This window comes from Campylobacter sp. US53 (assembly GCF_004378995.1).
In the GTDB taxonomy this organism is placed as follows: domain Bacteria; phylum Campylobacterota; class Campylobacteria; order Campylobacterales; family Campylobacteraceae; genus Campylobacter_D; species Campylobacter_D jejuni.
In genome coordinates, this window is record NZ_RYYH01000006.1 from 57672 (window position 1) to 115342 (window position 57671).

Annotated in this window: 55 protein-coding genes, 1 tRNA gene, 1 pseudogene and 1 CRISPR repeat array (2 of these 58 cut by a window edge); of the genes and pseudogenes, 17 read left to right on the top strand and 40 right to left on the bottom strand. The window is 30.5% G+C overall.

Going from position 1 to position 57671, the window contains the following annotated elements:
- The 8 genes from bumS to ELQ05_RS05765 form a co-directional block, all read right to left on the bottom strand.
- Nucleotides 1-635, bottom strand: the 5' portion of a protein-coding gene (gene bumS, locus ELQ05_RS05730; protein WP_070300845.1) for a butyrate sensor histidiine kinase-like phosphatase BumS. Its footprint begins 604 nt before the window's first position; only the first 635 of its 1239 coding nucleotides appear in the window; it begins with the start codon at nt 633-635; its stop codon lies beyond the left edge, outside the window.
- On the bottom strand, nt 632-1291 hold the full coding sequence (locus tag ELQ05_RS05735) for a sulfite exporter TauE/SafE family protein (protein WP_088303604.1): 660 nt from the start codon (nt 1289-1291) through the stop codon (nt 632-634). Before ELQ05_RS05735 ends, bumS begins: the two co-directional genes overlap by 4 nt.
- Nucleotides 1288-2406, bottom strand: coding sequence for a glutamine-hydrolyzing carbamoyl-phosphate synthase small subunit (gene carA / locus ELQ05_RS05740; RefSeq protein WP_052785476.1), 1119 nt, complete (start codon nt 2404-2406; stop codon nt 1288-1290). The genes ELQ05_RS05735 and carA overlap by 4 nt, the downstream gene beginning before the upstream one ends.
- The gene (locus ELQ05_RS05745; RefSeq protein WP_002851269.1) at nt 2406-2957 is read right to left on the bottom strand and encodes a DUF507 family protein; all 552 of its coding nucleotides are present in this window, start codon (nt 2955-2957) and stop codon (nt 2406-2408) included. Before ELQ05_RS05745 ends, carA begins: the two co-directional genes overlap by 1 nt.
- Before the next feature lie 92 nt (nt 2958-3049).
- A complete protein-coding gene (locus ELQ05_RS05750; RefSeq protein ID WP_002851265.1) occupies nt 3050-3568 on the bottom strand; it encodes a MotE family protein in 519 nt (172 codons plus the stop codon).
- Nucleotides 3561-3989 carry a flagellar export protein FliJ gene (locus ELQ05_RS05755; protein WP_002880459.1) on the bottom strand — a complete coding sequence of 143 codons (429 nt, stop codon included), beginning with the start codon at nt 3987-3989 and terminating at the stop codon, nt 3561-3563. Before ELQ05_RS05755 ends, ELQ05_RS05750 begins: the two co-directional genes overlap by 8 nt.
- Nucleotides 3986-5236 (bottom strand): adenylosuccinate synthase, encoded by a 1251-nt coding sequence (locus tag ELQ05_RS05760; protein WP_052785477.1) that lies wholly within the window; start codon nt 5234-5236, stop codon nt 3986-3988. Before ELQ05_RS05760 ends, ELQ05_RS05755 begins: the two co-directional genes overlap by 4 nt.
- 27 nt (nt 5237-5263) lie before the next feature.
- Nucleotides 5264-5361 (bottom strand) — tRNA-Sec (locus tag ELQ05_RS05765).
- A 140-nt stretch (nt 5362-5501) separates the two neighbouring features.
- Between ELQ05_RS05765 and yedE the strand changes: the two genes are divergently transcribed.
- Nucleotides 5502-6710: a selenium metabolism membrane protein YedE/FdhT gene (yedE, locus tag ELQ05_RS05770; protein ID WP_070300849.1), complete on the top strand. Its 1209-nt coding sequence runs from the start codon at nt 5502-5504 to the stop codon at nt 6708-6710.
- A 3-nt stretch (nt 6711-6713) separates the two neighbouring features.
- Complete coding sequence (gene yedF, locus ELQ05_RS05775) at nt 6714-6941, top strand: sulfurtransferase-like selenium metabolism protein YedF (RefSeq protein ID WP_088303605.1); 228 nt, start codon at nt 6714-6716, stop codon at nt 6939-6941.
- A gap of 15 nt (nt 6942-6956) precedes the next feature.
- On the opposite strand, the gene putP is transcribed toward yedF (ELQ05_RS05775), so the two are convergent.
- The 13 genes from putP to nspC all read right to left on the bottom strand — a co-directional run bounded on the left by putP (nt 6957) and on the right by nspC (nt 24376).
- Nucleotides 6957-8426: a sodium/proline symporter PutP gene (gene putP / locus ELQ05_RS05780; protein WP_070300851.1), complete on the bottom strand. Its 1470-nt coding sequence runs from the start codon at nt 8424-8426 to the stop codon at nt 6957-6959.
- Between the two features lie 17 nt (nt 8427-8443).
- Nucleotides 8444-11932: a proline dehydrogenase family protein gene (locus ELQ05_RS05785; RefSeq protein ID WP_088303606.1), complete on the bottom strand. Its 3489-nt coding sequence runs from the start codon at nt 11930-11932 to the stop codon at nt 8444-8446.
- 129 nt (nt 11933-12061) lie between these two features.
- Complete coding sequence (gene selD / locus ELQ05_RS05790) at nt 12062-13084, bottom strand: selenide, water dikinase SelD (protein ID WP_079461991.1); 1023 nt, start codon at nt 13082-13084, stop codon at nt 12062-12064.
- A gap of 10 nt (nt 13085-13094) precedes the next feature.
- A complete protein-coding gene (gene yedF, locus ELQ05_RS05795; RefSeq protein WP_052785480.1) occupies nt 13095-13667 on the bottom strand; it encodes a sulfurtransferase-like selenium metabolism protein YedF in 573 nt (190 codons plus the stop codon).
- 111 nt (nt 13668-13778) lie between these two features.
- On the bottom strand, nt 13779-15881 hold the full coding sequence (gene ccaA, locus ELQ05_RS05800) for an aspartate chemotaxis receptor CcaA (protein WP_070316795.1): 2103 nt from the start codon (nt 15879-15881) through the stop codon (nt 13779-13781).
- 114 nt (nt 15882-15995) lie between these two features.
- Nucleotides 15996-16733, bottom strand: coding sequence for a winged helix-turn-helix domain-containing protein (locus ELQ05_RS05805; protein WP_002855349.1), 738 nt, complete (start codon nt 16731-16733; stop codon nt 15996-15998).
- Nucleotides 16726-17508 (bottom strand): formate dehydrogenase accessory sulfurtransferase FdhD, encoded by a 783-nt coding sequence (gene fdhD, locus ELQ05_RS05810; protein WP_070241095.1) that lies wholly within the window; start codon nt 17506-17508, stop codon nt 16726-16728. The genes ELQ05_RS05805 and fdhD overlap by 8 nt, the downstream gene beginning before the upstream one ends.
- A 166-nt stretch (nt 17509-17674) precedes the next feature.
- The gene (locus ELQ05_RS05815) at nt 17675-18607 is read right to left on the bottom strand and encodes a formate dehydrogenase subunit gamma (RefSeq protein ID WP_070241097.1); all 933 of its coding nucleotides are present in this window, start codon (nt 18605-18607) and stop codon (nt 17675-17677) included.
- The gene (gene fdh3B, locus ELQ05_RS05820; RefSeq protein WP_002851264.1) at nt 18604-19245 is read right to left on the bottom strand and encodes a formate dehydrogenase FDH3 subunit beta; all 642 of its coding nucleotides are present in this window, start codon (nt 19243-19245) and stop codon (nt 18604-18606) included. Before fdh3B ends, ELQ05_RS05815 begins: the two co-directional genes overlap by 4 nt.
- Nucleotides 19242-22046, bottom strand: coding sequence for a formate dehydrogenase subunit alpha (locus ELQ05_RS05825; RefSeq protein WP_079742596.1), 2805 nt, complete (start codon nt 22044-22046; stop codon nt 19242-19244). The genes fdh3B and ELQ05_RS05825 overlap by 4 nt, the downstream gene beginning before the upstream one ends.
- Nucleotides 22046-22237, bottom strand: coding sequence for a twin-arginine translocation signal domain-containing protein (locus ELQ05_RS05830; protein WP_002851537.1), 192 nt, complete (start codon nt 22235-22237; stop codon nt 22046-22048). Before ELQ05_RS05830 ends, ELQ05_RS05825 begins: the two co-directional genes overlap by 1 nt.
- Nucleotides 22212-22925 (bottom strand): molecular chaperone, encoded by a 714-nt coding sequence (locus tag ELQ05_RS05835; RefSeq protein ID WP_079860164.1) that lies wholly within the window; start codon nt 22923-22925, stop codon nt 22212-22214. The genes ELQ05_RS05830 and ELQ05_RS05835 overlap by 26 nt, the downstream gene beginning before the upstream one ends.
- Before the next feature lie 302 nt (nt 22926-23227).
- On the bottom strand, nt 23228-24376 hold the full coding sequence (gene nspC, locus ELQ05_RS05840; RefSeq protein ID WP_070300854.1) for a carboxynorspermidine decarboxylase: 1149 nt from the start codon (nt 24374-24376) through the stop codon (nt 23228-23230).
- A gap of 123 nt (nt 24377-24499) precedes the next feature.
- Here nspC and cueO point away from each other — a divergent pair, with 123 nt between their 5' ends.
- The 4 genes from cueO to ELQ05_RS05860 are packed head-to-tail and all read left to right on the top strand — an operon-like array spanning nt 24500 to nt 27905.
- Nucleotides 24500-26041, top strand: a complete 1542-nt coding sequence (gene cueO, locus ELQ05_RS05845) for a multicopper oxidase CueO (protein ID WP_134240008.1) — start codon at nt 24500-24502, stop codon at nt 26039-26041.
- Nucleotide 26042: 1 nt separating this feature from the next.
- A complete protein-coding gene (locus ELQ05_RS05850; protein ID WP_002779488.1) occupies nt 26043-26264 on the top strand; it encodes a MoaD/ThiS family protein in 222 nt (73 codons plus the stop codon).
- A complete protein-coding gene (locus ELQ05_RS05855) occupies nt 26265-26711 on the top strand; it encodes a molybdenum cofactor biosynthesis protein MoaE (protein WP_002932396.1) in 447 nt (148 codons plus the stop codon).
- Between the two features lie 3 nt (nt 26712-26714).
- Complete coding sequence (locus ELQ05_RS05860) at nt 26715-27905, top strand: molybdopterin molybdotransferase MoeA (RefSeq protein WP_070241101.1); 1191 nt, start codon at nt 26715-26717, stop codon at nt 27903-27905.
- A 117-nt stretch (nt 27906-28022) separates the two neighbouring features.
- Nucleotides 28023-28322: a CRISPR direct-repeat array (repeat unit 36 nt; unit sequence GTTTTAGTCCCTTTTTAAATTTCTTTATGGTAAAAT).
- 144 nt (nt 28323-28466) lie between these two features.
- On the opposite strand, the gene cas2 is transcribed toward ELQ05_RS05860, so the two are convergent.
- From cas2 to cas9, 3 genes are read right to left on the bottom strand one after another with little or no spacing between them, the layout of a single operon-like run.
- Nucleotides 28467-28898, bottom strand: a complete 432-nt coding sequence (gene cas2 / locus ELQ05_RS05865; RefSeq protein WP_002797817.1) for a CRISPR-associated endonuclease Cas2 — start codon at nt 28896-28898, stop codon at nt 28467-28469.
- Entirely contained in the window at nt 28891-29781 is an 891-nt protein-coding gene (cas1, locus tag ELQ05_RS05870) for a type II CRISPR-associated endonuclease Cas1 (protein ID WP_134240009.1), read from the bottom strand. Before cas1 ends, cas2 begins: the two co-directional genes overlap by 8 nt.
- Complete coding sequence (cas9, locus tag ELQ05_RS05875; protein ID WP_134240010.1) at nt 29778-32741, bottom strand: type II CRISPR RNA-guided endonuclease Cas9; 2964 nt, start codon at nt 32739-32741, stop codon at nt 29778-29780. The genes cas1 and cas9 overlap by 4 nt, the downstream gene beginning before the upstream one ends.
- A 206-nt stretch (nt 32742-32947) precedes the next feature.
- Here cas9 and dcuC point away from each other — a divergent pair, with 206 nt between their 5' ends.
- The gene (dcuC, locus tag ELQ05_RS05880; RefSeq protein WP_134240011.1) at nt 32948-34402 is read left to right on the top strand and encodes a C4-dicarboxylate transporter DcuC; all 1455 of its coding nucleotides are present in this window, start codon (nt 32948-32950) and stop codon (nt 34400-34402) included.
- Between the two features lie 20 nt (nt 34403-34422).
- Here the strand turns inward: dcuC and purM are convergent, their stop codons facing one another.
- On the bottom strand, nt 34423-35412 hold the full coding sequence (purM, locus tag ELQ05_RS05885) for a phosphoribosylformylglycinamidine cyclo-ligase (protein ID WP_057042709.1): 990 nt from the start codon (nt 35410-35412) through the stop codon (nt 34423-34425).
- 60 nt (nt 35413-35472) lie between these two features.
- Between purM and coaE the strand changes: the two genes are divergently transcribed.
- Genes coaE through ELQ05_RS05900 form a run of 3 tightly spaced genes read left to right on the top strand, consistent with a single transcriptional unit; the run spans nt 35473 to nt 37530 of the window.
- Complete coding sequence (coaE, locus tag ELQ05_RS05890) at nt 35473-36078, top strand: dephospho-CoA kinase (RefSeq protein ID WP_057042710.1); 606 nt, start codon at nt 35473-35475, stop codon at nt 36076-36078.
- Nucleotides 36075-36824, top strand: a complete 750-nt coding sequence (gene dapF / locus ELQ05_RS05895; protein WP_057042711.1) for a diaminopimelate epimerase — start codon at nt 36075-36077, stop codon at nt 36822-36824. Before coaE ends, dapF begins: the two co-directional genes overlap by 4 nt.
- Nucleotides 36799-37530 carry a glucosaminidase domain-containing protein gene (locus ELQ05_RS05900; protein WP_057042712.1) on the top strand — a complete coding sequence of 244 codons (732 nt, stop codon included), beginning with the start codon at nt 36799-36801 and terminating at the stop codon, nt 37528-37530. Before dapF ends, ELQ05_RS05900 begins: the two co-directional genes overlap by 26 nt.
- Here the strand turns inward: ELQ05_RS05900 and ELQ05_RS05905 are convergent.
- The 7 genes from ELQ05_RS05905 to tupB all read right to left on the bottom strand — a co-directional run bounded on the left by ELQ05_RS05905 (nt 37527) and on the right by tupB (nt 45120).
- Nucleotides 37527-38564 (bottom strand): DUF4143 domain-containing protein, encoded by a 1038-nt coding sequence (locus ELQ05_RS05905; protein ID WP_002892926.1) that lies wholly within the window; start codon nt 38562-38564, stop codon nt 37527-37529. The two genes, ELQ05_RS05900 and ELQ05_RS05905, sit on opposite strands and share 4 nt — an antisense overlap.
- A gap of 64 nt (nt 38565-38628) precedes the next feature.
- Complete coding sequence (locus ELQ05_RS05910) at nt 38629-39078, bottom strand: DNA starvation/stationary phase protection protein (protein WP_057042713.1); 450 nt, start codon at nt 39076-39078, stop codon at nt 38629-38631.
- A 127-nt stretch (nt 39079-39205) separates the two neighbouring features.
- On the bottom strand, nt 39206-40426 hold the full coding sequence (locus ELQ05_RS05915; protein ID WP_052799596.1) for a glucose-6-phosphate isomerase: 1221 nt from the start codon (nt 40424-40426) through the stop codon (nt 39206-39208).
- Nucleotides 40420-41244 (bottom strand): UTP--glucose-1-phosphate uridylyltransferase GalU, encoded by an 825-nt coding sequence (gene galU / locus ELQ05_RS05920; RefSeq protein WP_002871129.1) that lies wholly within the window; start codon nt 41242-41244, stop codon nt 40420-40422. The genes ELQ05_RS05915 and galU overlap by 7 nt, the downstream gene beginning before the upstream one ends.
- Before the next feature lie 81 nt (nt 41245-41325).
- Nucleotides 41326-43299, bottom strand: a complete 1974-nt coding sequence (gene acs, locus ELQ05_RS05925; RefSeq protein ID WP_002877298.1) for an acetate--CoA ligase — start codon at nt 43297-43299, stop codon at nt 41326-41328.
- Nucleotides 43300-43436: 137 nt separating this feature from the next.
- Nucleotides 43437-44432, bottom strand: a complete 996-nt coding sequence (gene tupC, locus ELQ05_RS05930) for a tungstate ABC transporter ATP-binding protein TupC (RefSeq protein ID WP_134240012.1) — start codon at nt 44430-44432, stop codon at nt 43437-43439.
- Nucleotide 44433: 1 nt separating this feature from the next.
- A complete protein-coding gene (gene tupB / locus ELQ05_RS05935; RefSeq protein WP_180381613.1) occupies nt 44434-45120 on the bottom strand; it encodes a tungstate ABC transporter permease TupB in 687 nt (228 codons plus the stop codon).
- A gap of 78 nt (nt 45121-45198) precedes the next feature.
- Here tupB and tupA point away from each other — a divergent pair, with 78 nt between their 5' ends.
- From tupA to ELQ05_RS05955, 4 genes are all read left to right on the top strand, one after another.
- The gene (gene tupA / locus ELQ05_RS05940) at nt 45199-46008 is read left to right on the top strand and encodes a tungstate ABC transporter substrate-binding protein TupA (protein ID WP_002882425.1); all 810 of its coding nucleotides are present in this window, start codon (nt 45199-45201) and stop codon (nt 46006-46008) included.
- Between the two features lie 141 nt (nt 46009-46149).
- Nucleotides 46150-46917 carry a LamB/YcsF family protein gene (locus ELQ05_RS05945; RefSeq protein ID WP_096702785.1) on the top strand — a complete coding sequence of 256 codons (768 nt, stop codon included), beginning with the start codon at nt 46150-46152 and terminating at the stop codon, nt 46915-46917.
- 9 nt (nt 46918-46926) lie between these two features.
- The gene (pxpB, locus tag ELQ05_RS05950; RefSeq protein WP_070316790.1) at nt 46927-47667 is read left to right on the top strand and encodes a 5-oxoprolinase subunit PxpB; all 741 of its coding nucleotides are present in this window, start codon (nt 46927-46929) and stop codon (nt 47665-47667) included.
- On the top strand, nt 47648-48613 hold the full coding sequence (locus ELQ05_RS05955; RefSeq protein WP_134240013.1) for a biotin-dependent carboxyltransferase family protein: 966 nt from the start codon (nt 47648-47650) through the stop codon (nt 48611-48613). Before pxpB ends, ELQ05_RS05955 begins: the two co-directional genes overlap by 20 nt.
- Here ELQ05_RS05955 and ELQ05_RS05960 read toward each other — a convergent pair.
- Nucleotides 48610-49506 carry a DMT family transporter gene (locus tag ELQ05_RS05960; protein WP_002921812.1) on the bottom strand — a complete coding sequence of 299 codons (897 nt, stop codon included), beginning with the start codon at nt 49504-49506 and terminating at the stop codon, nt 48610-48612. The two genes, ELQ05_RS05955 and ELQ05_RS05960, sit on opposite strands and share 4 nt — an antisense overlap.
- 33 nt (nt 49507-49539) lie before the next feature.
- Entirely contained in the window at nt 49540-50118 is a 579-nt protein-coding gene (locus ELQ05_RS05965; RefSeq protein WP_070316788.1) for an NAD(P)H-dependent oxidoreductase, read from the bottom strand.
- Between the two features lie 99 nt (nt 50119-50217).
- Between ELQ05_RS05965 and rrpA the strand changes: the two are divergent.
- Together rrpA and ELQ05_RS05975 are read left to right on the top strand one after the other, a co-directional pair.
- Nucleotides 50218-50564, top strand: a pseudogene (gene rrpA / locus ELQ05_RS05970) (MarR family transcription factor RrpA).
- A complete protein-coding gene (locus ELQ05_RS05975; RefSeq protein WP_070316787.1) occupies nt 50552-51001 on the top strand; it encodes a lipocalin family protein in 450 nt (149 codons plus the stop codon). Before rrpA ends, ELQ05_RS05975 begins: the two are co-directional and overlap by 13 nt.
- 1 nt (nt 51002) lies before the next feature.
- On the opposite strand, the gene ELQ05_RS05980 is transcribed toward ELQ05_RS05975, so the two are convergent.
- Nucleotides 51003-52079, bottom strand: a complete 1077-nt coding sequence (locus tag ELQ05_RS05980; protein WP_088303958.1) for an NAD(P)-dependent alcohol dehydrogenase — start codon at nt 52077-52079, stop codon at nt 51003-51005.
- A gap of 450 nt (nt 52080-52529) precedes the next feature.
- On the opposite strand from ELQ05_RS05980, the gene ELQ05_RS05985 reads away from it, so the two are divergent.
- Nucleotides 52530-53408, top strand: coding sequence for an aminoglycoside 6-adenylyltransferase (locus ELQ05_RS05985; RefSeq protein WP_134240014.1), 879 nt, complete (start codon nt 52530-52532; stop codon nt 53406-53408).
- A gap of 152 nt (nt 53409-53560) precedes the next feature.
- Here the strand turns inward: ELQ05_RS05985 and ELQ05_RS05990 are convergent, their stop codons facing one another.
- The 5 genes from ELQ05_RS05990 to ELQ05_RS06010 all read right to left on the bottom strand — a co-directional run.
- Nucleotides 53561-54580 (bottom strand): hypothetical protein, encoded by a 1020-nt coding sequence (locus ELQ05_RS05990; RefSeq protein WP_243832736.1) that lies wholly within the window; start codon nt 54578-54580, stop codon nt 53561-53563.
- Nucleotides 54581-54891: 311 nt separating this feature from the next.
- Nucleotides 54892-55647, bottom strand: coding sequence for a carboxymuconolactone decarboxylase family protein (locus tag ELQ05_RS05995; protein ID WP_134240015.1), 756 nt, complete (start codon nt 55645-55647; stop codon nt 54892-54894).
- Between the two features lie 107 nt (nt 55648-55754).
- A complete protein-coding gene (locus ELQ05_RS06000) occupies nt 55755-56174 on the bottom strand; it encodes a cupin domain-containing protein (RefSeq protein ID WP_070247970.1) in 420 nt (139 codons plus the stop codon).
- Nucleotides 56175-56229: 55 nt separating this feature from the next.
- A complete protein-coding gene (locus tag ELQ05_RS06005; protein ID WP_134240016.1) occupies nt 56230-57207 on the bottom strand; it encodes an aldo/keto reductase in 978 nt (325 codons plus the stop codon).
- A gap of 61 nt (nt 57208-57268) precedes the next feature.
- Nucleotides 57269-57671: the end of an MFS transporter gene (locus tag ELQ05_RS06010; protein WP_134224854.1), read on the bottom strand. It continues 785 nt past the right edge of the window; 403 of the gene's 1188 nt are visible here — the last part of the coding sequence; the start codon falls outside the window, past its right edge — the gene reads right to left on this strand; the stop codon is at nt 57269-57271.

Genomic DNA, 57671 nt, shown 5'->3' on the forward strand with positions numbered 1-57671 from the left:
TTCATTTGAAACATGGCAATACCAAGCTCATTTAACGGTTGTCTCCATTGATGTGCTATATCACTAATTATTTGCTCTAATGAAGATTTCAAAATCTCTTCATATGCTATTTTAATATCTTTTTCATTTTTTTCCAAGGCAATTTGCATTTTTTTCTCAAATTTTTTACCTAACTGTATAAATTCTTGTTGGTGGTTTTTAACCGTATTTTCAAGATTAATACTTAATTCTCTTAATTTAGCGTGATTTAGAGCAAGCTCTTCATTAAGCTTAAAAGAATTACTGACATCATGAGAAAGTGCTACTATTTCTATTAATTCATTATTTTTATCCAATATGGGGATTAATAAAGTTTCAAGATAGAAGGTTTTGCCTAATTTATCAATATTTTTAAAAATAACCTGATAAGGCTTTTTATATGAAAGATCTTTTAAAAGCTTCTCAACATAACATTCCTCAACATCTGGATGTTTAAATATCGAATGTTTTTTTCCTATAAGCTCTTTTTTGCTATATCCACTTATTTGACAAAGCTTATCACTGACAAAAATTAAATTTCCTTGCACATCGGCTCTTGAAAAAATTGTATTTTTTTCAAGAGCTTTAAAAAACTGATCTTTAAAAAAATCTTTCATTGAAAAGCCTTAAAACCTATATAGGCAAGATTTATACCGTAACAAACAATAATGCCATACGATAAATAATTAAACAAATTTTTCAAAAAATCACTAAAAAACTGTGAAATTTTAGAAAAAAATAACATCGCAGGTAAAGTTGATATTCCAAAAATCATCATTACCAAAATACCTTCAAAAATATTTTGCTTACTCATTGCATTGGCTATAAAAAAATACACCAATCCACAAGGAACAAAACCATTTGAAAATCCTAAAAATATGGCTGATTTTATTCCTTTAAAATTTTTAGATTTTTTAATAATTTTCTTTACAAAACTATCAAAAAAAACATTATTTTCAATAAAAGATAACATATTGCCTCTAAAAATAAGAGCAAAACCCAAAATCATCATAAATATACCAAGAATAAAAAATGACAAACTTTGAACCTTAGTATTGATTGCTAAGATATTCCCAAAAGTCCCAAAAATTATCCCTAAAACAATATAAGCAAAAATTCTAAACAAATGATAAATAAAAGTTAATACAAATAAATTATTGCTTTTTAAATTCAAATTTATAAAAAGTAAATTAAAACCACCGCACATAGAATAGCAGTGTCCAAAACTAGATAAAAAAGCAACGCTGATAATAGCTAAAAAATCTATACTCACATCAAATTCATAAATTCTTTAAAAATGTACTTACTTTCATGAGGACCCGAAGAACTTTCTGGGTGATGTTGGACTGAAATAATAGGATAGTCTTTATATCTTACTCCTTCAACATTGTCGCCAAATAAATTTCTATGAGTGATATGAGCCACTTGAGCTAATTCTTCTGGAACATTATAATTATGATTTTGTGCGGTAATTTCTACCGTTTTTGTATCAAGATTGATCACAGGATGATTTGCTCCATGTTGTCCAAATTTCATTTTATAAGTTGCATATCCAAAAGCATTACTTAAAAGCTGGTGACCTAAGCAAATTCCAAGCATAGGAATTTTAGCTTCTGCAAGTTTTTTAATCTCTGCAATCTCTTGTTTTAAAATCCTTGGCTCACCTGGACCATTAGAAAGAAACACGCCTTGAATTTCACCTTTCTTATACAGAGTAATCAACTCATCTGCTTTAACATTATATGGATAAACTTCTACTTCAAAACCTACTTCTACAAGTTCATTTAGGATATTTGTTTTAACACCATAGTCTATAACAGCAACTTTTTTCTCACTTCTTTTAGCATCATTAAATTTTTGAAAACTAGCGTCCCAAACACCTTGTTTATGAGAATAATTTTTCTTAGTGCTAACTTCTTTTACAAAATTTACTTCATCAATTTTTGCTGATTTTTCTAAGGCGATTTTTAAATCTTCTTTATTTGAAATTTCAGTTGAAATTACAGCTCTTAAATTGCCATTATTTCTTATCATTTTTACTAGATATCTCGTATCAAGTTCATAAATTCCTATTTTTCCATGTTTTTCAAGATAATCTTGCAGACTTTCTTTAGCACGAAAATTTGAAAAACTAGAACTTAATTCACGCATTAAAACGCCACTTGCAAAAATTTCCTTACTTTCATTATCATTTTCATTGGTTCCCACTATACCAATTTCTGGCATGGAAAATACGATAAATTGCCCTGCATAAGAAGGATCTGAAATAATTTCTTGATACCCTGTTAAAGAAGTGTTAAATACAAGCTCTCCAAAAAAAGTACCGCTCTTTCCAAAAGCCTTAGCACTTAAAAAAATATCATTTTCTAAATAAATATAAGCCTTCATTAAAACATACCTTTTTTTCTAAGCTCTTCTTGATAGAGTTTTTCAAAGATAAGATCGTATTCTTCGCTACCTGGAATAGGTTTTGTTTTATAATTGCTAATTTTCTCATAAACCTCATCTTCAAGTTTTTCATAAATTTTAAGATAAGACTCTATGCTTGAAAAGATTAAATTTTTAACTCTATTTTCACTCACTATAAAATTAATATAATCATTCTCTACAAGTTCTTCCAAAATTTGATGCGCTAGATGATTATGTCTATCTTCAGAATCTAAAATCACATTAAATTCAGGAGCTAACTTTTTCTTCACAAGCCAAAACATATTTTTACGATCTACTTGCATAAGCTCCATTTCATCTTCTTGTTGCTCTAAAAGCTCTTTTACTCTTTCATCTAATTTTCTTTCATTTAGAATATCTTTCTCTAAAACTTCTATTATACATACCTTAAGCTTTTCTAATTGATCTTTAATTTCTACAAAAGAAGAATTAGCTATATCTAACATCATTTTATTTGCGATATAAGGAATATGTGGTAATTTTATACGCATCTTGAAAACCTTTTATTTAATAATGTTTGAAATAATAGCTTATTTTTGGTAAAAGAATGTTAAAAATGAAAAATTTTCATTCTTTTAATCACCTAATTACTAGCATTATTATCTAAATTTTTCAAAAGCAAAGTAAGCTCGCTAGCTTTTTTTGGATCCATTTTAGATAAAACACCTGAAATTTTACGCGATTCCAAAGAAAGCATTATTTTACTTGCATCCTCTGCATCCATTTGACTTAAAACATCTGCAATGGCTGCATCTTTCATTTGGGAATAAATTTCTTTAACCCTACCTTGAGTTTTATCATTGATTGAATTTAAAATCTTTTGTTGCTCTTCTACAAGCCTTGCGTTTTCAAGCTTTAATTCTTCAATTTTTGCTAAAGTTGCATTAACCTCAGCCTCTTTTTTTTCTAAATTTTCAAGCCTTTCTTTTTGCAAAGCTTCAAAAGAGGCTTTATAAGCTTCTAAAGATTGTCTTGCTTCATCAAATTCTCTAGTTTGCAATTCAATTTGAGCTTTTCTAGCTTCAAAATACTGCTCACAATCTTGTTCAGCTCCAAAAACTACACTTGAAATAAAAACTAACAATATAAATTTTTTAATCATCTTTTTCCCCTTTGAAAAAACGACTGATTGCAATTTCATCTAAAAATTTTTCTTCAGCCTTCGCAAGTTCTTTTTGTTTTTGTTTAATTTCTTCAGTTTCCAAAGCCTTCATTTTTTCATAATCTAAATGCGCTTTTTGATATAAAAACTGATAATGATTCATTTCTTTTTTAGAAAGTTCTACTTTCTCCTTAGCTCTTGCCAAAGCCTCGCGTCCTACTTGCGCCATACTTAAATTTGATCTTAATTCTGCTATAGATCCTGATTTTGGCAATACGCCTAAACTTTCACACTCTTGGCGTGAAAGTTCATAAGCTTTTTCATGTTCAAGCTGTCTTTGTTTGGCTTGATTAAGATTTGATTCTGCTTTATCAAGTTGTTGTTTTCTTACTTTTACAACAGAATTATATTTACTTTTCATAAGATGATAGTATCATCTCTTTCAGGGCTAGTGGAAATATACTTTACTTTAACCCCTGCAAGCTCTTCAAGTCTTGCTATATATTTTTTAGCATTTTCTGGCAATAAATCATAATCTTTTATACCAAAAACTTTATCCCAACCATCCATTTCTTCATAAATAGGTTGAACATTTTCTAAATCACTTGGTATATAGTCGATTTCCATACCCTTATATTCATAAGCACGACAAATTTTTATCTTTTCAAAACCATCTAAAACATCAAGCTTCATCAAAGATAAAGCATCAAGACCATTAAGCCTTGCTGTATATCTTACAGCAACCGCATCAAACCATCCACAGCGTCTTGTACGTCCAGTGCTTACGCCAATTTCTTTTCCAATTTGCGCAATTTTTTCTCCATCTTCGCCCTTATCCTCAGTAGGAAAAGCTCCATTTCCCACACGCGTTGCATAAGCTTTTACAATACCTATAATATTTCCCGCTTCTTTAGGATTTAACCCAAGTCCTGTTAAAGCGCCTGCTGAAATAGTACTTGAACTTGTAACATAAGGATAAGTTCCATGATCAATATCAAGCATAGAACCCTGAGCTCCTTCTAAAAGCACTCTTTTATCTTCATCTAAAGCCTTCCAAAGCATTCTTGTAGTATCTGTAATATAAGGAGTTAAAATTTCATTAAAGCGTTTTAAATCAGCAAGCAATTCTTCAGCACTTGGAATTTCAATTTCAAGCATTTCAAAAAAAGTTTTATTAGCTTCAAAATCTTTCATCAAAGCCTCACAAAGTCTTTGTGGTTCTAAAAGCTCTCCAACTCTATGTCCCGTACGATTAATCTTATCTGCATAAGAAGGTCCTATACCCTTACCTGTTGTTCCTATGGCATTTTTGCCTTTGAGTTTTTCTTTTGCAATGTCTATTAAAGAATGATGTTTTAAATTTAAATGAGCTCTATCACTGATATATAATCTACCTTTTAAATTTTCAAATTGAGCCATTTCAGCAATCAATACTTCAGGAGAAACCACAACTCCATTTCCGATAATATTAATACATCTTGGATGCAAAACTCCACTTGGCATAAGATGAAGCGCATATCTTACACCATTTACCCAAATCGTATGTCCTGCATTGTGTCCACCTGCACTTCTGCAAACAAAATCATAATTTTCACATAATTTATCAACTACCTTACCTTTTCCTTCATCGCCCCATTGAATGCCGACAATAATATCTGCTTTGCTCATAAAAATTTCCTTGATTTTACTTAATATTGGCGAGAAGATGAGAGAATCGAACTCCCCAAAGAATAGTCAACTATCCTTTCATCTGATTTGAAGTCAGTGGCGATCACCAGATACGCTAATCTTCCAAAGTGATAATTATAGCGATTTTTAATGAAAAACAAAATAAATTTATCAATATTCTTTTTGACTTCATATTAAATTTAAGCTATAATCTCACTCTTTTTTTAGCATCAAGTTTTGATGATTACATTTTTAGGATCTTTCTTTGAATTCTTTTAAACAAAAATATTTAATCAATTTTTGGGACAATTCCCGTTCTATGATTGCACTTGGAATTTTAAGTGCAGTGTATTTTGGGATTTTTGGTGGCGTTTGGGCTGTTACTGGAGAAATGACGCGTTGGGGTGGTGAATTTTTAGAACTTTTAGGTATGAATTTAGATGGGTATTCTTATTACCAAAAGCAAAATTTAAATGGAACCCCTTTAACAAGAACTGATGGTATTATGCTCATAGGTATGTTTATAGGTTGTTTAGTAGCCGCACTTTTAGCTAACAAAGTCAAATTTCGTCTACCTGCTAGCAATATAAGAATTTTTCAAGCAATAGTAGGTGGAATTCTTTCAGGATATGGAGCAAGACTTGCATTTGGATGCAATTTAGCTAATTTTTTTACAGGTTTACCTTATTTTTCTTTACACACTTGGCTTTTTACTGTTTTTATGGTTTTAGGAATTTATCTAGGAGTGAAAATTTGCAACACTTCCTTTTTTAAACCTAAAGCTAAATTAGAACGGGTAAATAAAGAAAACTTGCCGCTAAACAAGCAAAGTTTGCGTACAAAACTATATTTTAACTTAGGTATATTACTTTTCATAGCCTTTTTAGTTTGGGTGTTTTATCTTGTTTTTACAAACGGCAATATCAGCACACAAAACAAACAAAGCCTTCTAGCTTTAGCGCTGATTTTTGGTTTTGTTTTTGGCTTTGTTATTTCTAGAGGGCAAATTTGTTTTACTTCTTGCTTTAGAGATTTGTTTTTATTTGGTAGAGATAATGCTATAAAAGGCGCATTAATCAGTATGATTATCGCCTCTTTAATCGCTTTTGCTTTTATCTTGCAAGGTCATACTAGCAAACTCATAGAACTTTCTCCTGCTGTAGCTGTAGGAGCATTTTTGTTTGGTTTTGGTATAGTTTTTGCCGGAGGTTGTGAGTGTGGTTGGGCTTATCGTGCCTTTGAAGGACAAAGTCATTTTATGATAGTAGGAATTGCAAATATAATAGGAACTATGATTTTAGCTTTAAGTTACGACTTTTTACCAAAAGCTTTTAAAGAAGGTATAAAAATCAATCTTTTAACTGAATTTGGAAATTTAAATGGATTTTTTATCAACCTTATTTTATTCATCTTGATGTTTGTTTTTGTAGTATTTTACAAAAAACACTTCTTTAAAAATCAACTTAAAGGATAAACAGTGAAAATTACTTATAGTTTAAATTTACAAGGTGAAGCTTGTCCTTATCCTGCTATAGCAACACTTGATGTCTTACCTAAGCTTCAAAGCGGAGAAATTTTGGAAGTGCTTTGTGATTGCCCACAAAGTATCAATTCCATACCTCAAGATGCAAAAAACCGTGGTTTTAAAGTGCTTGAAATCGATCAAAGTGGACCCATGCTAAGATTTTTAATACAAAAGCCTTAAAAAAGGCTTTTGTTCTCAAAGCTCTTTTAACATCTTTTCATAAGCTGTCTTAGTTCCAGATCTTACATTTGTAAACAAACTTGCAATAATAATCACCACCGAAGCTGCTAAAAACCCTGGAACTATTTCATAAAGACCTGAATTTGCAAAATTCTTCCAAAGCACCACAGTAGCAGCTCCTGTTATCATACCTAAAATCGCTCCTACTCTTGTCATCCTACTCCAAAATAAAGAAAAAAGCATTACAGAACCAAAAGAAGCTCCAAATCCGGCCCATGCATAAGAAACTATACTCAAAACACTTGAGTTTTTATCAGTAGAAATCAAAAACGCTATTACAGCTACTAGTAAAACACCTAATTTACCTAAATTTAATACAACATGACTTGGCGCATCTTCTCTAAAAATCTTTTTATAAAAATCTTCCGCTATAGTAGAACTTGAAACCAGCAATTGTGAACTTGCTGTACTCATAATAGCTGCTAAAATAGCACTGAGTAAAATACCTGCTATCCAAGGATTAAATAAAAGCTGCGACATCACGATGAAAATCTTTTCAGGATCTTGCAAACTTAATTCAAATTTATGCACATAAGCTATGCCCAAAATACCTATCATACAAGCACTTAAAAGACAAACCGCCATCCAAGCAATACCTATAAAAGTGGCCATAGGAATATCTTTAGTAGAACGAATCGACATAAAACGCACTAAAATATGTGGTTGACCAAAATAACCCAAACCCCAAGCAAGTGCAGATATAATGCTTATAACTCCTACTCCTTCGCCCATAGATAAAGCTTGTGGCTTTATTTCTCTTACTATATTCACCGCTTCACCAAAGCCACCTAAATGATAAAGCATAACCAAAGGTACAATAATTAAAGCCATCATCATTAAAAGCCCTTGTATCATATCCGTCCAACAAACCGCCTTGTATCCGCCTAAAAAAGTATAAGCAACAATAATAATCGTTCCAGTAGTTAAAGCATAATCATATCTGATACCAAAAGTACTTTCAAAAAGTTTTGCTCCACTTACAAGCCCTGATGAAACATAAAAGGTAAAAAATATCAAAATTACCACCGCACATACGATGCGTAGTATATGTTTATCATCATCAAAACGAGTTTCAAAATAATCAGGAATAGTCAAAGAATTTGCAATCACACTGGTATAAATTCTAAGTCTTTTTGCCACAAAAATCCAATTTAAACTAGCTCCTATAGTAAGCCCAATTGCAATATAAGAATCTATAAAGCCACTTACATATAAAGCTCCTGGTAATCCCATTAAAAGCCAACCACTCATATCAGAAGCCCCTGCGCTAAGCGCAGATATCACAGGCCCCATAGTACGCCCACCTAGAAAATAATCCTCTGAATTTTTATTTTGTTTATAAAAATAAAAACCTATATAAAGCATTAACAAGGCATAAGCTACAAACATCACTGCTATTGGGGTATTAATTTGAACTACTTCCATCAATCTCTCCTTGATCATTAAGATATTGCTCTAATGCCTAAATTTCCATAGCGATGAAAAGATATACTTAAAGCTTTTTCATTAAAATAATTTAAAAGTTCAAAACGACCATTTAACAATGGCTTTTCTCTTATGATGATTTTAGCAAGCTTTGCAGCCTCTTTATAAATCTCATCATTTACATCTGGTTTTGCTAAATAACGCACTCTTTCATATTCTTTAATACTCTTGATAAAATTTTCTTTATTTTCTTTTAAAAATAATACTTTTACTCCTATGCTTTGAACAATTCGTTCTATCATACTAATATCTTGCTTATCATAACTGATACTTAGATCAATATTTGCAATATTTGCACCTAAAATCACCCCTAAAACATCTTTTAAGCTTTCATTTCCACAAAGTCTTAAAACCATATTCTTTATTTTAGTATAAGAAAAAAGATTATCTTCTCCACGTATATTGACATAATCTTTTGAAACACTAAACTCATTTTTATAATGATAAGCATAAGATTGAGACATTTTAATTAAATCGTTCATAAAATCTTGTGCTTCTTTTAAATCTATTTGTGCTAATTTTTTTGAAAATTTATCTTCAATTAAATGATCATCAAAATCTTCTTGCTTAATCTCTAAAAATTGAGTGATATAATTATAAATTCCCACTTTTCTACCCAAACCTATGGCTGATTTTTTAACCCCTCCAAAAGGTTGACGCAGCACTATAGCCCCTGTGGTTGGTTTGTTGATATAAATATTTCCTGCTTCTATGTGAGTGTGAAAATACTCCCATTCTCTTTCATCTAAGCTTTCAAAACCTGCAGTTAAACCATAACCTGTGGAATTTACTATATCAATAGCTTCTTTTAAGTCTTTAGCCTTCATCACGCTTAAAATCGGTACAAAAAGTTCATTCATATGAGTAAAATCACCCTTTTTAGTGCCATATTTTATACCTGGAGTCATCAAATAAGGATTATTCTCTAAAAACTTAGGTTTTAATGCCCATTCTTCATAAGGTTGTAATTCATCTAAGGCCTTTTGAACTTTAGAACTTGGCTTATCAGCTAAAGTACCCAATTTATTTTTAAATTCAAAAGGATTACCCACTGCCATAGAACTTGCAGCATCTACTAAAGTCTTTTTAAATTCTTCATCATGATAAACTTCTTCTTCTAAAACTAGCAAAGAAGTAGCTGAACATTTTTGACCGCTATTGCTAAAAGCAGAATGAATGATATTTTTAATCGCACTATCACGATCAGCAAATTTAGAAACTATAGTCGCATTCTTTCCGCCCGTTTCAGCACTTAAAAGCAAGGTTGGATTAGCTTTTAACATAGCATAAGCAGTATCCTCCCCTCCTGTAAGAATTGAAAATTTAATCGCTTCATCAACAAGTAAATATTTAGAAATATCACTTCCTTTTGAAGGTAAGAAAATCAAAGCGTCTTTTGGAATACCTGCATCCCAAAAACACTTACAAAGCATATAACCTGTTAGAGTTGAAAGTGAAGAAGGTTTGTAAATCACCACATTACCTGCAGCTAGTGGTGCAGCTATGGTGCCCACTGAAATCCCTATAGGAAAATTCCAAGGAGCTATGGTAACCCCTATGCCCTTAGGTGTGAATTTAACTTTTGGATTTTGTTTTTTAAGCTCTTCTAAAGAGTGCGGATAAAACTCTATAAAATCAATAGCCTCACTTACTTCAGGATCGATCTCTAAAAAGGTTTTGCCCACTTCTAAAGCTGCCAAACCTATCAAATCCCCTCTTCTTTCTCTCATAAGTTTTGCACTTTTAGCTAAAATTTGATAAATTTCATCATGACTTTTTTGTGTAAATTTGGAATTTTTAGCTACTTCTAAAGCTTGTTTGATTTCTTTTTCTCCGGCTAAATAAGCCTTTCCTATCACTCTATCTTCAATCTTATCTTTAACTTCTAAAACATTTAAATTTTCTGCTTTAAAATCAAGCTCACCTATAACAGGATAAACATCATAATCTTTTAAATTTTCATATTTAGCTTTAATTTCTTTAGCCCATGCTCTATTTTGCGCTAAAATAAAATCCGTATCACTTTCGTTGCTAAATTTTTTACTTTCATAGGAACTTATGATATTTGATTCTTTATTTCTATCTTGCTTACGATGTGTAGTATTATCAAGAGTTTTTATGCCTTCTAAAGATTTTAAAAAAAGTTCTTTTTGGATATTCCAGTTTTTATCTCCTACTTTAAGATTGAAAAAATAACGCATAAAATTATCTTCACTTGTATTTTCATCAAGGCGTCTTACAAGATAAGCAATGGCATTGTTAAAATGTGCTTCATCGCAAACTGGGGCATAAAGGATTAAATCATGCATTTTAGATAATTCATAAGAACATTGCAAACTCATACCTTCAAGCATTTCAAAAGTAAAAGAATCTAAAGCACCCGCTTCACTTATGCGTGTATAAGCATAAGCAATCTCAAAGATATTATGACTTGCAATTCCTATGTTGATGTATTTATAATTATCTCCTTCAAGAATAAAATCAAGCATTTTATTATAATTGCTATCAGTATCTATTTTTTTGTAAAAAGTAGGAAGCTCCCAGCCTTTTTGAGATGCAATAGTTTCTTCACTTTCCATATTAGCACCCTTAACAAAACGGATCTTAATAGGCTTCATACCTTTTAAAACCCTCTCTTTTGAAAAAGCAAAAAGTTTTTTAAGATACTCATAAGAATCAGGAATATAAGCTTGCAAAACAATCCCCGCTTTAATATCAAATTTAGCCACACTTTCCATAAAAGCTGCAACAGTAAGTTCTAAATCTCTAAATTCTTCCATATCAAGATTGATAAATTTAGATACACCTTGTTTTTTCTCTTCTTCTAAGGCTAAAGCATAAAGATAATCTAGTCTTTTTACTACCTCTTCTTTGGAATAATCAAAATCTATAATATTAATTTGTGAAAAAATCGTAGTAATTTTTATGGAAATATAAGTGATATAACTTGATTTTAAAGCCTCTTCATATTTTTGCATACGATATTTACTCTCAGCTTCACCTAAAACCTCTTCGCCGATTAAATTCACATTTAAGGTAATTTTATCTTGCTCTTTTCTTTTGTTAATGTGCGGTTCTAAAACACTAGGATTTGCATCTAGAACCATAGCTTTAGTATCTTCTCTTAAATGTTTGACAAAAAAAGGTACACTTAAATTAGGAGCAAATTTGCCAAAATTTAAAAAGCTAAAAAGTAGGAATTTTTCAAAAGTGCTAAAAAAATCCGCTATGCCATATTTACTCAAAGTATATTCTATAAGCTCAAAACTTGCATTTTTATCTTTACATCTAAAAGAACGATCTAAAAGTTCTATAAGCATAACTTTATTTTTGGGATTATTAAGAAGTTTTTGCATTTTAGCATGAAATTCTTTTTCAGAATTTGAAATATTGACTTCTATTTGTCCTTGCAATTCTTCAGCTAAGGCTAAAGCTTTTTGTATCATTTTATATCTCCTAAGATAAAATAAATTTTAATAGATAATATATAAATAAGATAAAAATAATATTTTAAATCATAGAAAATGTATAAAAAATGATAAAAAAAATTTTAATGGGTATATAAGTAACAAAAATTAAGAAATGATAATATCATTTTCTTGCTTATTTACAACCTTGGCAATAATTTTAGCTTGAATATTTTCATCTTCTAGTTTTTTTAAACATTCTAAGGATTCTTTTTCACTTATAGAAATCAAAAGTCCTCCTGAAGTTTGCGGATCACAAAGTAATAATTTTTCTTCATTTAAATCAGGGATAAGTTCTTTTATAAATTCTAAATTTTTATAAGCTCCAGCAGGAATTAAACCCATATTAAAATACTCTTTTACTCCATCTAAAAAAGGAAGTTCACTTTCAAAAATTTCAAAAGAAATATTTTTATTTAGCATTTCTTTTAAATGTCCTAAAAGTCCAAAACCTGTGACATCACTCATGGCACTTGGATGAAATTTAAGAACAATTTGACTGGCTTTATAATTTAACTCCATCATACTTTTAAGCATTATATCTAAATGTTTTTGATTTAACATTTGCGCCTTTAAGGCTGTGCTTAAAATTCCCGTTCCTAAAGGCTTGGTTAAAATGATACAATCTCCAACTTTAGAAGTATTATTAGCAATAAATTGACTAGGATGTATTTTTCCTGTAACACTAAGTCCAAAAAAAAGCTCAGTGCTTTCTATAGTATGACCACCCACAACTAAAGCATTGCATTCTTGAACCTTATCATTTGCGCCCTCTAAAAGCTCTTTTAAGATATTTAAATCATGATTACAAGTATCAAAACCTACTATATTTAAGGCATTAATCACCTCTGCACCCATAGCAAAAACATCGCTTAAAGCATTTGCTGCAGCAATAGCACCAAAATGATAAGCACTGTCTACTATAGGAGTGATAAAATCAAGCGTTTGCACCAAAGCTAAATCGGGACTGATTTGATATACGCTTGCATCTTCATTATTTCCGATATCACTAAGTAAAGCAGGGGTTTTTTGCATGAAATTTAAAATTGTTTTAAGACCACCCGGGCTTAATTTCGCTGCTCAGCCTGCTGCTTTAACAAAATGGGTTAAATTTTGATTTTTATATTGCAGTATTTTTCCTTTACAAAGTAATAATTTTTGCTTTACCAAAAAGCTCGTTTAAAATTTCATATGCGTTACCTATATTTCCTATTTTAAGCTCTTTGCTTTTATTAAAAAATTCTAGACAAGCTCCACAACTTATGATCTCGATACCTAAATTTTCAAGTTCTTTCATAGCTAAATGTGCTTTATGATTTTCATCAACATTGATTAAAACACTTTCATTTACGCAAAGAATTTTACTTGGAGCATGATCTAAATTTTTTAAGGTACTTAAAAATCCTACAAGTAAATTTTGTCCCAATTCACCCTCACCCACTTTGTCAGTTTTTAAAAATAAAACATTATAATCGTGAATATTTACTTCACTAGAATTAAAATTATTTTTTTGTACTTTGATGCAAAACTCTTGTGCATTTTCATCTACAACAGGGTTTAAATTTAAAGAGTTAAGAAATTTTACAACATTATTTTTTGAAATAATAGAATTTAAAACGATTTCTAAAATTTCATTTTCCTGAAGTTTTTCAAGAGCGTTTTTTGTTTCAACTATAGGCTGAGGACAAGAAAGATTGCGACAATCAATTTTCATTATTTTTCCTTAATATTAGCTTTGGAAAATAATATTATTTTATTACTTGTTTTGTGTTTAAAAATTTTAAATAATATAGAAAAAATTTAAAAGCTCAAAAATGAGCTTTTTTTAAAATCTTTTTTTATTCACATCTTCAAGAATTGCTGCAGCAATTTGATTGACTTCATTTGTTATATTATTGGTGACATTTGCAACTTCGACATTTTCCTTAGTTACAGTTTCAAGTTGCGCTATAGCATCGTTAATCTGTGTGATTCCTGCTGTTTGTTCTTTTACAGATTCTGCTACTTCATTTACGCTTTGAACAAGTATATTAATATTTGCCTCAATTTCAGATAAGGATTTTCCTGTTCTTTCCGCAAGCTGTCTTACCTCATCTGCAACAACTGCAAAACCACGCCCATGTTCTCCAGCACGTGCAGCTTCAATAGCTGCATTTAAAGCAAGAAGATTCGTTTGCTCAGCGATATCTTTAATCACATTGACAATATTTTTTATATCATCAGCTTGCGAAGCAACCTCAACTGTTTTTCCACTTACATTTTGCATAGAAGAATTAATCTCCTCTACAGCTGCAGCCGATTGTTCTAAAGAACTCGCTTGCGCATTAGAGCCATCAGCAAGTTTTTGCATAGAATTTTTTAACTCTTCTGACTGATTGGCTAAATCTTTAGCAAAATTGGAAGAAGCTACAAGCATCTTTTTAATTTCTTTACCTAAAATATTAGTTGTAATCTCGACTTCGCCTTTAGCATCAAATACTTCTGTGCTAAAATCAAGCGCTTTATAACTATCAAAAACTCTATTAATTTCATTCATATTAGAACCAATTTTACTTTGCAAAACATCAAGCATTCTATTAAGAACATTTTTAAGTTCTACTAATTGAGGATTTATAGGATTTTTAGTAATTCTTGCAGTTAAATTACCTTTTTCGATTTCTCTAGCAGTTTGCACTGATTCATCTACAGCATTTTGATCTTGTTCTAAAGATATTTGAATCTTTTCAATATTTTCATTTATGATTCTACCCATTGCCCCTAATTCATCATTAGCTCGAATTTTAATTAATTTGAGCTCAATTTTTTCATGATTTAAGAAACGGAAAAAAGATTCTAAAGAATTAAGAATAATTGGTAATCTTGTTGCAACAATTTTTCTTACACAATAATAAACCACTCCTAAAACAACAAAAATAAAAATCAAAGATGCACTGATAATAATTAATTGTAATTTTTTCAAAGGTTCAAAAACTGAATATTTAGGGGCTGTTACCAAAACTGTCCAAGAACTATCTTGCACTTTAAAACTATTAATCGCGGCATAAGAATCATCACCATCAAAAGCTATATAGTTAAAAACTCCATTTTTTCCTTCGCTCATAGCCTTATAAGTCTCTTGTGCACCTTTATTAGGATTGATATCTTTTAAATTTTTTAAAACCAAATTTTTATTAGGGTGAATCGCGACAAATCCATCGGAATTTAAAAGAACTCTTAATTCTCCATCATATTTTTGACTCTTAGGATCTAAAAGATAAGTAGCAATAGCCGAAAAATCCAAAGTCATACCGATAACACCTACAACTTGATTCTTTCGGTCAAATATAGGCATAGCAATATTTACAGCATCAAAATCTTGACCTTCTAAATTCATCCTAATAGGACGTCCTATATATACTTTATTTTCCCCATATTTTGCTTTTTTTAATATATCTTGCACAACTTGTAAATTAGCTATTTCATCACTAGCTTGTATTGCTTTTATCCCGCCTTTGCTATCTTTTTCTTCATCAACATAAAGCATAACAAATTTTCCACTTTGAGTATTGAAAAATTTACTCTCCTCTTTAAAATATTCTGGCGGATCGATAAGATACAAATAAGTAAAATTAGAATAAGCACTATTATCAAAAGTATTGGTTATAATATTTGTTATACTATCTATATCTAAATTTTCTTTTGAAGTTGATCTAAACATTTCTGTTAAAGTACCTGAAATACTTTTATTTAAAGCAATCATTTCCCCAAAAATTCCTTGAGTTTGGGTAGCATATTCTTTCGTGATAGAAGCTAGAATATCTTCTGTGTTTTTGGTAATATTTTGACTTACTTGTTTTGTGATTAATGAGATTAAAATAATAAGCCCAATAACAACAACAGTTGCTACAGAAAAAATAAGTTTTAAACCTATATTTAAAGATTTAAACATCTTAATAACTCCTAAAAAATAAAATTTTGGATTTTATATTTTAACATATTTTTTAAAAAAATACCATTAATTAATTATAAAAATATTATGTATTAGTATTTTTTGATAGAAGATTTATTTTTTTCCTTTTAAAAACAATTCTTTAAAGCGTTTATTAGCGTATTCTTCTATGTCCTTTTGCAAAATAGAGTAATTTTCCATTAATTCCAAAGCTCTAGGAGTAAGTTTTGTTCCTGATTCTTTAGAGCGTCCTTGTCGTGTGCTAACTAAAATTTCTTGAGAATTTTTTTGTAAGGTTTGTAAATGCATCCAAGCTTTTTTATAATTAATCCCCATAAGTTTAGAAGCATGCAATAAACTACCTGTTTGTCCGATAAGCTCTAAAAGTTCTGTTTTTCCTCGTCCAAAAAGCAAATCTCCATCCGCATTTTCAATCCAAGTTTTTGTTCTTACTATAAATTGCTTACCTTTTTTTTCTTTAAAACAACCAAGTTGACAATACTTTACATCAACCTTATAAGCTTTTAAAGCTGAACGCATACTTTTAAGTCCACAACCTTCTTTAGCAATATCTCTTGCATCTTTACAAAAAATTCTACGCTTTTCATCTAAACTAGGTTCTATTTTTTTAAGCACTTCAATCTTTGCTTTTTCAAAATCTAAATGTCCAAATTGCCCCAACTCGCAATTATCAATTCTCATGTGATTTTCATCGGCTAATTGTCCGATTTTTTCTATATTTACATTAAATTTCTTTGCAATTTTAAAAGCCGTACCACAATCTAATTTTTCATTACTATTTAACAATTCTCTCATGTATGAGATGATTTCTTTTTCTTGGTTTTTATCCATGAATTCTAAATTCTCCACTATAAATATTGATCTTATTTTCTCTAGCAAAACCACAAAGCGTTAAATCAAATTTTCTTGCTATCATAACTCCTAAACAAGTAGGAGCCGTGCGTGAAACAAGGACTGGAATTTTATGCATAACTGCTTTAGCTACCATTTCAGAACTTAGCCTTCCACTAACCATTAAAAAACATTGACTTAAATCAACCCCAGCTAAACATGCTTTTCCTAAAGCTTTATCTATGGTATTATGTTGAGCTATATCTTCACCTATAAAAAAAGTTTTCTCATTTACAAAAAGCTTAGCCGTATGCACACAGCCTGTTTTCTCATAAAGCTCACATTGAGTATAAAAAGTACTCATTTGTTTTAAAATTTCATCTTTGCTAAATTTTGCATCAGAACTAATTTTACTCGCTTCAATGGCTTCTAAATCGATATTTGCAGTATGTGCTCTACCACAACCACTTATAACTACGCCTTCAGCATTAAGCTTTGCTAAATTTTCTTTATCAATCTTTGCTTTGATATACACACTCATACCATCATCTTTTGTTTCTATGTTCTCAATATCGCTTACTTTTGCAATGATATTTTCGCTCATTAAATACCCTATTGCTAATGCCTGTTCATCTACAGGAGTTGCCATTAAAGCACCTACTTTTTCATCATTAATAAAAATTTCAAGCTTAATTTCACGCACTAAAGTATCATCGCATGTAAAAGATTCATCACCTTTATATTTTAAAATCTGAGTTGTAAATAATGGATCCATACCTTATCCTTTAAATATCTTTAAATAATATTATATCAAAAAAACATAAATAACAAATTTATATATGGAAAAATAGATTTTAGATTCAACTTGTAAAATAAAATTCGTTCTATTTATTTCAAAAAAGCTTAAAACTACCGCTATGCAATAACATAGCGGTTAAAGATTAAATTTTCACATTAGGATCATAAGAAAAATTAGGTTCAATTTGTTTTTTACTACTTAATTCTTTATACCAATAAGAATGTAAAATATAAACCTCTTCTTCCTCTTTATAACCACTAATCATAGAATGGATACTGCCTTTGATTGCAAATACTGCCATATAAATATGCACACCAAAAAATACTGCACACACTATACCCAAGAAATTATGCACTATAGCTGAAATTCTTAAAAGTTCAATTTGAGTTAAACCAAAAAGACCTTGAATTGCCGTGGAATTAAAATCAAGAAAATACATAAATCCACCTGTAATTATCATCAAAAATCCACCAAAAACAGCAATATAATACCAAGATTTTTGACCAAAATTAAACTTACCTGCAGGTACAGGACGTTTTACTTTGCTTAAATAACCACCTACTATCATCATCCATCTGATATCATAACTTGCAGGAAGCATTCTTTTAATCCAGCATAAAAACATAGGGATTATAGAGATGATAAATAAAACCGTTGCAAAAGCGTGTAAATTTTTACAAACTCTTACAAAAAGTCCACCTCCAAAAGTCGCCCCAAACATCATCACAAAGCCAGTTGGCACTAAAATCACCCAAGAAATTGCCGCGATAAAATGAAAAAGTCTTTCAAATAATGTAAAAGCATAAATTTTCTTTCCATCGTGTGAAAATTGTTTAGGTCCTATAACCATATAATGCAAAGCAAATGCAGACAACACGGCAATAACAGCAATTAAAGCTATAGTAGCTATATATTCACCTTGCAAAGTTGTCCAAAGTTTGCCAAAAGTTTCATAATTTGAGATATTTGTAATACGATGAAAATCCCAAATTTGAGTATCTTGTCCCATTCTCTCACTACCATAAGCAAATAAACTTACTACGCTTAATAAAAGCGTTGCAAATACTTTTCTCATAAGCGCTCCTTTCCTGTGTAAGCAATCTTCCATTCCAAACTTTCCGAAGGATTTGGAATGCCATAATTTCTATTCATAAGTCTATTATGATAAATCTCTTCTATTTTAGAACTTTCGCCTACTAAAAGTGCTTTTGTTGAACACATCGCAGCACATACAGGAACTTTACCTTCTGCAATACGATTTTGACCATAAAGTTCTCTTTCTTTTTCTGAATTTGTTGCTTCAGGGCCACCTGCACACATAGTACATTTATCCATAATGCCTTTATTTCCAAAAACACTATCTTTTGGAAATTGTGGTGCGCCAAAAGGACAAGCATAAAGACAATATCCGCAACCTATGCAAATTTCTTTATCATGCAAAACAATACCATCAGCACGGATATAAAAACAATCCACAGGACAAACGATAGAACAAGGAGCATCATCACAATGCATACAAGAAATAGAAGTTGAAACTTCTTTTCCTTGAATTCCTTCATTTAAAGTAATCACACGGCGACGGCGAATGTGAATAGGAAGCTCATGTGCTTCATCACAAGCTACCGCACAACCATTACAATCAATACAACGCTCATTATCACAAAAGAATTTCAAGCGTTCTTTTTCCAAATTTGCAAAATTTACCTTACTCATTTTCCATCCTTACTGATTCTACAAAGCCCACCTTTAGTCTCTGGAATCTGACACATAATATCATAACCATAATTTGTTACCGTATTAGCACTTTCTCCGCTTGCATAAGGCTTAGTTCCTTCTGGGAAGTTATGTGTTAAATCCACACCTTGCATTACCCCTGTAAAATGGAAAGGTAAGAAAATCATATCTTTTGCTACACCTGGATTAACCTTCACTCTTACATGAATTTTAGTACCCTCTGGAGAATGCACCCAAATCATATCTCCTGCTTTAATGTCTTGCTCTTTTGCTAATTCAGGATTGATCTCACAAAACATTTCAGGTGTTAAACGCGTTAGATACATAGATGCTCTATTTTCCATACCCGCACCATTTAAATTCACAAGTCTTGCAGTAACAAGATTAAGCGGGAATTCTTTAGAATAATCCTTAGCTTGTTGCACAGAAACAAATTTAGTATCCACGCGATAAAGTGCTTTTTGATCTTCAAAACTTGGATATTTTTGTACCAAATCGTTTCTTGGAGAATGTAAAGGCTCACGGTGGAGTGGAATTTTATCTTTAAAAGTCCAAACTACAGCTCTAGCTTTAGCATTTCCATAAGGAACTATGCCTTTTTCTATACATTTAGTTGCTATGATATTGCTATCATCATAAGACCAAGTTGATCCCATTTTTTCTTTTTCTTGGGCACTTAAAGTAATGCCTAAAACTTTTTCTATATTATCCTTAGTAATTTGTGGATAACCTGTATCAATAGGCGAATTTAAAGGTGCATTTTTAGCAAGTAAACTCTCTCCTTCATACTCAAGTCCAAAATTGTTTCTAAAGCCCATACCACCTTTTGCTACTTCAATGTCGGTATTATAAAGTACAGGAGAACCTGGGTGTTTATCACTCCAACAAGGCCAAGGAAGCCCGTAATACTCGCCAGCAACTTCGTCTTTTCCTTCTAAAGTTACCTCATCAAATTTATCCCAGTATAAAGTATGCTTTTTAAGCCTTTCAGGACTCCAACCATTAAGCCCTATACTTCTAACTGCTTTTGCAATTTCTCTTGTTGCATTTTCAGGCCAAACGATCTCACCTTTTTCATCGCGTAAAGTCTTGGTAAAGTCTTCATAAAAGCCTAATTTTTTAGCAAGCTCAAATAAAATTTCTTGATCTTCCATGCTTTCATAAAGTGGATCTACAACTTTAAATCTCCATTGTCCGCTACGATTTGTTGCTGTTACACTTCCGCTTGTTTCAAACTGTGTTGCTGCAGGTAAAAGATAAATTCCATCTTTTCTTTCTGCGATAATCCCTGCTTCATTTACAAAAGGATCAGCCAAAACTAAAAGCTCTAAAGCTTCTAAACCTTCTTTAACCTTAGCTTGTTGTGCGGTTGAAGTGATACCATTTCCCATAACTACTAAAGCTTTTAAAGGCGTTCCTGCATTATCGATAGCATCATTGCCATCTTTTCCATTTAAAGCTGCTGCCCACCATCTAGCAAGTGAAAGTCCGGTTTTATGCATCCAATCTTTACTTACAAAATTTCCTAAAAGCCACTCATAATCTACGCCCCAAATTTTGGCATAGTATCTCCAAGTCGCTTCATTTAAAGGATAATAACCAGGTAAATTTTCGCTTAAACAAGCCATGTCCGAAGCACCTTGAACATTATCGTGTCCGCGTAAGATATTAACTCCGCCGCCAAATTTACCTATATTTCCAAGTACCATTTGTACAATAGGTGCTAAACGCGTATTTGAAGTTCCTACGGTATGTTGAGTTAAACCCATAGCCCAAATAAGCGTAGTTGGTTTATTTTTAGCTACTTCGTGAGTAATTTGCACTAAAAGTTCTTTAGAAATTCCTGTAACATTTTCTACTTCTTCAGCTGTCCATTTTGCTGCTTCTTCACGAATTTTATCGATTCCAAAAACTCTTTCATCGAGATATTTTGTATCTTCTAAACCTTCATCAAAGATAATTTTTAGCATTCCATACATGAAAGCAATGTCAGTTCCCGGACGAATTCTTGCATAAATATCTGCCTTAGCTGCACTTTTTGTAAATCTAGGATCTACAACAATAAGCTTTGCGCCTTTTTCTTTTGCTTTTAAGAAATGTCTAAAACCCACAGGGTGATTTACCGCTGGATTTGCCCCAATGATAATGATACATTTACTTCTTTGAATGTCTCCAAGATGGTTTGTCATAGCGCCATAACCAAATGTATTCGCCACACCGGCGACTGTTGCGCTGTGTCAAATTCTAGCTTGATGATCTACATTGTTCGTTCCAAAAAACGCTGCAAATTTACGCACATAATAAGCTTGTTCATTGCTCATTTTTGCAGAACCTAAAAACATAACACTTTCAGGATTTTCTTTACGATAAGCAGCTAGTTTTTCTCCAATCTCACTTAAAGCTTGCTCATAACTTATGCGTTTCCATTCTCCATTTTCTTTTTTCATAGGATATTTTAAACGCACATGCGAACGCACCATATCGATCATATCAGATCCCTTGCAGCAATGTCCACCTGAACTCACAGGATGATCTTGAGCAATTTCTTGACGCACCCAAACACCATTTTGCACTTCTGCAATAATCCCACAGCCTACAGAACAGGCTGTACAAACTGTTTTTACTTTTTTACTACCTTCGTACGCTTCTTTAAGCTCATCAGCACTCGCTTCTCTTAAAGTTTCACTTCTAGCAAGCAACGGTGTTGCTAGGCTTGAAAGTGCTGCCATTTTAAGAAAAGAACGACGCGTAAGCTTGATATTTTCACCTACACTTGACATTACTCAGCCTTTATATAATAATTTTCCCAATTAGCACTTCTTTGAAAAAGCACTTCTTTTTTCTTACTTTTACCTTTAACTAAATCTTTTCTTTCTTCATCTTTAGCTAGAGCTAAAGTCGTACTACCAAGCACTCCAGCAGCCCCTAAGGCAAAAGCGGATTTTTTAAGAAATTCCCTGCGATTTTTCACGAGTCCTCCTTTGTTTATTTGCTTCTCTTCTTAAAAATTCTGAACGCGATAGATCGTTTTGCACTTTTTTAGAATTTATTTTTACAGGTTTTTCTACTTCAAAGCAAAATCTTTCAAATTCCATAAAAGCCAATGCAATACTTGAAATTTCCTTGTATAAATTCGCATTTTTATTCATGAAAACATCACCTAAAAACTCATCGATGTTTTTATTGATCACTTTTTCAAAAAGTTCTTTGGCTAAATCATCTTCATTTTGCCTTAAAAATTCACTCATCAACAATAAACAAAATCCAACACTATCTTCACTTTCTTTAAAAAATTTTTCATTGCGTCTTATTTTACTTTTGACTAAAATTTGACGCACACAAAGTAAAGGATTTGAATTTTCAAAACCTTCTTCTATGTAAGAAAAAGTCGTTGGAATGCTATTTTTAAGACTTAAAAAAAGCAAATCATATTCTTTAAAAAATGCTTGTATAGAATTTTCATCATCTAAATGCTTGAGCAAGATATCAAAATTTGATTTTAAATTTTCATCAAATAAACATTCTTGCATTGTCTTTAAATACTCTTGTAATTTTGACAATCTTTCTTCAGAAAATGAAAAAACAAAAAGCTCTCCTAGACATTGATAATAAAGACTTCTAGCTAATCTTAATTTTTCCAAATCCATTAAAGCCTCCATGCATTCAAAATTTTCAAAAATAGCTTTAAATTTTGCTTGAATGAATATTATGCAAAATATACCTAATATTCATTTTAAAGCCGATTTTTAAATCGATTTATCTTAATACTATTTGATTTAAAAATCACTGAATTTCAATAAAATTCTATAAGGACTTAAAATCTTAAAAAATCATACCAAAGTATTAAAAATTAGATATTTAAGTTGATTTTATATTTGAAAAAATAAAATACTTTGTATAAAATTTATGTCTTTGATTTTTTCCAAGTAAAATTAACATTTTATGCAAATTATAAATAATACTAATTTCTTAAAGAATAATCCTTATAAGAAAATTCTCTTATCATTTGAAGTTCATTTTTATGGTCTAAAAGCATAAGATTTGGAAGTCTTATACCATTAAAAGTTGTGTTTTTCACAATGGTGTAATGAATTTGATCTAAAAAAACAATTTTATCGCCGATTTTAAGCTTTTTATCAAAGGCATATTCTCCCATTACATCACCTGCTAAACAAGTATTTCCAGTAAGCAAATAAGCAAATTCGTTTTCTTTTAAGTCTGAAATTTTTTCATTTTCTCTTGTGGCTAAAATTCTAGCATTTAAAACTTCACTTGTATAAGGCATGATGATAGTATCTGGCATATGCGCTTCGCTTGAAGTGTCTAAAATAGCAATTTGCTTTTCATTTTCTATGATATCTACTACACTAGCCACTAAATTTCCTGTTTGCCAACCTACCGCTTCACCTGGTTCAAGATAAACTTGCACGCTATATTTATCACTGAAATTTTTACACAAAGCAATAAGTTTTTCAACATCATAGCCTTTTTTAGTGATGTGATGTCCTCCTCCAAAATTCACCCATTTCATTTGCCCTATCCATTTGCCAAATTTCTCTTCAAAAACCTTTAAAACAGCTTCTAAAGCATCAGCACTTTCTTCGCAAAGTGCGTGAAAATGAAGTCCTTCTATAGCATTTAAATCCACATTTTCAAAATCTTTAGCACGAATTCCAAGTCTTGAGTATCTTCCACAAGGATTGTAAAGTTCTTTTGGAGCTAGAGAAAATTCAATATTACAACGAAGGCCTAAGGAATTTTTTTGTGTTTTGCTTTGAAATTTATGAAATTGAGCTAAAGAGTTAAACACTATATGATGAGATAAACTGGCTATTTCACCTATTTCATCTTCTTTAAAAGCAGGAGAATAAGTATGAATTTCTTTATCCATGTATTCTTTAGCAAATTTTGCTTCCCAAAGTCCGCTACAAGTACAACCTTTTAGATATTCTCCGACAATTTTCATCGCTCCTGAAAAAGCAAAACCTTTTAAAGCTAAAAGCACTTTAGCACCACTTTTTTCGCCAACACTTGCTAAAAGCTCGCAATTTTTTCTTAATTTATCTTCTTCTAAAATATAAGCTGGGGTTTGAATATTTTCATAAAACATTATTTTTCCTTGATTAAATTGCTAAAATCATAACAAAATTAAACCAAATTTTCAAAATAAATATTTACTAAAACTAAAAAAATAATGACTATAATACAAAAAATCAAGCAAAAGGAAAAACTAATGAATAGAAGAAATTTTTTAAAATTTAATGCACTTACTCTAGCAAGTATGGGTGTAGCCTATGCAAATCCTATGCACGATATGCACTCCATGCATAAAAATCATTCTATAAATCATGACTTAGATACTTCTTTTATAAACTTTGCTCCAAAAAATTTAAAGCTTTTAGATCCAAAACAATTCCCCCAAGGAGAAATTTTAAAAGCCTTGCCTTTACTCAAAAATGAAAGTAAAGAAAAAAATATTTTTCGTGCTACCCTAGAAATCAAAGAAAATTATATAGAGCTTATCAAAAGTAAAAAAACCTTATTTTATACTTACAATGGTCTAGTACCTGCTCCAAAAATAGAAGTTTTTGAAGGAGATAAACTTGAAATTTTAGTCAAAAATAAACTCAAAGAAGCTACAACTATACATTGGCATGGCGTTCCTGTGCCACCTGATCAAGATGGAAGCCCACATGATCCTATCTTAGCAGGAGAAGAAAGAATATATCGTTTTGAAATTCCTCAAGATAGCGCAGGAACTTACTGGTATCATCCACACCCTCATTATACCACTTCTAAACAAGTTTTTATGGGTTTAGCAGGGGCTTTTGTGATCAAAGCAAAAAAAGATGCTTTAAGTCATTTAAAAGAAAAAGATTTGATGATTAGCGATTTGCGTCTTGATGAAAACGCTCAAATTCCAAACAACAACCTAAATGATTGGCTAAATGGTAGAGAAGGAGAATTTGTACTCATCAATGGACAATTTAAACCTAAAATCAAACTCGCCACAAACGAACGCATACGCATTTATAATGCTACTGCGGCAAGATATTTAAATTTACGCATACAAGGAGCTAAGTTTATACTTGTTGGTGCTGATGGTGGACTTATAGAAAAAGCTATTTACAAAGAGGAACTTTTCTTAAGTCCTGCTTCTCGCGTAGAAGTTTTAATCGATGCTCCAAAAGATGGAGAATTTAAGCTAGAAAGTGCTTATTATGATAGGGATAAAATGATGGTAAAAGAAGAACCTAATACCCTATTTCTAGCCAATATTAGCCTAAAAAAAGAAAATTTAGAACTTCCAAAAAATTTAAAAATTTTCAAACCTTTAGAAGAGCCTAAGGAATTTAAAGAAATAATCATGAGTGAAGATCATATGCAAATGCATGGTATGATGGGAAAAAGTGAAAGCGAATTAAAAATCGCTCTTGCGTCTATGTTTTTAATCAATGGTAAAAGCTATGATTTAAAACGCATTGATTTAAGCTCCAAGCTTGGAGTAGTTGAAGACTGGATAGTGATAAATAAATCTCACATGGATCATCCTTTCCACATACACGGCACGCAATTTGAACTCATCTCATCAAAACTCAATGGCAAAGTTCAAAAAGCCGAATTTAGAGCCTTAAGAGATACTATAAATGTGCGTCCTAATGAAGAGTTAAGACTTAGAATGAAACAAGATTTTAAAGGACTTAGAATGTATCATTGCCATATTTTAGAACATGAAGATTTAGGAATGATGGGAAATTTAGAAGTAAAGGAATAAAATGGTAAAAGTGGAATTTTTAGGCCCTATAAATAAAGAAAATTTAGAACTTGAAGTAAAAAATTTAAAAGAATTAAAAGAAATTTTGCAAAAAGATGAGAGTTTAAAAGAATGGCTAGAACTTTGTGCCGTATCTTTAAACGATGAAATCATTTTTGATGAAAACACTAAGTTAAAAGATGGTGATAAAATAGCACTTTTACCGCCAGTTTGTGGGGGTTAAATGAAACATTTTACACTCTATCAAGGTTCTTTAGATATTCCTAAAATTTATAGCCAATGGTATGAATTTGCCAAGAATAAAAACTGCGGTGCTTTGCTGACTTTTTGTGGTATTGTGCGTGAAGAAGGAGGCATTGAGGCACTTAGTTTTGATATTTATGAACCGCTTTTAAAAAAATGGTTTGATGAGTGGCAAAAAAGAGTAGATTTTGATGGTATTAGCTTGCTTTTTGCTCACTCTATAGGCGATGTGGCGGTTCATGAAAGCTCTTATTTTGCAGGAATTTTAAGCAAACAAAGAAAATTAGGACTTAAACTCCTTAATGAATTTGTTGAAGATTTTAAAGCAAGCGCACCCATTTGGAAGTATGATGTGATAAACAAAGAAAGAATTTATGCCAAAGAAAGATCAACCAAACTTTGCGGTGCAGGACTTTTAAAAGGATAAAAAATGTTAATGTCTTATGAAGAAAGTTTAAAAATTTTACACTCTCATATCAAAACTTATGAAAAGATTGAAAAAATAGCTCTTACAGAGTGTTTAGGACGCATTTTAGCTCAAGACATAAAAGCCCTTAAAAATCAGCCTGAATTTCCAACTTCGGCTATGGATGGTTATGCGATCAAATTTGAAGATCAAGATAAGCCTTTAAAAATTTTAGGCCTCACACCTGCAGGCACTATGCCACAATTTAGCGTGCAAAATGGTACTTGTGTAAAAACCTTTACAGGCTCACTCATGAGCGAAGGAAGCGATACTTTAGTCCCTGTTGAAAATGTACGCGTAGAAAATGATACTCTTTTTATAGAAAAAAAAGTTCCCCAAGCTTTTGCCGTGCGTGCGGTAGGAGAAAACTATAAAAAAGATGAAATTTTACTCAAAAAAGGCACAAGGTTAAATTATAGCGAAATAGCTCTTTTAGCTGAACTTGGATTTTTTCACATTGGTGTGTTTATAAAGCCTATTGTAGGGGTTTTAAGCAGTGGAAGTGAGATAAAAGATCTAGGAGAAGCCTTGGAAAATCCTGCTCAAATCCGCTCTTCAAATCATATCGCCATAGCTAATTTAGCTAAAAATTTAAATTGCGATACAAGGGTTTTTCCTCTTTTAAAAGATGATGAAAAAGCCACTTTTTCTACCCTTGAAAGCGCTTTGCAAAGTTGTGATATTTTGATTACAACAGGCGGGGTTTCTATGGGGGATTTTGACTTTTTAAAAAAAGCTGTAAAAGAATATGAAATCATCATCGATAAAGCCGACATAAAACCAGGTAGACATATCAAAATAGCCAAGGCTAATGAAAAATTCATCATCGCCTTACCAGGTTTTCCTTACTCGGCTATGGTAATGTTTAATCTTTACGCAAGAGAGATTTTAAACTCTTGGTTACTTCAACCTAAAGACTATATTTGCAAGGCCTTTTTACAAGGAAGTTACAAGAAAAAAACACCTTATTTGGAATTTGTCGCTTGTAATGTGGAATTTAAAAATGGACGCATTTTAGCCAATCTTGAAGGTAAGAAAGAAGGCTCTAGTGCGATTATAAACAATCTTAACAATAAAGCTGCCCTTATGGTGGTACCAAAAGAATGTGAAATTTTAGAAAATGAAAGTTTAGTGGATATTATCTTTATGCCTTAAAATTATTTAAATAATTTTATTTCGATTTTAATCAACCCTAAATTTCAATAAGTTTCAAATTTACAACCTCCTTTTAGTGAAGTAATTAGCCCTAGCAGAGTTTCAATCCACTAGGGTTTTTTAGTCCCTTTTTAAATTTCTTTATGGTAAAATCATAGTCCTTCACGATTTGAAAATACTTTAGTTTTAGTCCCTTTTTAAATTTCTTTATGGTAAAATCAATAATGCTGACCTATCATTAAAATTAGGGTTTTAGTCCCTTTTTAAATTTCTTTATGGTAAAATAAATTGAATTTAATAATAAATTTATGCGTAGTTTTAGTCCCTTTTTAAATTTCTTTATGGTAAAATTAGATGAAGTTCAAATGCTTATTTTTGGTGGTTTTAGTCCCTTTTTAAATTTCTTTATGGTAAAATAGATATTTACCAGATAATGAAAATTTCGGGGTTTTTTCATGAAAAATAGCAAAAATTATGCTATAATCTCATAAGAAATTTAAAAAGGGACTAAAATAAAGAGTTTGCGGGACTCTGCGGGGTTACAATCCCCTAAAACCGCTTTTAAAATTCAAATAAATTTTGCTGATGATATTTTTCTTGTTTTTTGTTTATTTGAATTTCTTCGTTATTTGAATTTTTATATTTAAATTCTCCATGACTATCTATATCAAAAAGCGTTAAATTGGTTTCGTTATTAACTTTTTCGTTAAAAACTATGCCACCAAGCAAAAGCTCCATTTTATCAAACTGCTTTTCAGTGATGATTAAAGCCCTTACATTTCCATAAGGTGGCAAAATCTTTTTTACATTTTCAATAGAACTTTTTGCAGAACTTAAACCCTTGCAAATACGCATATAAACGCTAAATTGCAACATAAAATAACCTAATTTTATAAGATTGTTTCTAAATTTACTTGCTAGTTTTTGCTCTTTTTTACTTTTAGTTGGCACATCAAACATCAAAAGCACACGCATAAATTTATCTTCAATCATCAAATTTTACTATCTTTAGCTCATCTTCATACAATAAAGCATTTTTAAAATTTGCCACATAATGATTTATCGCTCTGTTTAAAGGATAATTTTGCCCATCAAAATTGATTTTGCTTTGCAAATTGCCAATCAACGCTCTTTTGTCATCTTTGCTTAAAAACTCACTTTCACCCTTAAGCTTTAAAACACAATCATCAACACTAGCCCTAAACACTTCTATCAAATCATCGCAAAGCGCAAAAGAATTATAAATATTATCGTGCTTTATGCCAAGCCAAGGCAAAAGCCCACTTATACAAACTGCTCTAATAATACAAGCCCTAATGATTGCATAGCCATAATTTAAAGCAGAATTTTCAAAGCAAAGCTCATCTCTTGAAAAAGAAACACCAAACAAAGTTTTAAAATAAAGCGCCGCCGCAACAGCTTCGATATTTTTACTATCATTTAAGCTTACTTTTTTAGCCAAATTTATAAGCTCATTGCTTTGCTCTATTTTATTGTGTTTTTTCAAAACAAAGGCTTGATTTAGGATTTTGTTTTTAATGATTTTTTGCCATAAAATAGCCTTTTTTTGAGCACTTACATTTATTTGTTCTTTTGCGATTTTTGCACTTTGAAAATGCCCTAAAAAAGGAGTAAAAACACCATTTATACTATGAGTTTCATCGCAGGTTAGCAAGATGATTTTATGCTTTGCAAAAGCGTTAAAAAGTGCGGAACTAAGGCTTGCTTGTAAGCTTTCTAAAATGATGATATTTATATCTTTTAAAAACAATTTGGCTATATTTTCATCTTGCTTAATCACAAGATGATTTAGCTCTAAATTTAGCTTGGCATTAGAGCTAATAAGCAGTGTTTTAAAAACTTCATCGTAACTCATTTTTTAAAATCTTCTCTTTGTCTAAACTCAGCCTTTGTCACTTCTCCAAGTGCTGAAACTATGTATTTTTCAAATACTTTTAGATTTTGAATTCCTATGCTTTTTGCGATTACTTCTTTTTCATTTGCATTTTTAAACAATATTTTTTGATTTTTGCTTAGCGTTTCAAATTTATTATCGTGTTTTGAAACAATCAAACTAACAGTAGAGCTTGTAAAAGCATTAAAATAAACAAGTTCTGGCTCTTGCATATCTTTAGTTTGAATTAAAATCAAACTATCTTTGTATAAAGAAAAGCAAAACTCATAATTTTCATCCATTAAAATCCAATCTTTTATAAGACCTGACTTTTTATCTTTACCTTGCACCACGGCTTTATTTGGTAATACTTTTAAAGCAAAATCCATAGTATAAATTGGCACAGCATAAAATTTATTTGTCTTTTTGTGTTTAAAAATATCCACTCTAAACATATCGCCATTTTTAACAATTTTACCATTTACTTTGCGGATTTTACCAAGCTCTAGGGCTTTTAAAACTCCTTCTTTTCCGCCGTATGATTGATAGAATTCTTCTTCTTTTCTAAATGTTTCTTCGTGTAAGGCTCCGCTTGGCTTTTTTCTCTCAGGTTTTGAGACAAAAATTTCATCAATTTTATCTAAAACCTTTTGCCTAAAACCACTAAAAGGCTCAAAAAACTTCCTTTTGTTTTTATAATCTAATTCACTAATTTTTTTTGCATAAAGTTCTGCACTGTTGCTTTCTTGCTCTTTTTTAAAATCTGAAAAAGCCTTTACGATAGAGTTGTTTGCATAAGCTATAATTACCGCATCGATGGCGTGATGAAGATGATTATTTCTATCTTTAGTGCTAAAGCCCCAAGTGTGTCTTAAAGCCGATGTTAGCATACCGCTTTTTGCTTCTACATGCACTTTTGAGCCTTTTTGTATGTCATTTAACTTTGTATTTTCATCATCGCTTAAAGGTAAAAAATCTAAATAATCTTTAGTATAGTTTAAAACAAGCCTTGCGATGTAGCGAGTATCGTTTAGATTTCTATCTTTAAAGTCTTTTTGCTCTTTGTCTTTATAGTTTTTATCTAAAATTCTTTTTTGCTTTTTAGTAGGCAAATTTTTTGCTAAAACTTCAATTTTCTGCCATTTTGTACTATCATTGCCAAAGGCTTCAAAGGGGGTTTTATTAAGCTTTTCTTGATTTTGCTTGGTAAAAACTAAAACCTTATTCATATAAGAATCATCAAAACTTCTAGAATAAGGGTAAATATGGTCAATTTCAAGCATTTTTTCATCTTGCAAATCGCTAAGTTTAATCTTTTCTCCACTATAAGCACAAAATTCTTTTTGTTCTTTAAATAATCTTAATTTTAAAATATTTTTATTATTTATTTTTAAGCCTAGTTTTTCACACTCAAGCTCGGCGTCTTTTTTGGCCTTGTAGTTTTCATTTTGCTCTTTTTCTATTTTAGCTCTTTGGCTGTGATTTTTACCTACTTCTCTTGCTAATTCAATGTTTATTTTATGCACTTTGCCGTATTTTTTAAGTAAAGCATTTAAGACCTTTCTGTATTCTTTAATCGCCCTTAAAACTACAGGATTAGTTACCTCATCTTTATAATAAGTTTCATTAAATGCGGGTAAAAAATCTTTTTTATCTTCATTGATTACTACTTTTAAATTAAGCTCATTACAAGCTTCATCGTATTTTTTACCTTCAAGCATTAAAGGAGTGATAAGTTTTAAGGCTTTAAAACTTATATTTAAATGGTCTTTAAATTCCAATTTGCTTAAACTATCAATTTGATTTTGATTTAAATCGTATTTTGCTAAAGCCTTTTTAAGCTTAATCTCATCTTTTATAAGGGTAATATCTTTTGCTATTTCATTTAAATCATCTTGGCTTAAACTATGATCACCTAGGGCTTTTATAAATTCTTTATATTTTTTAAACTCAATAAAATAAGTTCCTTTTTCTCCTTTAAATTCATAATCATCACTTAAACCCAAAAGCTTTTTTGTTTGTTTATAAGTTAGAGTGCCGTTTTTTAAAACTTCATTCAAAAGCGTGTTTAAATCATCTTTTGTATATAAAATTCCTTCAGTATTTTTAAGATTGTTTAAAAGATTGATAATTCTTGTAAGTGCTATAAACATAAAAGCTAAAGGCGAATTTTTTGGCGCTCTTTTTTCATCGGTAAAAAAACTACAATTTCCCACCAAATGAGAAAAATCTTTTAAAGCCCTTTTATAAAATGCTACACTAAGCACCTCTTCTTCAAATTTTTTTGAAAAAGAAAAGCCAAATTCTCTTTGTTTTTTAAAAATAAGCTTTAATTCATCTTTTAAAAAACTTTGCGCTATGCAGCGTTCATAACTTTCTTTTTTATTTCTAACATTTATAAATTCTTTGGAATTTTCTTTGAATTTTTGAAAATACTCTTTATAAAGATACTCTCCCACACTTTGATAATTTACTAGTTTTTCTTCATTTTGCTTGATAGCTTTTAAAATTTCACTCTTTTCTTCATTATCGCTATTTTTTATATTATCATAACCACGCCTTTTTGCAATATGTAAAATCACTCTTGCAAAATCTTGCTTACTTAAAAGCTCGTTTAAAGCTCTAAATCTTAACTCATAAGGGCTAATTAAAGAGCCTTTATAAGCCTTAGCTAAACTTTCATCAAAGCTTTGATAATCTTCGTAATTTAACTTAAATTCATTTGCGATTAAATGTTTTAAGTGATTTAGCCTTGCTTTGCGTCTAGCAAGGCGTTTTCTAGCACTTCTTGCAAGGCGTCTTGGTAAGGCTAGGGATTCTCCTGTTTTAGGATTTTCAGCCTTTGTAAAAATCCTAACTCCGCAATCTTTTAACTCATCATTTTCGCTAAATGCCCAGCCAATAGAGCTTATTCCTATATCAAATGCCAAAATTCTTGCCACACTAGATCCTTTTTAATATTTATGATTTGTTTATAATTATAATATAAAAATCATTTTTTATACAAACATAAACCTTTCAGTAACCAAACTATACATATTATTAATTTTATAATGCAAAAAATAAGTAAAATTTTAAATGAAAAATATTTATTAGTTAAATTTTAGCTAAAATAAAATAAAAGCTAATAATAACCTTAGGAGAAATCATGCCAATTTTTATGATATGTTCTACACTTTTAGCGGTAATTGTTGTTGCTTATTATATACTCAAAAAATACAATCCCATTTTTGTATTTTTTCTTTCAGGTATTATCTTGCTTATTTTTGCTTTTTATATCACAGGAACACCTATACCAAAAGCTCCAAGCAGAGAACATACAAGCTTTTTGAATGTTTTACTTGATAGCTATGCTTTTATCACAGCGACTTTTAAAAGTCAGCTTTCTGGAGTAGGGCTTATTATCATGAGTGTGGCAGGTTTTGCTGTCTATATGAAACATATCAATGCTTCGGCAAAACTTGCTTTTTTAGCAAATAAACCCTTAGGAAAAATCAAAAATAAATACTTGATTTTAAGTGGAACTTTTGTTGTTGGAATGGCTTTAAAAATCGTCATTTCTAGCTATGCTGGATTGCTTTTGCTTTTGTTAGCATGTATTTATCCTGTTTTAATCTCACTTAAAATCCGTCCTATTACAGCTGTATGTGTGCTTTCTTTAATTGCACTTGATTATGGTCCAAAAGATGGAAATTCAATCAATATGGCAGATATGGTAGGACAAAGTGATAATGTCGTAGGGCTTTTTTTAAATTACCAAATTTATAGTGTGATTGCCTATGTTGTAGCTATTGCCATCTTGATTCCTTTTTATTTTGCTTGGATTGATAAAAGAGATAAAGAAAAAGGTGTTTTAAATGATGAAGTTGAAATTCCGCAAATCATTGATCCTAAATGCCCTACTTTTTACATACTCTTTCCTTGGTTACCTGTTGTATTTTTATTTACAGCGTATTTTTTTACTATCAAGCTTGATGTTGTAACAGCAAATTTTGTAAGCATTTCTTTAGTTTTTCTTGTTGAATTTGCAAGACACAGAAATGCTAGAAAATTAGGCGAAGATATAATGGTGATTTTAAAAGCTATGGCTGAAATTTTTATCTCAGTCGTAAGCATAATCATCGCTGCTGGAGTATTTGCTGAAGGCATTAAAGCACTTGGTGGAGTTAATATCCTTGCTAACGCGGTTTCAAATCTTGGAACAGGAAATTTTGCATGGTTTGGAATTCTTTTGAGTATAGCTATTTTAAGCTTTTTAGTTTATTTTGCCACAGTGATTATGGGAAGTGGAATTGCTGCTTTTAATGCTTTTGGCAAACTAGCTCCTGATATAGCTACAAAATTAGGCGTTGCACCTATTACTCTAGTTTTACCTATAGAAATTGCATCTTGTTTAGGTCGTGCAGCTTCACCAATAGCAGGCGGAATCATAGCTTTAGCTGGATTTGCAAAAGTAGCTCCAATGGATATTATAAAACGAACCACTCCTCTTTTACTTATCGCTATGCTTGTAAATGTACTCGTAGCCTTTTATCTAGCACAAACCAATCCTTTGCCAAAAGAACAAAACACTACAAAAATAGAACTTAAAATACAAAAATAAAGCGTATTGACGCTTTATTTTCACTCTAAAACAATACCTTCATTAATGCAAATTTCGCCGATAATAAAGGCATCTGAATTTTCTAAAACCTTACTTACATTAGAAGGATCTACAACCATTACTAAACCCACTCCCATGTTAAAGCTTCTATACATTTCGCTTTCTTCTACAGCCTGTCCTATAGTATAAAAAATTTCAGGAGTTTTAAGATGATGTTTGCGTATAGTTGCACCCATACCACGAGGTAAAACGCGTGGTAAATTTTCTACTAAACCACCCCCTGTAATATGTGCTAGAGCACTGATATAAGGCTTTAGTGTAAGAAAATCACGTACATAAATCCTTGTAGGTTCTAACAAAATATCAATTAAATTTTTACCCTCTATCTTGTCATCAAATTTTAATTTTAAACTTTCAAAAAGTACTTTTCTAGCTAAAGAATAACCATTTGAATGAAGTCCTGAACTAGGAAGTGCCAATAAAATATCACCATTTTTAACAAATTTACTTCTATCAATCTCATCTTCTTCAGCCATACCCACTGCAAAACCCGCAAGATCAAAATCATCTTTTGCATACATTCCAGGCATTTCAGCAGTTTCTCCGCCAATTAATGCACAATTTGCCATCTTACATCCCTTGGCAATACCTGATACAACAGCCTTTGCTACTTCTACTTCGAGCTTGGCTGTAGCATAATAATCTAGGAAAAACAAAGGCGTAGCAAAATTACAAATCAAATCATTCACACACATTGCTACTAAATCTTGCCCTATAGCATCATATTTTTTAGCATCAATTGCCAAGCGAAGCTTAGTACCAACCCCATCTGTTGCACCTAAAATCACAGGCTTTTTAAAACCACTTGGCATTCTAAAAGCACCAGCAAAAGAACCAATTCCACCTACAACATTATCATTAAAAGTTTCTTTAACCAAAGGTTTTATAGCCTCTACAAAGGCATTTCCATTATCTATACTTACGCCTGCATCTTCATATGAAATTTTCATTTATTTTCCTTTAAGAAGTAAAAAGGTATTTTAACGAAAAAAGTTTTAATAAGGCATAAGATGAAAAATGCTTTTTTTGTAACCGCTTCAATTGCTTGTGGTAAAAGCACTTTTATAGAAATAGCGAATTCTTTAGGCTTTAAAAGCATTAGCGCAGATAAAATCACTCATAAAATTTTAGATGAAAATGCTTTAGAACTTGAAAAGATTTTTTCTCCCTTTAGTTTAAAAAATTTACTCACAAAAGAAAAGAAAATCGATAGAAAAATCCTTGGAGAAATTGTTTTTAATAATAAAGAAGCTAAAAAAATCTTAGAAAATTTCACTCATCCTAAAATTCGAGCTAAAATTTTAGAACAAATGCAAATTCTAGATAAGGAAAATAAAGCTTTTTTTGTAGAAATTCCTCTTTTTTTTGAAAGCGGTGCTTATGAAAATTTAGGCAAAGTCATAGTAATTTACACACCTAAAGAATTAAGCCTTAAAAGAATCATGCAAAGAGATAAGCTCAGCTTAGAAGCTGCAAAAGCAAGACTTGATTCTCAAATAGATATTGAAGAAAAACTTAAAAAAGCAGATTTTATCATTAAAAATACTAATTCTTATGCCGATTTTAGGCAAGAATGTGTTAAAGTAATACAAGAAATTTCTAAAGGAAAAATGTGAAATTTTATAAATATTGTGCAAGTGGGAATGATTTTGTCATAACAAATGCTGATAGAAAAGAAGATAGAAGTGCTTTAGCTAAAGAACTTTGTAATCGTTATGAGGGTATAGGTGCGGATGGCTTTATCGTGATATTGCCTCATGAAAAATACGACTTTGAATGGGAATTTTATAATAACGATGGCTCAAGGGCTGCTATGTGTGGCAATGGCTCAAGGGCTGCGGCACATTTTGCACATCATATTAACAAAATAAATCCTAACATGAGTTTTTTAACCGGTGCAGGAGTAATAAAAGCAAAGGTAAATCAAGATAGAGTTGAAGTGTCTTTAGGCAAAATAAAAAGCGTGCAAAATACTTTTGAAGAATTAGGAAAAACTTGGCAACTTTGCGACACTGGAGTTCCACATCTAGTGCATTTTTGTCAAAATTTAGATGAATTTGATACAATGCTTTGTCAAAAAATGAGACAAAAATATAATGCCAATGTAAATTTTGTAAAAATTTTAGATGAAAATTATTTAAAAGTTCGCACCTATGAACGCGGAGTTGAAGATGAAACCTTAGCTTGTGGCACAGGAATGGGGGCTTGTTTTTATCTGGCATTTTTAAATAAAAAAGTACAAAATAAAGTTAAAATAACTCCTAAAAGTGGTGAAGAGGTGGGGTTTGCATATAAAAATGAAGAATTGTTTTTTGAAGGAAAGGTAAAGTATTGTTTTGAAGCCAATTATAATTTTTCTTAGTTTTTTTCTAATCCCACTTTTTGCTGATGATCTAAAGAGTGGATTTGGAGAGGAATATTATAAACTTGATATAGATCAAAAAAGACAAATTTTTTTTATAAAAATGAATGAAATGTTTAATCAAAGCTTTAAAAAAATTGAGCAAGAAAAAGCTTTTATCGAAGCGTTTTTTAAAGATGCTTACAAAACAGGCTTTAGGACTTCAAACCAAACAAATCTTGAAAAACTTATCATGATAAAAAACAAATATCGCATTGAAAATCTTTATGATTTTACAGAATACAAAAAACGTATTCAAAAAATTCCAAAATCCATGGGTATAGCCCAAGCTTTAGTTGAAAGTGCTACAGGTACAAGTCGCTTCGCAAGAGAAGCAAACAATCTTTTTGGAGAATGGACTTGGGGTAAGAAAGGTTTAATTCCTGATTTAAGACATCCAGATAAAAAACACAAAATTAAGATTTTTGATAGTCTGCAAGATAGTGTTGACTCTTATGTTTTAAATTTAAATCGTCATTTTGCTTATGAAAAGTTTCGCGATGCAAGATCTAAATTTAAAAGCGAAGGTAAAGAGATAACAGGGCTAGAGGCTATTAAAACTTTAGATTCTTATTCTGAACGCAAGGGATATTATATCAATCTTATTACAAAAATCATCAAACGATACAACCTTGAAAAATACGATACGAACTCAAACAACACCTAAAATCCAAGTGAAAATTTATCAAAAGATATGACTTCAAATTTAACCCCTTGTTCAAAAAAACTATCCTCGCTTGAAAGAGTGATAAAAATCACATGAAAAATTCCAAGTTCTAAAGCCTTTGGTAAAATTTTCTTAGCACGTAGTTTAATCAAATCAATATCTAAAGTTGGACTTGAAATATAAGCAATTTTAGATATTTGGCTATAAAAGTTAAAGTATTTGTTATAAAAAAATTCTTCTTTAAATTTAAACAGCTCGCTTAAAACTAAATTTTCAAATAAATGTGAAAAATCCTTTGAAATACAAAGATTATTTCTTAGGCCAAAATCTTTAAAATAAATCTTTTGAAGTTTTTTTTCATCATGTTTTAAAGTATAGATCACATAAGTATTTTCTAATTTTTTTATAGCTTGATAAACACTATCTTTTGAAGTTTTTAATCTTTTTTTGAGTTCTATAAATATCTTAGAAATACTGATTTGCTGACCCAAATTTAAAGCTAAATACTTTAAAATTTCTAATTCTAAAAGAGTGAAGCTTTGTCTTAGAAGTATGTTTTTTTCTCCAAATTTACTGCGTCCACTTTGCAAAAAAAGACCTACTAAATTATTTATAGGTAAATTTTTCTTACTTACACTAATAAATTCTTCAAAATCAAAATAATCGAGTTCAAGCTCTTCAAACCCATTTATATTTAAATCTTTTATATTTGTACTTAAGATGATGGGAATTTTAATTTTTTCTAAATTAGGGATAAAATCCAAATTATAAAGGCAAAGAATTTTAATTTGTAAATTTTCATTCAGAAAATCAGCAAGTCTTTCTAAACTTTGTTTTTCAAAGCGTGTATCATATAAATCTAAAAACAAAATTTCACTTGCTTTAAATTGAGATAAAAAATTAAAAATAAGTGTTTTTTTACCACAAAATCGTGGGCCTTTTATGATAATATTTGGTTTTGAAATTTGATTTTTTCTTTCATAACTTACTTCAAATTTAGGGTGGTTTTCATAAAAAAAATTAAGTACTTTCAATTTTATCCTTTAAAAAAGGATATTATAACCTAGTTTGTATAATTGGGGCATAAAGCCCCTTAAATTACATTTTGCAAGTATCTTGTAAAGTAGCGCCTATCATCCAAAGACTTTTTTCATATTTTGCGATATTTTCTTGCGCAAAAGCAGCTGTTGTGGTATCACTTTCTTTTTCTGCTGCTTCATTGAGTTTTTTAAATTCTGCTAAAAGATATTCATAATCTTGTTTGATCAGTTCTATGACTTCAAGCGGAGTAAAGCAATCTTTTGCAACTTTTGGACTTTTTGCATTTTCCATTAAAACTTTTTGGCAAGTGATAGCTTTTTCACCAAGTTGTAAAACTCTTTCAGCACAACTATCAAAAAGTTCTGCCATTTCTTCATAAGCTTTTTCTGTGTATTCGTGTATAGAAAAAAATTGCAAACCTTTTACATTCCAGTGATAATTATGAAATTTAACCCATAGATGATGAGCATCTGCTTGCATTTGTAATAATTGTTTTGTAACTGACATGATTGACTCCTTTTTTTTGATTTTTAAAATTATAACATAAAATTCTTAAATAATAATTATTATTAATTAATAGTTTTTATTATAATTTTAACTTAAAATCATTATACTCTTTTTTAATGAATTTTTATCAAGAATTCAATATATTTTTTAAGATTAATTTTCCAACTTCTACACCAGGTTGATCATAAGTATTAATTCCTAGCATAATACCACAAGTTGAAGTAAAAAGTTCATAATAATACATCAAATATCCCGCATGCCAAGCGTCAAGTTTTTCAAGTTCTATCACATCGACACTTAAATTTTCAGCAATTAAAGCGTGCATAGTTGCATCACATTGGGCGTTTAAAAGTTCGTGAAGATTGACTTTGTTACTTAAAGAATCTAAAAATTTAAAATGAATATCAGGGATAATAGGCGCTTTTTGAGCGTCTTTGATTTTTAAAAAAGTTACAGTTTTATTTTTAGGTCCATCCATAATGAGTTGTAAAAAACTATGCTGATCTCTTGCTCCAATGAGTGCAATAGGAGTTAAACCTATGCGTTTGTAGCCTTGCTTTTTACCTAAACTTTCAGCAATAAGCTGGATATACCATTCATTAAAGCCTTTAAAAGCATCGCTATATGAAAAAAGTACATTGATATTGGCATTTTTGTGTGTGCAATAATGATAGGCTTTTTGTAAAATTTCATCTTTTTTATGAGTAAAAAAATCTTCAAAACAAGCTTTAGCTCCTTCTAAAAGAGCTTTGGCATTATAGCCACAAAAACAAAGTGGAACTATACCTACAGCTGAAAGTATGCTAAAACGACCTCCTACATTTGCAGGGATAAAAAAGCATTTAATACCTAAATTTTCACCTTCTTGATGAAGTTTTGAATCCTTATCGGTAATAAAAACAAAATATTTTTTTAATTCTTGCATATCGAGTTTAAAATGTTCAATAAGAAGTTTAAAAAGCGATACAACTTCTATAGTGCTACCTGTTTTACTGATGATTAAAAACAAACTTTCTTCAAGCTTGATTTTTTCTAAAGTCTTATTAAAAGAATGTGAACTTGTGTTATCGAGTATAAAAAGCTCTCTTTGGTTGCTTTTTTCATTAAAAAGCATATCACGCAAGGCTTTTACACCACAACTTGAACCTCCCATTCCCACTAAAACAATATTTTTTATGTGTTCTTTGTCTTTGATAAAAGCCAAACTCTCATCAATCAGGCTTAAGCTTGTGTCAATAAGATGATAATACCCTATATCTCCACTTTTTACCTCATCATTAATACGATTTGCATAAGAGCTTATAGTGTGAATTTCACTTTGTTTAAAAAAAAGTGTATTGTTTAACATTTACTTTTCTCGTAAAAATAATTTGTCGCCTCTACAAAGCCTTCTACACTTCCACAATCAAAGCGTTTCCCTTGAAATTTATAAGCTAAAACCATACCATTGGTTGCTTGAGTTAAAAGCGCGTCGGTAAGTTGAATTTCGCCATTTTTTCCTGCTTTAGTATTTTCTAAAATTCCAAAAATATCAGGAGTTAAAATATATCTTCCTATGATAGCAAGATTACTTGGAGCTTCATCAGGACTTGGTTTTTCTATCATAGAATTAACCATGATAAGATTTTCTTCTACAAAATTTCCAGAAATTACTCCATAGTTTGAAACTTGTTCTTTTGGTACTTCCATCACAGCTATGATGGTGCAGCGATATTTTTCATAAATTTTTACCATTTGAGCCATAACATTTAAGCCTTCTTCATTGACACACAAATCATCAGCCAAAATTACGCCAAAAGCTTCATCGCCAACCAAAGGTTTACCTTTTAAAACCGCATCACCTAAGCCTTTCATCTGATTTTGTCTTGTAAAAGTAAAGGTGCAACGATTGATCAAAGAGCGAATTTCATCAAGCAAGTATTCTTTTTTTGTACCTGAAATTTGATGCTCAAGTTCATAAGAAATATCAAAATAATCCTCCAAAGCTCTTTTTCCACGCCCTGTGACAAAGCCCATATTTTCCATTCCTGCTTCCAAAGCTTCATCAACCCCATAATGGATCAAAGGCTTAGTTAAGATAGGTAACATCTCTTTAGGTAAAGTTTTTGTTGCAGGTAAAAATCTCGTCCCATAACCTGCCGCAGGGAAAATACAAGTTTGAAGCATAAAAATTTCCTTTTATTTTTTTATCATTATAGCTTATTTTTATGAATTTTTATGCAACAAGGCAAAGTTCTTTTTGCCTTGTTATTCAAACTCTGCCTTAGCTAATTTAACAATGATTTCTACTACTCCAGAATCTTCGAGCGTTGAAATATCCTGTTTGATTTCTTCACCTCTTGCTATAGTTCTTAAAATTCTTCTCATTATTTTACCACTTCTAGTTTTTGGCAAACCTGGAGTATAAAGAATTTTTTCTATTTTAGCTATAGGTCCTATTTCTACTCTTAAAATGTCATTAAGTTCTTTTAAAGTTTCTATAGCTCCGCCAAGATCACAACTGGATGCAGGACTTAAAACCACAAAAGCAAACAATGACTCGCCTTTAATCGCATCCAAAATACTCACTACAGCTGATTCTGCTACACTTGGATGTTTAGCAATAGCGCTTTCAATTTCAGCCGTTCCTATACGATGTCCTGCAACATTAACCACATCATCTGTTCTTCCTGTGATAGTTATATAACCATTTTTATCATAAAAAGCACCATCGCCACTAAAATATACAGCTTTTCCATCTTTTCTAGCTTGAGAAAAATAACTTTCTATATAGCGTTCATCATTACCCCAAATTCCACGAATCATCGAAGGCCAAGGTTTGGTTATACAAAGCAATCCATCTTCACCTTCATCTTTTTTATTGCCTTCTTCATCAATAACTTCTGCAAAAATTCCTGGCAAAGGCAAGGTAGCACAACCTGGTTTTAAAGGAGTAGCACCTGGTAAAGGCGTGATCATATGCCCACCTGTTTCTGTTTGCCACCAAGTATCGACTATAGGACTTTTAGTTCTCCCTATTTCATCATAAAACCACTTCCAAGCACTAGGATTGATAGGCTCTCCAACCGTTCCAAGCACTTCAAGCGTACTTAAATCATATTTTCTTGGCTCATCAGGTGCATCAGCATGAAGCATTCTTATGGCAGTTGGCGAAGTGTAGAATTTGCTTATTTGATACTCTTCTATCATTCTCCACCAACGCCCAGAATTTGGATAAGTAGGAGTTCCTTCATGCATTATAGTCGTTGCTCCACATGCTAAAGGCCCATAAACTACATAAGTATGTCCTGTAATCCAACCCACATCAGCACTACACCAATAATTATCATAATCTTTAATATCAAAAACCCATTCCATAGTCATTTGTGCCCAAAGTATATATCCTGCACTTGCATGCATAACTCCTTTTGGCTTACCTGTTGATCCTGAAGTGTAAAGCAAAAACAACAAATCCTCGCTATCCATGATTTCGGGTTCACACTTATAAGACTCATTTTTCACAAGTTCGTTATAAACATAATCCCTTCCTTTAATATATTCTATAGGTTCATTATTGCGTATAACTATAAGTACTTTTTCTACACTTTCGCACCCTTCACTTAAAGCCTTATCTACTGCAGGTTTTAACATATAAGGTTTGCCACGACGAAAAGCACCATCAGCTGTTACTACAAGTTTAGCTCCTGCATCTATAATCCTATCTCGCAAAGCTTCTGGAGAAAATCCTCCAAATACCACACTATGAATAGCCCCAATCCTTGCACAAGCTAACATTACTATAGCTGTTTCTGGAATCATAGGCATATAAATTACAACCCTATCGCCTTTTTTTACTCCGAATTTTTTAAGCAAATTGGCCGCCTTGCAAGTTTCATGCAATAATCTTCTATAAGTATAAACTTCATAATCCCCCATTTCACCTTCAAAAATCAAAGCAGCTTTATTGCGTCTTGTTTTCATATGACGATCAAGACATTGATAACTTACATTTAAAGTTCCACCTTCAAACCATTTATAAAATGGAGCTTTATCCTCATTTAACACTCTTGAAAAAGGCGAAAACCACTCGATCTTCTCAAGTGCTTGTCTTTTCCAAAAACCTTCAAAATCTTCCTTGGCTTCATCGCATAAATCATAGTATTCACATAAATTTTTTATACGAGCATTACGAGAAAATTCTTTACTTGGCTTAAAAAGCTCTTGATTATTTTGATTAAGCATAAAAACTCCTTTATGGTTATTTTTAAACATTATATAAGAGTTTATTTGTATTAAATACAAATTTAAAAAATAATTAAGATAAATTTTATAAAAAATGGGAATATTTGTAATATTTTATTTAAATTTTATAATGTATGTTAATTTAAGAAACATATTGCATCTTCATAAAAATAAAGACTGAGTTCTTCGTATAATTTTAAATCGAATTTTAAAAATTCTTGTTTTTCTAAGGCAAATTCTAAAATTTTATCCATACAACTTACCCTTATAAAAACATCACTTTTCCTGCTTCTAAGTGCTATAATATAACATTTTTCTAAAATAAACTCATAATTATTTTTTGGGATATTTTTAGAATTAAAAAAAGAAATTTTATAAGGATCAATAGCAATTTTACTTGGAGGTTTTTTAAAATCTTTATATTTTTTACAATTACTAAAATCTATAAAATTACAAAATTTCACACCTTGATTTTCTAGTTCAAAAACATTAGTATTTTCAAATTCTAAAATTTCTCCACTGTGTAAATAAAGTTTTTTTTGCGCCAAAGAATCTAAAAAATGTTTATCATGACTTGCGATTAAAAAACCTGTATTGAAATTTTCATGCATTTTAAGAATAGCTTTTTTAAATAAAAGCGTAGTATTTTTATCCAAAAAAGCACTCGGTTCATCAAGTAAATAATACTTCGCTCTTACGCTTAAAGCTATAGCAAAAGCTATTTTTTGACTTTGTCCTGATGAAAGTTCATTAGGATATTTACTTAAAAGACTTTCATCTAAATTTAAAAACATCAAACTTTCTTTTATACGTTCTTCGATATTTTCTTTAATCCCATAAGTTTTTAAAGTAAATAAAAAATTTGCCCTTACGCTACGATTTAACAAAATGGGCTCTGGAAAAAGCAAATAAATTTCACGCTTTTGTTTATTATTAAGTTTAAAATTTCCAAAATAAGAAATATTTTTTGAAAAATCTCCTTCTAAAAATTTTAATATTCTTAAAAATGTAGATTTTCCACTTCCATTCGTTCCCATTAAGATGCTAATTTTACTAGTATCAAGTTTTAAATTTTTAATTTTTAAAACTTCTTTGTTTTGATAGTTGAAAAAAAGATTAGAAATTTCTATCATTTTATGTTCTTTTGAGTTTATGTGTGATGAAATTTAAACAAAAAGCAATGAGAATTAAAACCAAAGCCAAAGCTATACCGCTAGCAAATTCGCCTTTGTTGGTTTCAAGAGAAATAGCCGTGGTTATGGTTCTAGTGTCGTATTTGATATTTCCACCTACTATCATCGCTACTCCTACTTCTGCTACAATGCGTCCATAAGCTAGTGCAACGACGCTAATCAAAGCAAAGCGTAATTCATAAATCATCATTAAAACAAGTTTTAAAGGACTTAGGTGAAAAGATTTTATAAGTAAAAAATGTTTTTTATTCATGTTTTCTATCAAATTTGAAAAAAGTGCGATCACTATAGGAAGCGCTAAGACAAACTGCCCTAAAATTAAAGCCTTTATAGTAAAAAGTAGTCCAAATTCCCCCAAAGGTCCTCGACTTGAAATCAGTGCATAAAGTATAAGTCCTACTGCAACTGTTGGAAAAGAGAGGCTAGTATCTATGATAAGTTTTATAAAGCGTTTGAATTTAAAATCAAAAAAGCCTAAGATAAATCCCAAAGGAAAACCTATAAGCAAAGCCGAAATTATAGAAATACTTGAGCTTAAAAGTGTAGTTTTTATAGCCGAAATTACACTTTCATCAGCATTGAAAAGTAAAAATAAAGCTTGCTTAAAACCATCAAAAATATAATCCAAAAATATCCTTTTTAAAATAAGTAATTTTAGCATAATTATGCTAAAATATTTTTTTATGTAAATTTATAAGGAGAAAAAATGAAAAAAATCATTTCTTTAGCCCTTGCTTTAGCTTTAAGTGCAAGTGCAGCAGAACTTAAAATGGCAACCACAACAAGCACTGACAATACAGGACTTTTAGATGCTCTAAAACCCCTTTATGAAAAAGAAAGTGGCAATACCTTAAAATGGGTTGCGGTAGGAACAGGTGCAGCTTTAAAAATGGGTGAAGATTGCAACGCTGATGTGCTTTTTGTGCATTCTCCAAAGGCTGAAAAAGAATTTATGAAAAAAGGCTTTGGCGTAGATAGAACTCCTGTGATGTATAATGATTTTATCATCATCGCAGATAAATCTTTAGCTTCTAAATTTAAAGGTAAAAATTTAAAAGAAAGCTTAGAACTTATCAAAAATGAAAAGCTTACTTTCATCTCAAGAGGCGATAAATCAGGCACTGATAATAAAGAAAAAAGCCTTTGGAAAAATCTTGGCGGTGTTCCTGAAAAACAAAGCTGGTATCAACAAAGCGGACAAGGTATGCTAGCAAGCATTAAAATCGCTGAAGAAAAAAAAGGTGTGATTTTAACTGATCGTGGTACCTATATCAAATATGAAGCCAATGAAAAAGGCAAACCAAACTTAGTAATCGTAAATGAAGGCGATGATAGTCTTAAAAATTTCTATTCTGTTATAGCAACAAATCCTAAGCATTGTAAAAATGTAAATTATACAGAAGCTAGCAAATTTATCAAATGGGTAACAAGTGATAAGACTTTAAATTTCATTGCTGATTTTAAACTTCTTGATAAACCTTTATTTGTAATTGATGCAAAAACAAGAAAAGACTAAAAATTAAGCAGGTTTTAACCTGCTTAAAATATCATTTTTTACTTATTGTAACTTTTTTATTTATTTTTCAAAACTTTTAGCTTATTTAAAATTCTTCTTTAGATATAATAAAATCAATAATTAAATATACAAGGTCAAATAATGTTCAAAGTGGATTTAAATAGTGATTTAGGGGAAAGTTTTGGCACCTATAAAATGGGGATGGATGAAGAAATTTTAAAATTTGTAAGCTCAGTAAATGTCGCTTGTGGCTTTCATGCGGGTGATCCTTGTGTGATGGATAAAACCTTAAATTTAGCCAAGCAAAATGGTGTTTGCATAGGAGCACACCCATCTTATCCTGATCTTTTGGGTTTTGGAAGACGCAATATGCAAATAAGCTTTGAAGAGGCTAAAAACTATGCCTTGTATCAACTAGGAGCTTTATTTGGCTTTGCTAAGGCAAAAGGTATGAAAATACAGCATTTTAAAGCCCATGGTGCACTTTATAATATGGCTGCTCTTGATGAAAATTTAGCCTTAGCACTTTGTGAGGCAGTGGCGAGTTTTGATGAAAATATTATTTTTCTAGGGCTTAGTAATTCTGCTATGAATGAAGCGGCTAAGAAAAAAGGTTTAAGATATGCTAATGAAGTTTTTGCAGATCGTGCTTATAATGATGATGGCACTTTAGTTTCAAGAAAATTAGAAGGAGCGTTAATACACGATGAAAATTTAGCCATCAAACGCGTGATAAAAATGATAAAAGAAAGCAAAGTTACAAGCATAAATGGCAAAGAAATTGATTTAAAAGCGGATAGTATTTGTGTTCATGGGGATAATGCAAAAGCTTTAGAATTTGTTAAAAAAATCAAAGAAAATTTAGAAAAAGAGCAAATTCAAATTTGTGCTTTGGAAAATTTTATATAGGTTTTAGCAATGTTTAGTGTGCATTTTAGCGGAAGCAAGGCTTTGCTTTTACGTTTCGAGCAAGAAATTTCACCTCAAATCAATGCCTGTGTTTTAAGTACAGAACAAAGGATACAAAAAGCCCTAAAAGAAGGTGAAATTTATGGGATTGATGAGTTAGTAAGTGCTTATGCAAGCTTGCTTATATATTTTAATCCTTGTATACTTTCTTTAAATTCTTTGCTTGATTTTTTAGAAAAAATTAAAAAGGATATTAAACTTACGGAGCAAAACTCAAGTCTTTGTATAGAAGTTCCACTTTGTTATGATGAAGAATTTGGACTGGATTTAGAATTTGTGTGCAAACACAATCAAATTTCAAAAGAAGAGCTTATATCTCTTCACACTAAGCCTTATTATCTTGTTTTTATGCTAGGTTTTATGGCAGGTTTTCCTTATCTTGGAGGTTTGGACGAAAGACTTTTTACCCCACGCCTTTCAAGCCCTAGAGCAAAAATAGAAGCTGGAAGTGTAGGCATAGCTGATAAGCAAACAGGAGTTTATCCTATATCAAGCCCAGGGGGTTGGCAAATCATTGCTAGAACACCTTTGGAATTTTTTGATAAAGAAGATGAAAAAAATCCCACTCTTTTAAAAGCGGGTATGTTTTTAAAATTTAAAGCCATTTCAAAAGATGAATTTTTCGATATCCAAGAGCAAGTTGCTAAAAAAGTCTATCAAAAGGAAATTTATGAGTATAAAAATCATTGAAGCGTCTATAAATTCAAGTTTGCAAGACTTTGGTAGAAAAAAATTTGCTAAATTTGGCATAGCAAGAAGTGGAGCTATGGATGAAGATGCTTTAAGAATGGCAAATATCTTACTTGGAAACAAACAAGATGAAGCAGGAGTTGAGCTTTGTTTAAAAGGTGGAAAATATAAATTTTTAGATGAGAATTATTTTGTTTTAAGTGGGGCTGAATTTGAAGCAAAGCTTAATAATCAAAAAATCAAAACTTATAAAGTATATAAAGCAAATAAAGGCGATATTTTAGAACTTGGTTTAGCAAAAATAGGTTTTCGTGGGTATTTATGCGTAGCGGGTGGCTTTGAAGTAAAAAGTTTTTTAAACTCTAAATCCAGCGATGCTAAAATAGGGGTTGGAATTTTTGAAGGAAGAGCTTTGCAAAAAGATGATATTCTAAATACTCATAATACTTTTATACCTTTTAATTTAGAAGCTAGAGAATGTGAAAATCCTCTTTTTAAAAGTCCTAAAGAGCCTATTATACGCGTTATTTTAGGAACAAATGAAGATGCTTTTACTCAAAAAGGCATAGATACTTTTTTAAATACTACTTATAAAGTAGGTTCAAAAAGCGATAGAATGGCAATTTACGCAGAATCTAGTGAAAGTATAGAGCATAAAAACTCAGCAGATATCATCTCAGATCCTGCGGTTTTTGGAAGCATACAAGTGCCAAAAAGTGGTATTCCTATCATTTTAATGGCAGGAAGACAAAGCACAGGAGGTTATACAAAAATAGCCACGGTTATAGAAAATGATCTAAGCTTACTCGCACAAGCTAAGTTAGGTTCTAACTTTAAATTTCAAAGCATTAGTATGCAAGAAGCTTTAGAGCTTTATAAACAAAGAGAAATAAATTTTAAAGCCATGGATCAAAAAATCAATCTTGATTTTGAAAATTTGATTTAAGCTTTTTTACCATAAATATTGATAAAATATATAGCACCTATAGCCAAGGCACAACCTAACAAGGTAAGTGCATTTGGCACCTCATCTAGTATAAAATAACTACAAATTAAAGCACTAGCAGGAGTGATTAAAACAAAAGAATTTGCCTTAACACTCCCTAAAATGTGAATCCCATAATAATAAATACTAGTACCTATAATAGTTGATAAAAAAGCCACGACAAACATACTGATCCAAAATTTAAATTCAAAATGAAAAATTTCATAACTTTTTACATCAAACAATACCCAAGAAAACATTAAAACAGAAATGAGATTAATATAAAAGTTAATCGCCAAAGGGTGAGCTCCTTTGGCTTTATGATTAAACACTGCTATCAAAGCCCAAATAAAAGAACAAGTTAAAAATAAAATATTAAATTTGCCAAATAAATCTTCTAAACTCCCTAAATTTAACAAACAAAATCCAGATAATAAACCTAAAAATAAGCCTAGAATTTCACTCTTTGTGATCTTGTGAGTTGATTTTTTATCTTTTTGAAATAATATTGCTATCATAAATATCAAATAAGAAAAAATAGGAATCATAGTTGTAACCAAAACACCGCCTTTTCCAGCTAAACCATGCTTAATGGCAATAAAAAATACAAAAGTATAAAGCCCATTTAAAATTCCTGCTATCAGCACCCATTTTAAAATAGATTTTTCAAGCCTTAAAGGAATTCTTAAAAAGCCTAATACCATCAAAGAGCCTAGCAAAACAAAGAAAAAACGCCAAAAAGTAATCACAGAAGTATCAGCATAAGCTGATAAAATCTTAGAAGTAGGCCAAGATGAGCCCCATAAAAACATAGCTAAAACAAGCAAGATATACAAATACTTTGTTCGAGTCAATGTTACACCTTGAAATTTTTAAGTCAAATTTTTTTAAAAAATTTTTTTCAAGTGTAGTTCATACTCGTTTAGATATTTTTCCACTTGAGGATTTTTAATCACATCGTGGCAAATAAAAGTTGGTAAAGCACTCATTCCTAAAAACTGATTTGCTTTGTGTAAATGCAAATAAACACCATCAACCCCAACACCTTCAAAAAATTCATCTTTTTCACTAAAAGCTTCAGATGGAGCATTCCAAGTGAGAGAAAACATATATTTTTTTCCCTGTAAAAGCCCGCCTTTACCATAATTTTTAGTAGGATTTGTATGACTTCTTCCATCGCTTGCGTATAATCTTGTATGCCCTGCAGTAAATACTTCATCCATATATTTTTTAACTATCCAAGGCTCGCCCATCCACCAGCCAGGCATTTGATAAATCACTACATCAGAATTTAAAATCTTTTGAATTTCATTTTCTACATCATACCCACGATCAATATGAGTTTCATTTATATTATAATTTAATTCTTTAAGGGTTTCAACAGCAAGATTATGCAAAGTAAGATTAAGCTCACCCTTAGAATGACCGAAATTCTTTCCGCCATTAAGTAAAAGTATATTTTTCATTTTTATCCTTTTTTAAATTTTATGATACAATTATAACTTAGCATAATATCATTTTCAATACAGAAAATAAAGTAAGATACTATACTAAAGGAATGTTAAATGACTAAAGAGAATTCTCAGTGCAATTTCGAAGAATGCGGATTTAACTATACTCTAGCATTAATTAATGGAAAATATAAAATGAGTATTTTATACTGCTTATTTCGCTATGAAATCGTGCGTTATAATGAACTCAAACGCTTTTTAAGCTCCATATCTTTTAAAACTTTAACCAATACCTTAAGAGAACTAGAAAACGATGGTTTAATCATCAGAAAAGAATACGCTCAAATTCCACCCAAGGTAGAATATAGCTTATCCAAACGCGGACAAAGTTTAATTCCTATTTTACAAGCTATGTGCAAATGGGGCGAGAAAGACAAAAAGGAAAAAAATGCTTGAATTAATTGGCGAACTTTCTTTGCAAAATTATATGGGAGAATGGCTTGAAATGGCTAGAAAACCAGCCTTTTTTCAAAAATCTTGCCTAAATTCAAAGGCAAAATACGAGCTTAAATACAAAAATGGCGTTCCTTATGTAGAAATTGAGAATTTTTGCAGTAAAGAAAATGAAATTTCAAGTATAAAAGGCAAGGCAAAAATCGTTTCAAATAGGCAATTAGCAGTGAGATTTAACATCTTTATGAACCTGTTTAATAAGGTAAATTATGAAATCATTTTTGTTGATAGCGAGTATAAAGTTGCCATTGTGGGTAGTCCTGATAAAAAATATCTTTGGATCTTAGCAAGAAATATAATTGATGAAAAAAGTATAAAAGAGCTTTTAAACATCGCTAGGCAAAGGGGATTTGACATTAGCGATGTGGTTTTTAATAAGTATTAAATTATTCTTTTGTCATATCAATGACATAGCGAAATTTAGCCTTTCCTGAGGTTAGATTTTCATAAGCTTTATCGATTTCTTGCGGTGTGATAAGCTCGGTTTCTGGATAAATTTCGTGTTTTAAAGAAAAATCAAGCATTTCTTGAGTTTCAGCAATACCGCCAATTAGCGAGCCATAAACCTTTTTACCTGCCTTATGTACAAGCTCGTTTATGCCTATATTTACCTTATCTTCCACAGGTGGTAAGCCAACTATAGCCATTTCGCCACCAAATTTAAGTAAATCCAAATAAATTGCAGGATTATAAGGCGTTGGAATGGTTGAGATGATTAAATCAAAACGTTCTTTTACGGCGTTTTTATCAGCGCTTGTGTAAAATGAGCTTACACCCATAGCCAAAGCGTCGGCTTTTTTGTTTTCATTTCTAGCAAAAACGCTAACCTTTGCACCCATTTTAACAGCGTATTTTACAGCCATCATACCAAGTCCGCCAAAGCCTGCTATAGCAACGCTTGAGCCTTCTTTTATCTTAGAAAATTTTAAAGGAGAGTAAGTAGTAATGCCCGCACAAAGCAAAGGCGCAACCTTATGCATCGGTGCATTTTTTGGTACACAAATGGCAAATTTTTCACTTACAACTATGTTGTTTGAGTAGCCTCCATAAGTGTTTTCATTGCCGTGAAATACATCGCAACTATTGTAAGTAAAGATGGTTTTGCCATTTTCGCAAAACTGCTCTTGTGAGCGTTTGCAAGCATCGCACTCACCACATGAATTTACCATACAACCAACCCCTGCGTAATCTCCTACTTTAAATTTACTCACATTTTTACCCACAGCGATAACTTCTCCTGCTATCTCATGCCCAGGCACGCAAGGATAAGTAGCTTTTCCCCACTCGCTTCTTGCGGTGTGAATATCGCTATGACAAATGCCTGCATATAGGATTTTAATCAAAATATCATTATCGCCAATGGCGTGGCGGCTAAATTCAAAGGGTGTAAATTTCGCATCTTTACTAAGCATTGCATAGCCTTTACTTGCGATGCGATTGTTTTCTAAAATTTTGTATTGCATTTTTGCTCCTTTTTTGATTTTTTATAATTATAAAACATTAGAGTAGCTATAAGTCAAGAGTGAAAATAATTTTTTAAAAATTAGAATAAATACTTGATGTGTTAAAATTTTTTGATTTTTTAACGTATTTTTTTATAATGTTAAAAATCTTTAGAAATTTTAAAATATAAAAGAATTTATACCGCCAAAGCTACTTCTAAATATAGAGAAAATGTGTGATAAAGGAGCAATTTTAAATGAATGAAATATATAAAATAAAACAAATTTTTATAGCGAAGATTTCTTAGAGCTTTTATTTTATTATCCTTAAACAAGGATAGAATTTTAATAAAATATTAAAATATCTTAAAATTTATGAAAATTTAATATTTTTAAAGTATATCAAAATGGATAAAAATCATTATTATATAAATATAAAACTTTTAAGATTTTTTAAAAAGGAATTTTTAGATGCAAAGCGAAAAAAGAATTTTAGAAAAAATTAAAAATATTGCTTTTATTTATAAACAAATTCGTCTTATAACACTTGAAGGTTCAAGAGTAAATAAGAAAGCTAAAAAGGATAAATATCAAGATTATGATATTTCATTTTTTCTAAAATCTAAAAATTTGAGAAAATTATTAAACCTAAACAAAAGCAAAGATATCAAAAAAGCAAAATTACCTAAATTTATTAAAAATTTTGGAAAAATTTTATTTTATCAAGCGCCTGAAAGCTTTGAATTCTATAAAGCTGATTTGCCTAAAAATTGGGTGAGTTTTTTGGTAATTTTTAAAAATGGAGTGAGAATAGACTTTAAATTTATCCCCTTAAAATCATTGAAACATTATTATAAATTTGAACCTTTAAGCAAAGCGCTTATAGATAAAGATCAAAGATTTAAGAAAACTCAAAATGAGAATGTTTTTTGCATTAAGAAACCAACAGAAAAAGATTTTGATGAAATATGCAATGAGTTTTATTTTACTTTTACAAAATTAGAAAAAGCTCTTTTAAGAAAACAATTTATAATGTCAAATTATTTGTTAAATTCTATGCGTGAAACACTTTTTGATATGCTTAGTTTTAAAGTCGGACTTAAATTTGGTTTTGAAATTTGGCTAGGTAAACAAAATACTGATATTCTAAATTTTTTAAAGCAAAAAGAAATAAAAATTATCTTAAATTCTTTTAATACTACTTCACTTGAACAAATTGAAAAAACAAGAAAAAAGCTTGAAAATTTATTTCACAGAAACACCAAATTTGTAGCAAAAAAGAATGACTTTAAGCTTTTTTCTTATCGAAAAAATGTAAAAAAATATTGCAAAATTTTAAGAAAATTGTAAAGATATTTTATTCTTCTTTAATAAAAACTACTTTTATTTCGCATTTTTATAGTCTTTAAGTTTTTTTAAACTGATATATTTAAAAATAAGTGTAATTTATACTAAAGTAAAATATTTTAACTTATACTTTGCACTTTAACTTTCCTTTTTTATCAAAAATCTTTATCTAAAACATATTTTTTATCTATTAGAAATGACTTTTTTAGTTTCTTATTTTCTTCTTTTTTGCTTTGTATATAATATACATCTTTTGCATCTGAAAGAATATATAAATCTTTTACTTTTAAACCTTCTTCATTTTCAATAAAGCTGATATTATTATCTAATAATTTATTTTTTACAATTTTATTTTTACTTAGTGTCATTTCTTCTACCTTAAAATTGCCTATTTTCAAATAAGAAGTGATATTTTCATTTAAAAACATAATAGATAAAAATAAGATAATAGTGTTAATCAAAACAAAAAATTTAAAACTTTTAAAGTCTTTAAAACACAATTGAAGACTAAAAAATATAAAAATAATTAAATGACCAATACCCAGATAAATACAATTAACTTCTTGAGATTTGATGATGATAAAAATACTAACAATGATCATAGATACATACATAATAAATATTAATATGGTTTGTAGCATAAAAGTTTCTATTTTATTTAATGAAATTCTATATTCTCTCCCAAAAAAATATAATGCACCATTTGCAACTATAAATACAATAACAATAGATATTAATAATAATATATTAGGTTTCTGTAATGTGATAAAAGTGATAATGGATGAAGCAACATAAATTATAAAAGGGATTCTTTTTGGTATTTTAAAATATTGTTTATATAGTTCTCTTGAAAAAGAAAATATTCCCATGTAGAAAAAACTAAAAATTCCTCCAAATAAAACTCCTGTAATCGCCAAAGCAGTTGCCTTTTGGCTATCCAAAAAAGGAATGGTTTTTGTTTGCAAAGAATGTAGAATGAGTATAAAAATAATTATGGAAAATCCAGCCAAAATTGCAACTTGAAATAAATCTTTTGAAGTTTGCAAAATTGATTTTGAAAGTTTAATAAAATCTTTTTTATCTTTTCTTATTTCATAACGTTCCTCATATTTTTTAAATTCAACTTTAGAATTAAACTCAAGCTCTTTTAACTCTGGTTTGGAAATATTTATCATATATAAATCAAAATAAAAATAAATTTCATCTTCTAAATCATCAAATTCTTGGGGATTATTTTTAAATTTTTCATATTCTAAATTTTCAAAAAATAAAATTTCTTTTTTTATCAATTTTTCTAATTTTATATTTATTTCTTTTATATTTTTACAATTTGTAATTTCATAATTGCTTCTTTCCTTTTCAAGTTTTTTTATCAATTCTTGACATTCTTGTAATCTTTTTTCTTTTATATTTAATAAAGTTTTAAATTCCATTTTTTAATCCTTTCATTCAATAAAAATGCAACATAAATTTTTAACATAAAAAATTATAAAGTCAAGCTATCTAACACAGCAATTGCATTTAAAGCCCTTGGATAACCGATATAAGGAATAAGAGCTGCAATGATATTTAGCAAATCTTTTCTACTTTGTCCCATGTTAAGATTGCCTTGTATGTGAGCTTTTACTTGATTATCTAGCCCACCAAGTGAGATAAGATATACAAGGGTTAAAAGCTCCCTAGTTTTTAGATCAAGTCCCATGCGTGTATAGTAGTCTCCAAAACAATTCGCACTCAAAAAATCATTTATAAAAGCTTTATCTTCTAGGGTAGATTCTATCATTTTAGTGATATTGGCTTCACCAAAAATAGCATTTTGTATTTCCCTGCCTTTTATTTTGCGATTTTCTTGCGTAGTGGTGTCTTGTGAAGTCAAAGATAAGGCAATATTTAGTTTTTTAAATGCTTTATTACAAAGACTTAAAAAATCACATACTCTAGCAAAACCCACATAAGGCGTAGCTTGATAAATCACTTCTTTGATGACAATAGGACTTATATCGTTCTTGATTGCACCTTTAAGTAAAGCTTTAAACTCTATTTTTCCACCTATTGCTAAAGTAGAAGCAAGGGTGATTAAAAAATATTTTTGTGTATCCAAATTTGCTTTTACAAAACTCTCGCCAAAAGTAAAATTTATGTGATTGATAAAATGCTCTTTATCACTTGCAAAAAGTTGATCCTTTTTTGCTCCTCCTAAGAGTTTTTCAAAAATTTCTCTTGCTTTTTGTCTTAATTGCATGGTTTTATCCTTTGTAATTTTTAAAGTTTGTGAAAAAAGAGCATTTAAAATACTTCAAAAACATAAAAGTTTTTATAAAAATTTTGTGTTTTATTTACAAATTTCTTTTACTCTCTTGCTTCTTTTAAGGCATTTTCATATTCTTCATCGCTTACAAGCTCAAGCCATTCTACATTTTTACCCTCTTTCTCGCCTGTAAGTGCTATGTGTGCTCCACTACTTGTATTAGTCGCACCATGAAAATGTTTTACTCCTATAGGACAGCTTATCACATCGCCTTTTTTAGCAATAAATGCTTTTTGCCCTGGAACTTTTGTGATGATTTCGCCCTCTGTTACGATTAAGGTTTGTCCTTGAGGATGTGTATGCCATGCACTTCTAGCACTAGCTTCAAATTCAACCAAAGCTCCACTAAAATTTCTCCACTCATTTGATTTAAACATCATAGAAACTTTTACATTTTTGCTAAAAAATTTACTATCGCCTTTAAAACTTCCATGAATTCCTTTACTTTCAAGTTCTTGCATTTACACTCCTTTAACAAAACTACATAAAATCATTATAAGAAATAAACCAAACTTTCTATTTCCCAACTCTAAGAGCAGCTTCACCGGCATAGCGATCCCCTTTGATTTTTATTTTATCCAAGATACTCTTTAAATGATTTAATTCTTCTTGAGTAAAATCAATATTAACAGCGTTAATGTTTTCTTCTAACCTTTGCAAATTTGTTGTTCCAAAAATAGGCACAATAAATGTTTTTTGTGCTAAAACCCAAGCAAGAGCAATTTGTGCTAAAGTAGCATTTTTAGCTTTTGCTATATCTTCTAATGCATAAACTAAATCCAAATTAGCTTTTAAATTCTCGCTTTTAAAACGTGGAACTTGCGATCTAAAATCATTATTTTCAAAAGTAGAATTTGCATTAAATTTACCTGCTAAAAATCCTTTTCCTAAAGGAGAAAAAGGAACAAAACCTATATTTAATTCTTCCAAAACTTTTAAAAGTTCTTTTTCTGGTTCTCTCCACCATAAAGAATACTCACTTTGAACCGCACTAAGCGGAAATACTGCATGAGCTTTTTTAATGCTTTGCACTCCTGCTTCACTCATACCCCAAGCTTTAATTTTTCCTTCTTTATAAAACTCGCTCATTAAGTTAGCAACTTCTTCAACTGGAACATTTGTATCAACTCTGTGTTGATAATAAAGATCAATACAATCCGTTTGCAAACGCTTCAAACTACCTTCTAAACTTTGTCTGATTTTATTAAGCGTGCTATCAACAATTTGCTTAGCACCCTCAATTCTAACACCAAATTTTGTTGCTAATACCACTTCATTTCTAAAAGGTTTTATTGCTTTACCTACTAATTCTTCATTAACAAAAGGACCATAAACTTCGGCTGTATCAAAAAAATCAATACCAAGATCCTTTGCCCTATGAATGAGTGTTATCATCTCTTTTTCATCTTTAGCTTCTCCATAACCAAAGCTCATTCCCATACAACCAAGTCCTAAGACACTTACTTCCAAATTTCTTAATTTTCCTTTTTGCATTTGTTTTTCCTTTTTATAAAATTAAATTTACAAAATTATATAAGCTATCATCTAGTGTAAGTCAAGTATTTTTTAGATACATTTTCTTATAAATAATACTCACAACAAAAAGTACCAAAATCCAGATTAAAAACTCCATTTTTAGCCCAAAAACTTTTACCATAGGTGTTGTAACGATAGGACAGATAAATTGCCCAAAAAATATACAACTTGCCAAGCCACTATAAGCTCTAGCACGAGAATTTGACTTTGTAAGTTTAAAAAGATAGGCACTATTATTTGTAACAATTAGCCCACCAACCATTCCAAAAATAAATAAGCTAATAACACAAACAGTAAAATCTTCTATTAAAAATACAAGCAAAAATCCAAAAGCCTCCAAAATAAGCCCTAACACATAAATTTGTTTGATATTTAAAAATTTCACAATGTCCTTATAAAGATAACAAAAGATTCCATAACTT

Excerpts from the sequence above, each read along its gene's own strand:
- carA (WP_052785476.1), bottom strand. The coding sequence starts at position 2,406 with ATGAAGGCTTATATTTATTTAGAAAATGATATTTTTTTAAGTGCTAAG.
- ELQ05_RS05745 (WP_002851269.1), bottom strand. The coding sequence starts at position 2,957 with ATGCGTATAAAATTACCACATATTCCTTATATCGCAAATAAAATGATG.
- ELQ05_RS05750 (WP_002851265.1), bottom strand. The coding sequence starts at position 3,568 with ATGATTAAAAAATTTATATTGTTAGTTTTTATTTCAAGTGTAGTTTTT.
- ELQ05_RS05755 (WP_002880459.1), bottom strand. The coding sequence starts at position 3,989 with ATGAAAAGTAAATATAATTCTGTTGTAAAAGTAAGAAAACAACAACTT.
- ELQ05_RS05760 (WP_052785477.1), bottom strand. The coding sequence starts at position 5,236 with ATGAGCAAAGCAGATATTATTGTCGGCATTCAATGGGGCGATGAAGGA.
- putP (WP_070300851.1), bottom strand. The coding sequence starts at position 8,426 with ATGGAAGTAGTTCAAATTAATACCCCAATAGCAGTGATGTTTGTAGCT.
- ELQ05_RS05785 (WP_088303606.1), bottom strand. The coding sequence starts at position 11,932 with ATGATACAAAAAGCTTTAGCCTTAGCTGAAGAATTGCAAGGACAAATA.
- yedF (WP_052785480.1), bottom strand. The coding sequence starts at position 13,667 with ATGAAAATTGATTGTCGCAATCTTTCTTGTCCTCAGCCTATAGTTGAA.
- ccaA (WP_070316795.1), bottom strand. The coding sequence starts at position 15,881 with ATGTTTAAATCTTTAAATATAGGTTTAAAACTTATTTTTTCTGTAGCA.
- ELQ05_RS05805 (WP_002855349.1), bottom strand. The coding sequence starts at position 16,733 with ATGGATAAAAACCAAGAAAAAGAAATCATCTCATACATGAGAGAATTG.
- fdhD (WP_070241095.1), bottom strand. The coding sequence starts at position 17,508 with ATGGATCCATTATTTACAACTCAGATTTTAAAATATAAAGGTGATGAA.
- ELQ05_RS05815 (WP_070241097.1), bottom strand. The coding sequence starts at position 18,607 with ATGAGAAAAGTATTTGCAACGCTTTTATTAAGCGTAGTAAGTTTATTT.
- fdh3B (WP_002851264.1), bottom strand. The coding sequence starts at position 19,245 with ATGAGTAAGGTAAATTTTGCAAATTTGGAAAAAGAACGCTTGAAATTC.
- ELQ05_RS05835 (WP_079860164.1), bottom strand. The coding sequence starts at position 22,925 with ATGGAGGCTTTAATGGATTTGGAAAAATTAAGATTAGCTAGAAGTCTT.
- nspC (WP_070300854.1), bottom strand. The coding sequence starts at position 24,376 with ATGTTTTATGAAAATATTCAAACCCCAGCTTATATTTTAGAAGAAGAT.
- cueO (WP_134240008.1), top strand. The coding sequence starts at position 24,500 with ATGAATAGAAGAAATTTTTTAAAATTTAATGCACTTACTCTAGCAAGT.
- ELQ05_RS05850 (WP_002779488.1), top strand. The coding sequence starts at position 26,043 with ATGGTAAAAGTGGAATTTTTAGGCCCTATAAATAAAGAAAATTTAGAA.
- ELQ05_RS05855 (WP_002932396.1), top strand. The coding sequence starts at position 26,265 with ATGAAACATTTTACACTCTATCAAGGTTCTTTAGATATTCCTAAAATT.
- ELQ05_RS05860 (WP_070241101.1), top strand. The coding sequence starts at position 26,715 with ATGTTAATGTCTTATGAAGAAAGTTTAAAAATTTTACACTCTCATATC.
- cas2 (WP_002797817.1), bottom strand. The coding sequence starts at position 28,898 with ATGATTGAAGATAAATTTATGCGTGTGCTTTTGATGTTTGATGTGCCA.
- cas1 (WP_134240009.1), bottom strand. The coding sequence starts at position 29,781 with ATGAGTTACGATGAAGTTTTTAAAACACTGCTTATTAGCTCTAATGCC.
- dcuC (WP_134240011.1), top strand. The coding sequence starts at position 32,948 with ATGCCAATTTTTATGATATGTTCTACACTTTTAGCGGTAATTGTTGTT.
- purM (WP_057042709.1), bottom strand. The coding sequence starts at position 35,412 with ATGAAAATTTCATATGAAGATGCAGGCGTAAGTATAGATAATGGAAAT.
- coaE (WP_057042710.1), top strand. The coding sequence starts at position 35,473 with ATGAAAAATGCTTTTTTTGTAACCGCTTCAATTGCTTGTGGTAAAAGC.
- ELQ05_RS05910 (WP_057042713.1), bottom strand. The coding sequence starts at position 39,078 with ATGTCAGTTACAAAACAATTATTACAAATGCAAGCAGATGCTCATCAT.
- ELQ05_RS05915 (WP_052799596.1), bottom strand. The coding sequence starts at position 40,426 with ATGTTAAACAATACACTTTTTTTTAAACAAAGTGAAATTCACACTATA.
- galU (WP_002871129.1), bottom strand. The coding sequence starts at position 41,244 with ATGCTTCAAACTTGTATTTTCCCTGCGGCAGGTTATGGGACGAGATTT.
- acs (WP_002877298.1), bottom strand. The coding sequence starts at position 43,299 with ATGCTTAATCAAAATAATCAAGAGCTTTTTAAGCCAAGTAAAGAATTT.
- tupC (WP_134240012.1), bottom strand. The coding sequence starts at position 44,432 with ATGATAGAAATTTCTAATCTTTTTTTCAACTATCAAAACAAAGAAGTT.
- tupA (WP_002882425.1), top strand. The coding sequence starts at position 45,199 with ATGAAAAAAATCATTTCTTTAGCCCTTGCTTTAGCTTTAAGTGCAAGT.
- ELQ05_RS05945 (WP_096702785.1), top strand. The coding sequence starts at position 46,150 with ATGTTCAAAGTGGATTTAAATAGTGATTTAGGGGAAAGTTTTGGCACC.
- pxpB (WP_070316790.1), top strand. The coding sequence starts at position 46,927 with ATGTTTAGTGTGCATTTTAGCGGAAGCAAGGCTTTGCTTTTACGTTTC.
- ELQ05_RS05955 (WP_134240013.1), top strand. The coding sequence starts at position 47,648 with ATGAGTATAAAAATCATTGAAGCGTCTATAAATTCAAGTTTGCAAGAC.
- ELQ05_RS05965 (WP_070316788.1), bottom strand. The coding sequence starts at position 50,118 with ATGAAAAATATACTTTTACTTAATGGCGGAAAGAATTTCGGTCATTCT.
- ELQ05_RS05975 (WP_070316787.1), top strand. The coding sequence starts at position 50,552 with ATGCTTGAATTAATTGGCGAACTTTCTTTGCAAAATTATATGGGAGAA.
- ELQ05_RS05980 (WP_088303958.1), bottom strand. The coding sequence starts at position 52,079 with ATGCAATACAAAATTTTAGAAAACAATCGCATCGCAAGTAAAGGCTAT.
- ELQ05_RS05985 (WP_134240014.1), top strand. The coding sequence starts at position 52,530 with ATGCAAAGCGAAAAAAGAATTTTAGAAAAAATTAAAAATATTGCTTTT.
- ELQ05_RS05990 (WP_243832736.1), bottom strand. The coding sequence starts at position 54,580 with ATGATAAATATTTCCAAACCAGAGTTAAAAGAGCTTGAGTTTAATTCT.
- ELQ05_RS05995 (WP_134240015.1), bottom strand. The coding sequence starts at position 55,647 with ATGCAATTAAGACAAAAAGCAAGAGAAATTTTTGAAAAACTCTTAGGA.
- ELQ05_RS06000 (WP_070247970.1), bottom strand. The coding sequence starts at position 56,174 with ATGCAAGAACTTGAAAGTAAAGGAATTCATGGAAGTTTTAAAGGCGAT.
- ELQ05_RS06005 (WP_134240016.1), bottom strand. The coding sequence starts at position 57,207 with ATGCAAAAAGGAAAATTAAGAAATTTGGAAGTAAGTGTCTTAGGACTT.